General features: G+C 63.2%; 54 protein-coding genes and 4 pseudogenes (1 of these 58 cut by a window edge). 31 read left to right on the forward strand and 27 right to left on the reverse strand.

Annotation, left to right across the window (positions count from 1 at the left end):
- The 3 genes in view from DYST_RS15865 to fabG are tightly spaced (at most 13 nt apart) and all read left to right on the forward strand, a layout consistent with a single transcriptional unit that may run on beyond the window.
- Window positions 1-2089 carry the 3' portion of an MMPL family transporter gene (locus DYST_RS15865; protein WP_239946575.1) on the forward strand. It extends 230 nt beyond the left edge of the window, so the window shows 2089 of its 2319 coding nt (coding positions 231-2319); its start codon lies beyond the left edge, outside the window; its stop codon occupies window positions 2087-2089.
- Window positions 2073-2507, forward strand: coding sequence for a phosphotransferase (locus DYST_RS15870; protein WP_102301706.1), 435 nt, complete (start codon window positions 2073-2075; stop codon window positions 2505-2507). The genes DYST_RS15865 and DYST_RS15870 overlap by 17 nt, the downstream gene beginning before the upstream one ends.
- A gap of 13 nt (window positions 2508-2520) precedes the next feature.
- On the forward strand, window positions 2521-3258 hold the full coding sequence (fabG, locus tag DYST_RS15875) for a 3-oxoacyl-ACP reductase FabG (protein ID WP_239946576.1): 738 nt from the start codon (window positions 2521-2523) through the stop codon (window positions 3256-3258).
- Between the two features lie 35 nt (window positions 3259-3293).
- Here fabG and DYST_RS15880 read toward each other — a convergent pair whose 3' ends face one another.
- The 3 genes from DYST_RS15880 to DYST_RS15890 are packed head-to-tail and all read right to left on the reverse strand — an operon-like array spanning window position 3294 to window position 6042.
- Complete coding sequence (locus DYST_RS15880; RefSeq protein ID WP_102301708.1) at window positions 3294-4052, reverse strand: glycosyltransferase family 2 protein; 759 nt, start codon at window positions 4050-4052, stop codon at window positions 3294-3296.
- Complete coding sequence (locus DYST_RS15885; protein ID WP_239946577.1) at window positions 4049-4846, reverse strand: beta-ketoacyl synthase chain length factor; 798 nt, start codon at window positions 4844-4846, stop codon at window positions 4049-4051. Before DYST_RS15885 ends, DYST_RS15880 begins: the two co-directional genes overlap by 4 nt.
- Window positions 4843-6042 (reverse strand): beta-ketoacyl-[acyl-carrier-protein] synthase family protein, encoded by a 1200-nt coding sequence (locus tag DYST_RS15890; protein ID WP_239946578.1) that lies wholly within the window; start codon window positions 6040-6042, stop codon window positions 4843-4845. Before DYST_RS15890 ends, DYST_RS15885 begins: the two co-directional genes overlap by 4 nt.
- Window positions 6043-6203: 161 nt before the next feature.
- On the opposite strand from DYST_RS15890, the gene DYST_RS15895 reads away from it, so the two are divergent.
- Together DYST_RS15895 and hemF are read left to right on the forward strand one after the other, a co-directional pair.
- Window positions 6204-6914: a YdcF family protein gene (locus tag DYST_RS15895; protein ID WP_102301796.1), complete on the forward strand. Its 711-nt coding sequence runs from the start codon at window positions 6204-6206 to the stop codon at window positions 6912-6914.
- 88 nt (window positions 6915-7002) lie between these two features.
- Window positions 7003-7906 (forward strand): annotated as a pseudogene (gene hemF, locus DYST_RS15900) (oxygen-dependent coproporphyrinogen oxidase).
- Window positions 7907-7947: 41 nt separating this feature from the next.
- On the opposite strand, the gene DYST_RS15905 reads toward hemF, so the two are convergent.
- Entirely contained in the window at window positions 7948-8610 is a 663-nt protein-coding gene (locus DYST_RS15905) for a hypothetical protein (RefSeq protein ID WP_239946579.1), read from the reverse strand.
- Between the two features lie 145 nt (window positions 8611-8755).
- Between DYST_RS15905 and gpmA the strand changes: the two genes are divergently transcribed.
- Window positions 8756-9499 (forward strand): 2,3-diphosphoglycerate-dependent phosphoglycerate mutase, encoded by a 744-nt coding sequence (gene gpmA, locus DYST_RS15910; protein WP_102301711.1) that lies wholly within the window; start codon window positions 8756-8758, stop codon window positions 9497-9499.
- 113 nt (window positions 9500-9612) lie between these two features.
- A complete protein-coding gene (locus DYST_RS15915; RefSeq protein ID WP_239946580.1) occupies window positions 9613-10134 on the forward strand; it encodes a DUF1453 domain-containing protein in 522 nt (173 codons plus the stop codon).
- Between the two features lie 4 nt (window positions 10135-10138).
- Here DYST_RS15915 and glnK read toward each other — a convergent pair whose 3' ends face one another.
- On the reverse strand, window positions 10139-10477 hold the full coding sequence (gene glnK / locus DYST_RS15920; RefSeq protein ID WP_102301712.1) for a P-II family nitrogen regulator: 339 nt from the start codon (window positions 10475-10477) through the stop codon (window positions 10139-10141).
- A 192-nt stretch (window positions 10478-10669) separates the two neighbouring features.
- Between glnK and DYST_RS15925 the strand changes: the two genes are divergently transcribed.
- The 3 genes from DYST_RS15925 to DYST_RS15935 all read left to right on the forward strand — a co-directional run bounded on the left by DYST_RS15925 (window position 10670) and on the right by DYST_RS15935 (window position 14647).
- Window positions 10670-10918, forward strand: coding sequence for an accessory factor UbiK family protein (locus DYST_RS15925; RefSeq protein WP_102301799.1), 249 nt, complete (start codon window positions 10670-10672; stop codon window positions 10916-10918).
- 164 nt (window positions 10919-11082) lie between these two features.
- Window positions 11083-12582 (forward strand): YifB family Mg chelatase-like AAA ATPase, encoded by a 1500-nt coding sequence (locus DYST_RS15930; protein WP_102301713.1) that lies wholly within the window; start codon window positions 11083-11085, stop codon window positions 12580-12582.
- A gap of 274 nt (window positions 12583-12856) precedes the next feature.
- The gene (locus tag DYST_RS15935) at window positions 12857-14647 is read left to right on the forward strand and encodes a cation:proton antiporter (RefSeq protein ID WP_239946581.1); all 1791 of its coding nucleotides are present in this window, start codon (window positions 12857-12859) and stop codon (window positions 14645-14647) included.
- 107 nt (window positions 14648-14754) lie between these two features.
- Here the strand turns inward: DYST_RS15935 and aceA are convergent, their stop codons facing one another.
- Both aceA and aceB read right to left on the reverse strand, forming a co-directional pair.
- On the reverse strand, window positions 14755-16059 hold the full coding sequence (gene aceA / locus DYST_RS15940) for an isocitrate lyase (protein ID WP_239946582.1): 1305 nt from the start codon (window positions 16057-16059) through the stop codon (window positions 14755-14757).
- A gap of 61 nt (window positions 16060-16120) precedes the next feature.
- Window positions 16121-17716, reverse strand: coding sequence for a malate synthase A (gene aceB / locus DYST_RS15945; RefSeq protein WP_239946583.1), 1596 nt, complete (start codon window positions 17714-17716; stop codon window positions 16121-16123).
- A 131-nt stretch (window positions 17717-17847) separates the two neighbouring features.
- Here aceB and DYST_RS15950 point away from each other — a divergent pair, with 131 nt between their 5' ends.
- Window positions 17848-18882 carry a LysR family transcriptional regulator gene (locus DYST_RS15950; protein WP_428993919.1) on the forward strand — a complete coding sequence of 345 codons (1035 nt, stop codon included), beginning with the start codon at window positions 17848-17850 and terminating at the stop codon, window positions 18880-18882.
- Window positions 18883-18905: 23 nt separating this feature from the next.
- Here the strand turns inward: DYST_RS15950 and DYST_RS15955 are convergent, their stop codons facing one another.
- From DYST_RS15955 to DYST_RS15970, 4 genes are read right to left on the reverse strand one after another with little or no spacing between them, the layout of a single operon-like run.
- Window positions 18906-19541, reverse strand: a complete 636-nt coding sequence (locus tag DYST_RS15955; protein ID WP_239946584.1) for a LysE family translocator — start codon at window positions 19539-19541, stop codon at window positions 18906-18908.
- A 6-nt stretch (window positions 19542-19547) separates the two neighbouring features.
- Window positions 19548-20147 carry a 1-acyl-sn-glycerol-3-phosphate acyltransferase gene (locus DYST_RS15960; protein ID WP_239946585.1) on the reverse strand — a complete coding sequence of 200 codons (600 nt, stop codon included), beginning with the start codon at window positions 20145-20147 and terminating at the stop codon, window positions 19548-19550.
- Window positions 20140-20562 (reverse strand): alternative ribosome rescue aminoacyl-tRNA hydrolase ArfB, encoded by a 423-nt coding sequence (arfB, locus tag DYST_RS15965; RefSeq protein WP_102301720.1) that lies wholly within the window; start codon window positions 20560-20562, stop codon window positions 20140-20142. The genes DYST_RS15960 and arfB overlap by 8 nt, the downstream gene beginning before the upstream one ends.
- 49 nt (window positions 20563-20611) lie before the next feature.
- Window positions 20612-21313, reverse strand: a complete 702-nt coding sequence (locus tag DYST_RS15970; RefSeq protein WP_239952130.1) for a pseudouridine synthase — start codon at window positions 21311-21313, stop codon at window positions 20612-20614.
- A 424-nt stretch (window positions 21314-21737) separates the two neighbouring features.
- On the opposite strand from DYST_RS15970, the gene DYST_RS15975 reads away from it, so the two are divergent.
- The gene (locus tag DYST_RS15975; protein WP_239946586.1) at window positions 21738-21947 is read left to right on the forward strand and encodes a helix-turn-helix transcriptional regulator; all 210 of its coding nucleotides are present in this window, start codon (window positions 21738-21740) and stop codon (window positions 21945-21947) included.
- Between the two features lie 351 nt (window positions 21948-22298).
- Here DYST_RS15975 and DYST_RS24025 read toward each other — a convergent pair whose 3' ends face one another.
- The 7 genes and pseudogenes from DYST_RS24025 to DYST_RS16005 form a co-directional block, all read right to left on the reverse strand.
- On the reverse strand, window positions 22299-22670 hold the full coding sequence (locus tag DYST_RS24025; protein ID WP_275666845.1) for a recombinase family protein: 372 nt from the start codon (window positions 22668-22670) through the stop codon (window positions 22299-22301).
- Between the two features lie 64 nt (window positions 22671-22734).
- A pseudogene (locus DYST_RS24030) lies at window positions 22735-22875 on the reverse strand (recombinase family protein); the annotation flags it as partial.
- A 144-nt stretch (window positions 22876-23019) separates the two neighbouring features.
- Window positions 23020-23283, reverse strand: coding sequence for a phage integrase central domain-containing protein (locus tag DYST_RS24360; protein WP_428993920.1), 264 nt, complete (start codon window positions 23281-23283; stop codon window positions 23020-23022).
- A 174-nt stretch (window positions 23284-23457) separates the two neighbouring features.
- Window positions 23458-25095, reverse strand: coding sequence for a ubiquinone biosynthesis regulatory protein kinase UbiB (gene ubiB, locus DYST_RS15990; RefSeq protein ID WP_428993990.1), 1638 nt, complete (start codon window positions 25093-25095; stop codon window positions 23458-23460).
- An 8-nt stretch (window positions 25096-25103) separates the two neighbouring features.
- On the reverse strand, window positions 25104-25757 hold the full coding sequence (locus tag DYST_RS15995; RefSeq protein ID WP_239946587.1) for a ubiquinone biosynthesis accessory factor UbiJ: 654 nt from the start codon (window positions 25755-25757) through the stop codon (window positions 25104-25106).
- A gap of 718 nt (window positions 25758-26475) precedes the next feature.
- A pseudogene (trmL, locus tag DYST_RS16000) lies at window positions 26476-26944 on the reverse strand (tRNA (uridine(34)/cytosine(34)/5-carboxymethylaminomethyluridine(34)-2'-O)-methyltransferase TrmL).
- Between the two features lie 63 nt (window positions 26945-27007).
- Window positions 27008-27217: a hypothetical protein gene (locus tag DYST_RS16005; protein WP_239946588.1), complete on the reverse strand. Its 210-nt coding sequence runs from the start codon at window positions 27215-27217 to the stop codon at window positions 27008-27010.
- Between the two features lie 308 nt (window positions 27218-27525).
- Here DYST_RS16005 and DYST_RS16010 point away from each other — a divergent pair.
- The 8 genes and pseudogenes from DYST_RS16010 (at window position 27526) to DYST_RS16045 (ending at window position 36511) form a co-directional block, all read left to right on the forward strand.
- Window positions 27526-30409 (forward strand): annotated as a pseudogene (locus DYST_RS16010) (M16 family metallopeptidase).
- Between the two features lie 103 nt (window positions 30410-30512).
- A complete protein-coding gene (locus DYST_RS16015) occupies window positions 30513-30938 on the forward strand; it encodes a DUF4156 domain-containing protein (RefSeq protein ID WP_102301725.1) in 426 nt (141 codons plus the stop codon).
- Window positions 30939-31135: 197 nt separating this feature from the next.
- A complete protein-coding gene (locus DYST_RS16020; RefSeq protein ID WP_102301726.1) occupies window positions 31136-31630 on the forward strand; it encodes a MarR family transcriptional regulator in 495 nt (164 codons plus the stop codon).
- Window positions 31631-31633: 3 nt separating this feature from the next.
- Complete coding sequence (locus tag DYST_RS16025; protein ID WP_239946589.1) at window positions 31634-33775, forward strand: FUSC family protein; 2142 nt, start codon at window positions 31634-31636, stop codon at window positions 33773-33775.
- Window positions 33765-33965 (forward strand): DUF1656 domain-containing protein, encoded by a 201-nt coding sequence (locus DYST_RS16030; protein WP_102301728.1) that lies wholly within the window; start codon window positions 33765-33767, stop codon window positions 33963-33965. Before DYST_RS16025 ends, DYST_RS16030 begins: the two co-directional genes overlap by 11 nt.
- Window positions 33966-33974: 9 nt before the next feature.
- Window positions 33975-35003 carry a biotin/lipoyl-binding protein gene (locus DYST_RS16035; protein WP_239946590.1) on the forward strand — a complete coding sequence of 343 codons (1029 nt, stop codon included), beginning with the start codon at window positions 33975-33977 and terminating at the stop codon, window positions 35001-35003.
- A gap of 112 nt (window positions 35004-35115) precedes the next feature.
- Window positions 35116-36216, forward strand: coding sequence for a CDP-diacylglycerol--serine O-phosphatidyltransferase (pssA, locus tag DYST_RS16040; protein ID WP_239946591.1), 1101 nt, complete (start codon window positions 35116-35118; stop codon window positions 36214-36216).
- Window positions 36122-36511 (forward strand): hypothetical protein, encoded by a 390-nt coding sequence (locus DYST_RS16045; RefSeq protein WP_428993921.1) that lies wholly within the window; start codon window positions 36122-36124, stop codon window positions 36509-36511. The genes pssA and DYST_RS16045 overlap by 95 nt, the downstream gene beginning before the upstream one ends.
- Here the strand turns inward: DYST_RS16045 and DYST_RS16050 are convergent.
- The 3 genes from DYST_RS16050 to DYST_RS16060 all read right to left on the reverse strand — a co-directional run bounded on the left by DYST_RS16050 (window position 36492) and on the right by DYST_RS16060 (window position 38036).
- Window positions 36492-37115, reverse strand: a complete 624-nt coding sequence (locus DYST_RS16050) for a YdcF family protein (RefSeq protein ID WP_239946592.1) — start codon at window positions 37113-37115, stop codon at window positions 36492-36494. The two genes, DYST_RS16045 and DYST_RS16050, sit on opposite strands and share 20 nt — an antisense overlap.
- A gap of 94 nt (window positions 37116-37209) precedes the next feature.
- Window positions 37210-37806 carry a GNAT family N-acetyltransferase gene (locus DYST_RS16055; protein WP_102301732.1) on the reverse strand — a complete coding sequence of 199 codons (597 nt, stop codon included), beginning with the start codon at window positions 37804-37806 and terminating at the stop codon, window positions 37210-37212.
- A gap of 23 nt (window positions 37807-37829) precedes the next feature.
- Window positions 37830-38036 carry a YdcH family protein gene (locus DYST_RS16060; protein WP_102301733.1) on the reverse strand — a complete coding sequence of 69 codons (207 nt, stop codon included), beginning with the start codon at window positions 38034-38036 and terminating at the stop codon, window positions 37830-37832.
- 127 nt (window positions 38037-38163) lie between these two features.
- On the opposite strand from DYST_RS16060, the gene ttcA reads away from it, so the two are divergent.
- The 8 genes from ttcA to DYST_RS16100 all read left to right on the forward strand — a co-directional run bounded on the left by ttcA (window position 38164) and on the right by DYST_RS16100 (window position 44602).
- The gene (gene ttcA / locus DYST_RS16065; protein ID WP_102301734.1) at window positions 38164-39051 is read left to right on the forward strand and encodes a tRNA 2-thiocytidine(32) synthetase TtcA; all 888 of its coding nucleotides are present in this window, start codon (window positions 38164-38166) and stop codon (window positions 39049-39051) included.
- A 4-nt stretch (window positions 39052-39055) separates the two neighbouring features.
- On the forward strand, window positions 39056-40255 hold the full coding sequence (locus DYST_RS16070; RefSeq protein WP_239946593.1) for an aromatic amino acid transaminase: 1200 nt from the start codon (window positions 39056-39058) through the stop codon (window positions 40253-40255).
- Window positions 40256-40325: 70 nt separating this feature from the next.
- On the forward strand, window positions 40326-41243 hold the full coding sequence (locus DYST_RS16075) for a recombination-associated protein RdgC (protein ID WP_102301736.1): 918 nt from the start codon (window positions 40326-40328) through the stop codon (window positions 41241-41243).
- Between the two features lie 148 nt (window positions 41244-41391).
- On the forward strand, window positions 41392-42162 hold the full coding sequence (locus tag DYST_RS16080; RefSeq protein ID WP_239946594.1) for a M48 family metallopeptidase: 771 nt from the start codon (window positions 41392-41394) through the stop codon (window positions 42160-42162).
- Window positions 42163-42283: 121 nt separating this feature from the next.
- On the forward strand, window positions 42284-42862 hold the full coding sequence (locus tag DYST_RS16085) for a methyltransferase family protein (RefSeq protein WP_239946595.1): 579 nt from the start codon (window positions 42284-42286) through the stop codon (window positions 42860-42862).
- A gap of 143 nt (window positions 42863-43005) precedes the next feature.
- Window positions 43006-43680 carry a sigma-70 family RNA polymerase sigma factor gene (locus DYST_RS16090; protein WP_239946596.1) on the forward strand — a complete coding sequence of 225 codons (675 nt, stop codon included), beginning with the start codon at window positions 43006-43008 and terminating at the stop codon, window positions 43678-43680.
- Window positions 43677-44039 carry a hypothetical protein gene (locus DYST_RS16095; RefSeq protein ID WP_239946597.1) on the forward strand — a complete coding sequence of 121 codons (363 nt, stop codon included), beginning with the start codon at window positions 43677-43679 and terminating at the stop codon, window positions 44037-44039. Before DYST_RS16090 ends, DYST_RS16095 begins: the two co-directional genes overlap by 4 nt.
- On the forward strand, window positions 44036-44602 hold the full coding sequence (locus tag DYST_RS16100) for a hypothetical protein (protein ID WP_239946598.1): 567 nt from the start codon (window positions 44036-44038) through the stop codon (window positions 44600-44602). The genes DYST_RS16095 and DYST_RS16100 overlap by 4 nt, the downstream gene beginning before the upstream one ends.
- 82 nt (window positions 44603-44684) lie before the next feature.
- On the opposite strand, the gene DYST_RS16105 is transcribed toward DYST_RS16100, so the two are convergent.
- From DYST_RS16105 to DYST_RS16130, 6 genes are all read right to left on the reverse strand, one after another.
- On the reverse strand, window positions 44685-45689 hold the full coding sequence (locus DYST_RS16105; RefSeq protein WP_239946599.1) for an alpha/beta fold hydrolase: 1005 nt from the start codon (window positions 45687-45689) through the stop codon (window positions 44685-44687).
- Between the two features lie 76 nt (window positions 45690-45765).
- Window positions 45766-47622 (reverse strand): M1 family metallopeptidase, encoded by a 1857-nt coding sequence (locus tag DYST_RS16110; protein WP_239946600.1) that lies wholly within the window; start codon window positions 47620-47622, stop codon window positions 45766-45768.
- Between the two features lie 158 nt (window positions 47623-47780).
- The gene (locus tag DYST_RS16115) at window positions 47781-48095 is read right to left on the reverse strand and encodes an EF-hand domain-containing protein (RefSeq protein WP_239946602.1); all 315 of its coding nucleotides are present in this window, start codon (window positions 48093-48095) and stop codon (window positions 47781-47783) included.
- A gap of 125 nt (window positions 48096-48220) precedes the next feature.
- Entirely contained in the window at window positions 48221-49921 is a 1701-nt protein-coding gene (gene acpA, locus DYST_RS16120) for an acid phosphatase (protein ID WP_239946608.1), read from the reverse strand.
- Window positions 49918-51483: a S10 family peptidase gene (locus DYST_RS16125; protein ID WP_239946610.1), complete on the reverse strand. Its 1566-nt coding sequence runs from the start codon at window positions 51481-51483 to the stop codon at window positions 49918-49920. The genes acpA and DYST_RS16125 overlap by 4 nt, the downstream gene beginning before the upstream one ends.
- Before the next feature lie 21 nt (window positions 51484-51504).
- On the reverse strand, window positions 51505-53049 hold the full coding sequence (locus DYST_RS16130; protein ID WP_239946611.1) for a S10 family peptidase: 1545 nt from the start codon (window positions 53047-53049) through the stop codon (window positions 51505-51507).
- Between the two features lie 152 nt (window positions 53050-53201).
- Between DYST_RS16130 and DYST_RS16135 the strand changes: the two genes are divergently transcribed.
- From DYST_RS16135 to DYST_RS16145, 3 genes are all read left to right on the forward strand, one after another.
- Window positions 53202-53912 (forward strand): DUF6624 domain-containing protein, encoded by a 711-nt coding sequence (locus tag DYST_RS16135; RefSeq protein WP_239946614.1) that lies wholly within the window; start codon window positions 53202-53204, stop codon window positions 53910-53912.
- Between the two features lie 197 nt (window positions 53913-54109).
- On the forward strand, window positions 54110-54526 hold the full coding sequence (locus tag DYST_RS16140) for a hypothetical protein (protein WP_102301750.1): 417 nt from the start codon (window positions 54110-54112) through the stop codon (window positions 54524-54526).
- Between the two features lie 110 nt (window positions 54527-54636).
- Window positions 54637-56121 carry an alkaline phosphatase family protein gene (locus DYST_RS16145; RefSeq protein ID WP_239946616.1) on the forward strand — a complete coding sequence of 495 codons (1485 nt, stop codon included), beginning with the start codon at window positions 54637-54639 and terminating at the stop codon, window positions 56119-56121.
- Window positions 56122-56159: the final 38 nt, after the last annotated feature.

Below are 56159 nucleotides of genomic sequence, written 5' to 3' on the forward strand. Positions count from 1 at the left end.
TAGCCAGCAACTGAGCGCTGCCCTGCGTAAGGATTCAAATTACACGCAGGTGCTCAACGGCAGCTTCGATATCGGCGCGATCGACGACACCTTGCTGCCTTACCGCTATCTGCTGTCGCCTACGCTAGACCATGAGCGTATGGACGCTGCCTATCTGCGTGACCAGCTCGACCAGCGGCTGGACGATCTGTCGTCGCCCGCTGCGAGCCTGCTGAAGAACCTGTTGCCGCGCGATCCCACACTCGAAGTGCTCAAGCTCGCCGAGCGTTGGTCACCGCCCAAATCACCCGAAGTGGTGCAAGGCGTGTGGTTCTCCCTGCAGCACGAAGCCTTGCTGCTGGTGCTGACGAAAGCACCGGGCTTCGACCCAGGCGCGCAGGCGTCAGCTATCGACGGAATCCATCGCGCGTTCGACGGGTTGCCCGAACACACCGGTGCCTCGCTGATTGTCAGTGGTCCGGGTTACTTCAGCGTGGTGGCGAACGCACAGACACGTGGTCAGGCCGAATGGATCGGGCGCATTTCCACAGTGGGTTTCATCGTTTTGCTCTTGCTGGCGTACCGGAGCATCGGCTCGTTGCTGTTTTCGGCGCTGCCCATTGCCAGCGCCGCATTGGCGGGTATTGCCGCGCTTATCGTGTTGTTCCCGCAGGTCCATGGCATCACGCTGGCTTTCGGCTTCACCTTGCTCGGTGTGGCACAGGAGTATCCGATCCGCGTACTGAGTCATCGCCGCGCCGACGAAAGCGCTGTGCAGAGTGTGCGTGACCTGTGGCCGCTGTTGCTCACTGCCATTGCGTCAGCGTGCATCGCGTATCTCGCTTTCTTCGCGTCGGGTGTGAATGGACTCCGGCAGCTTGCCGTCTTCACTGTCACCGGCCTGCTGGTGGCGGGCTTCAGTACGCGCTATCTGCTGCCCCATCTACTGCCCGTGCGCGTCCATGATGTTGCCGACATGGGCTGGTTGATACGCGCGCGCCGGATAGTGGATCACCTGCCGCGTCCGCGCTGGATTCCCGCGCTCGTCGCGGTAGCTACCGTGTTGATGCTGGCCTTTGCACAGGGGCCATTTTGGCAGAACGATCTGTCTGCGCTGACGCCGTTGCCTCGTGATCTGCTGATGCGCGACGCCCGCCTGCGCGAAGCGCTTGGTGCGCCGGACGTGCGTTACTTGCTGGTGCTGCAAGCGCCGGATGAACAAGGTGTGCTGGCGCTTTCGGAGCGTATGGAGCCCGCACTGGATGCGCTGGTCGCGCGCCACGTGGTCGATGCGGTGGAGCTTCCTTCACGCTATCTGCCGAGCGAGGCCATCCAGCGTGTGCGCCAACAGGCGCTTCCCGACCGCGACGTGTTGGAAAGCGCACTCACCGAAGCCGAACAAGGCATGCCGTTCCAGCCCGGGTTGTTCAAGCCGTTCGTCGAGGACGTGCAGAAGGCGCGTGAACTCCCTTTGCTGGCGCCCCAACAGTTCTCCACGTCGCCTCTGGGGCAGCGGCTGTCCGGCATGCTGGTGGAACGTGATGGACATTGGCTGGGGCTGGGCACGCTGAGCGGCGTGCATGATCTCGACGCCTTGCGGGCGCTCGCGCGAAACAGTGGTGGTGCCGTACGGCTGCTCGATCTCAAGAGCGCTGCCGAGTCGCTCGTGGTCGACTATCGCACGCGCATCCTCTATGCCCTGTTGGGTGCGAGCATCTTGCTGGTGATGGCGATTGTCGTCGCCTTGCGCAGCTTCCGACGTGCATGGCACGTGCTGGCGCCGATGACGCTGGCGACGTTCCTGGTGCTGGCGGTGGAGCGCGTATGCGGCGTGGAGGTATCGCTGTTCCACTTGGTAGCGTTGATCCTGGCCGCCGGGCTTGGTTTGCACTACGCGCTGTTCTTTGAGCGCGATACCCATGATGCGGCCGAGCAGCGTCGCACGTTGCATGCCACGCTGGTTTGCGTGTTGTCAGCACTGCTGGTGTTCGGCTTGCTGGCGTGGAGCACGATTCCCGTGCTGCGCGCTATTGGCCTCACGGTCAGCCTGGGCGTCGCCTTCCACTTTTGTCTTTCGATCCTGATGGCTCCGCATGCTCGCCAAGACTGATTGGGCTTCTCTCATTCCCCATCAAGGCGCCATGAGCCTGCTCGATGACGTGGTCGGCTGGGATGAAACGTCGATCCATGCGGTGACCGAAAGTCACGCACTGGCGGAACACCCGTTACGTGGCTCCGCCGGCTTGCACGCGGTGCATCTGGCGGAGTACGGCGCGCAGGCGATGGCCGTGCATGGCGCCTTGCTGGCGCGCGAACACGGAGCTAGCGATGTACGCCCCGGACGTCTGGTCAGCCTGCGCGATATATCGCTCAGCGTCGAGTACGTTGATCCATCTTTAGGGCGTCTGGACATCCATGCGGAAAGTCTTTACGCCGACCCATCCGGCGCTCAGTACGCGTTCCGCGTGGAGCAGAATGGTCGCGTTCTGGTGAGCGGGCGAGCTGCCGTCATCCATCCTTCTCTCTGATAGCGAGGTCGCCATGTCACAGGCCCATTCTTCCCGCCGCGCGCTGGTGACCGGCGGCAGCGGTGATCTTGGCGGTGCGATATCGCGTGCGTTGGCGGAAGGTGGCTATCACCTGATCGTGCACGCAAACTCCGGACTTGCCCGCGCGGACGACGTGGCGGCAGCCATTCGCGACGCGGGCGGCAGCGCGCAGGCGGTGGCGTTCGATGTAACTGACGGTGCTGGCACAAGGCATGCACTGGAAGCCCTGCTGGCCGACGGCCCGATCCATGCGGTGGTCAACAATGCCGGCGTGCACGAGGACAGCCCGATGGCCGGTATGTCAGAGGATGCCTGGCACCGTGTGATCGACGTTTCGCTACACGGCTTCTTCCACGTGACTCAGCCATTGTTGTTGCCCATGGCGCGTGCGCGCTTTGGGCGCATCGTGTCGGTGAGTTCGGTCGCGGCGCAGCTCGGTAATCGGGGGCAAGCCAATTACGCAGCGGCGAAATCCGCGCTGCATGGTGCCACCCGATCGCTTGCGCGCGAAATGGCCTCTCGCGGCATCACGGCGAACGTGGTGGCGCCGGGCGTGATTGAGGGCCGTATGATTGGTGAGGATTTTCCGCCGGAACGCATCCGCGAGATCGTGCCCGCCCAGCGCGCCGGAAGGCCGGAAGAAGTCGCGGCCTTGGTGGCATTCCTGTGCTCCGATGCAGCGGGTTACATCAATGGCCAAGTGATTGGTGTCAATGGCGGCATGGCCTGAGTTCGCGTGCCCCGGCGTGGCCGGGGCGTGCAGATTCAGGTGACCGCGGCATCGAACACGATCGGTCGTGATGCGCGGGAGCGGCGATAGCTGTTCACGACGTCGCCGTAGCGAATCAGTTGTCCGACGGTGTAGGTGGTGATGCGGGTGACATCGCGGATCGGGCTGAAATGGCTGATGCGGAATTCGCGCTCGTAGCGCGAAGCGATCGGCACCGACACCACGCCCAGCCCTTTCTCACGCGAGGCGGCGATGAGGATGGCAGCTTCGAATACGAAGTTTTCGGCCGGTAGATCCACCAGATCGAGCGCGGCGCGCGGATACCAGCGCTGGCCGCTCTGCGTATCGGCCACCGGTTGTGCGCAAGCCCACGAGATACCCCAGTCCGCGACCGCGTTGGCGCGACGGCGGGCCTTGGGCTGCTGCTCGCGCTCGAGCAGGCGCGCGCCGATGACGATGTGGTTGGGATAACGCTGCGCGGCGGCGGCGATACGCGGAATGTCGCTGGCCAGGTGCTGGCCGTCGCCATCCATGGTGAGCACGGCATCGAAACCCTGACGCACGGCCTCACGAAAGCCAGTACGCAGAGCTTCGCCCTTGCCGCTACGCTGCGGATGGCGCAGTAGCGTGACGGGCAGTTCACTCACGATATCGGGGGTGCGATCGTCCGAGCCGTCATCGACCACGATCACGGGCACGCCGAGCGACAGGACGGACTGGACGACTCTGCCGATAGCGGCCTCTTCGTTGAGGCAGGGAATCAGCACGCACCAGCGGGCATCGGACGTATTCAAGCAGGTGTCTCCAGGGCAACCCTCAACGCCAGGGTTTCGGCGGCGGCGAGGGTGCAGTCACCTTCGCCTGTAGCGAGATTTTGCATCAGCGGCCAGGCGGATGCGGCAATCGGATTGCTTTCGTACCACGCGCCCGTTGCAGGTGCGGGACGCAGCTCCTCGCCGGCGTGGGGTACGAGATCCAGGGCGAGGCGGACCAGCGTGTGCGCCGAGGCCGCCGGCGCCAGCACCAGCGCAATACCGAACGACTGGTGTGTGCCGGTCATTTCCTTCAGCGGGCCATGCCCTGCGATGTCGCTGCAGACCAGCAGCACCGGGCGCTGTTCGGCCACGCAGAGGGTGGCCGCCTCCAGCAAGCTCGCGCCAAGACTAGCGTGGCCGGCGCTGACGGCGCTCGACGCCGCATGGCAGCCCGTGGCGATGGTCCAGTAGCCGGCTGGCGCGTTATGCACCGAGTTATGGAAGCGTGTCGGTGACAGCTCGGCCGGCGTGGTGGCCAGGGTGGCGCACATGTAGTCAGAAATGTGCTGGTCGCCATAGGTGGAGCTGAAGACACACGGCAGGTCGCGGGCGTCGCGGCCGCTCATGGCCACCGCCTGCCCCGCCACTTCCACTGCAAGCAGCACGCTTTCCGGCGCGCGGCGGCGCTCATTCGCCGGGAGTATCTCCGCACGGGGGCGGCCTGCCGGTGGAGCCACCGGCAAGCCAGCGAGCTGGGCCTTCAGCGCAGCGAAATCGCCCAGTTCGGACGACCACAGGCCGATGCCTTCTACATGAACCTGCAATGTACTCATGCCTGCGCACTACCGAAGGCAAGGCAAGCATTGTTGCCGCCGAATCCAAACGAATTGCTCAAGGCCACGTTGACCTGCCGCTGTTCGCTCTGCAGCGCCAGCTGCGGACCGCAGGCGACATCGGGGTGTGTGCAGCCGAGGTTGCCAGGCACCTGTCCATGGCGGATCGCCAGCAGCGCGAAGACGGCTTCGAGAATGCCTGCCGCACCCAGCGTGTGACCGGTGAAACCCTTGGTGGAACTGGCGCGTGTAGTAGCGGGAAAGGCGCGCGCCACCAGGGCGGCTTCCACTTCGTCGTTTTTCAGGCTGGCCGTGCCGTGCAGGTTGATGTAATCGACCTGCTCCGCACTCAAGCCTGCCCGCGCCAGGGCGTCGCGCAACGCGAGTTCGGCGCCCAGGCCTTCGGGGTGCGGTGTGGACATGTGGTGTGCATCGCTGGATTCGCCATAGCCGAGCAGGCGCGGCGCCTCCGGTGCGGCATCAACGCGTTCTAGCAACGCAAAGCCGGCGGCCTCACCGATGGAAATGCCGCGACGCGCCTGATCGAACGGTCGACAGGGCTCGGGCGATACCAGCTCCAGTGCGTTGAAGCCGAACAGCACGCTATCGCACAAGGTATCCACGCCACCGACCACGGCAGCGTCGGCAAGGCCGAGACGAATCAGCCGTTCGGCGTTGGCGAACACCTTGGCGCTGGACGAACAAGCCGTCGATACCGTCAGGCATGGCCCTTCCAGCCCCAATGCCTCGGCCACGAAGCCGGCAAGCGAATGCGGCGCATGGATAAGGGGGCGGCGGAGGTTCGGTGGCATGTGCCCGTTTTCGTCGAGGTGGCGATAGCCTTCCTCGGTGGCGCCGATGCTCGCGGTAGAAGTGCCCAAAACCAGGGCCACGCGCGCGGCGCCGTAGCGCTGGCGGGCGTCCAGTGCATGCTCCAGAAAACGGTCCTGATGGAGTCCCAGCCAGGCCAGGCGATTGTTGCGGCATTCCCACGCAGCGTGCGCTGCGGGCAGCGCGGCGTCTTCGACGCCATCGACACGGCCTATCCAGCACGCCAGTGGGGCGCTGCTGAAGTCGTTTTGACGTAGGCCCCCGCGGCCCGTAGACAGAGCGGCGAGGTGGCTTTCGAGGCCTTGGCCCAGCGCCGAAGTCACCGTGTAGGCACGGACGGCAAGGGGGTGGATCGGTACGGACATCGCGCGAGCCTAGCGAGGGGCTTCGGTATTTCCTAGTCTGGACAACCGACAGGGGTGAGGTTGTTCATTTTAACCGGTATGCGCCGAACGCCGGATTGCGTCAGGGCAAGGGGCTGCGCACACTGCGCTACCGGCCTCCGTCTGCCCCACCCTGCCCGTTCGTGCCTCCTTTCATCGCCCCGCTCAAACGTGGCCCCTGGCGCTATCTCAGCGACCGTGACGTGCTGCATGCGGCCGTGGTGACGACCGTGGCGGTGCTCTTGAGCCTGGGCTTGGTATGGGTCGGCTATCTCGTTCATGTATGGCGGGTGGCGGCACGCAGCCCGTTGGCCCCTGCCCAGCCGATGACCACCCTCGTTTTTGGCCGCCGACTGGTCGGGGATGCACCGGAGAAGGACTATCAGCAGCGCCTGTCGCGAGCGCTGGCACTGATGCGTTCGCATAGCACAGATCACGTGCTGCTGCTGGGCGGACGCAGTGGCGGAAGCATCAGCGAGGCTGCTGCGGGCAGGGCATGGCTAGTGCAGCACGAGTTGCCGCCGGGCGTGGTGCTGCAATTGGAACAAGCCTCGGTCGATTCGCTGGAAAACCTGCGCCATGCACGCAGCCTGCTGCGGGAAGATGGGCCCGTGACCCACGTGTTGCCACCGGTGGCTCTAGTGACCAGTCGTTACCACTTGGCGCGTTGCCAGTGGCTCGCGCGCAGGCTTGGTTTCCGTAGTGTGCCGGTGGCAGCAGAACCGGCCCTGGTTATCGATCGCCGCTATCTGATAAGGCTGCTGGCCGAATCCGGCTATCTCATGTGGATCGACATCGCGTTGCGCTGGGCCGCACTGATCGGCCATCGGCGCATGACGGCGCGCCTCAGCTGACAGCGCGAACGCGCGACGCGCCGCCGCAGCGGCCAGCTGCGCGCCACTTGCTAAGCTTGCCGTGTTTCGACTCACGATGGACCGCCCGATGAGCCAGCAAGCCGATCAAGCCGAACTGTTTCTGCGCGAACTGCAGGATCGCATTTGCACGGCGATCGAACAGATCGACGGCAAGGCCCGATTCGAAGAAGACGCGTGGACGCGCGCCGCCGGTGGTGGTGGCCGTACGCGGGTGCTCCGCGATGGTGCGATCTTCGAGCAAGCCGGCGTCAATTTCTCGCGCGTTTATGGCAACCAGCTGCCGCCCAGCGCGACGGCGCACCGGCCTGATCTGGCCGGCGGCGGCTTCGTCGCTACCGGTGTGTCGCTGGTGTTGCATCCGCGCAACCCACACGTGCCCACCACGCATGCCAACGTGCGCTACTTCGAGGCCAGCAAGGAAGGCACGGATCCCGTGTGGTGGTTTGGTGGCGGTTTCGACCTCACGCCGTTCTATCCGCACGACGAAGACGTAGTGCACTGGCACACCGTGGCGCGCGACCTCTGTGCGCCCTATGGTGACGACGTCTATGCGCGCTACAAGAAATGGTGCGACGAATATTTCTATCTCAAGCATCGCGCTGAAACGCGCGGCGTTGGCGGGCTGTTCTACGATGATCTGAACGAGGGGGGGCTTCGAGCGATGCCTCGCATTCACGCGTGACGTCGGGCAGGGTTTCCTCGATGCGTACCTGCCTATCGTCGAGCGGCGCAAGGGCGAGGCCTACGGCGAGCGGGAGCGCGAATTCCAGCTCTATCGTCGCGGGCGTTATGTGGAATTCAATCTCGTGTATGACCGCGGCACGCTGTTCGGCTTGCAATCGGGCGGACGCACGGAATCGATCCTGATGAGCCTGCCGCCGCGTGTGCGTTTCGAGTACAACTTCCAGCCGGAGCCGGAATCAGCAGAAGCGCGGCTGGGCGATTACCTCAAGCCGCGCGACTGGGTGTAACCCGAGGATGCGCCCCGCTGGGGCGCATCCATTTCCCGGACTTACTCCGTCGGCGCATCGCCGCTGAACTTCACCGGCGTGGCACCCTTCACCGGGCCGATCTGCGCGCTGTCGCTGACCTGCAGCACCACCTCACGGCGAAATTCCAGCGTGCCTTGCACCACGGCATGCGGGCCGATCACCACATGCGGCAAACGGTTGTTGCTATTCCAGTTGAACCAGCCGCCGGGCTTGTCGACCAGGATGCCGCCTTCGACGTGCGAGTTGGCACCCACGATGATGTCGCCGTTGGAGGTCTGCAGGCCGCCACCTACGTGGGCAGCGTCAAGGTTGATGGTGCCGTTCACGGTACCGACCTTGCCTACCACCTCAGCGCTCTTGCCCAATCGCACGCCGCCGTTGGTGGTGCTGACGGTACCCGCGACACGGCTGCTGGAACCCACGGTGACGGCGCCGTTGACGGTGTCGACCGCTGTGGCCTGCACGTGATCGCCCAGCTCCACCGCGCCGTTGACGGTGCTGGCCTTCTGAACCACCGCGTTGTCGCTGACGCGGACAGCGCCATTGACCGTGCTGACGTTGCCGGCGTGTTGGCCGGCATCCACGCGCACCGTGCCGTTGACCTTGTCGATGTCACCGTCGGCGGCGTGGGCCAGGACGGGCAGGGTCAGCGCAAGGGCGATGGCAAGCAGATGACGACGCATGATGAACTCCATGTGGGTGGTAATGCCCTTAGGATGCGCCTGCCAGGGCTGGGGTTTAGCATGACCTTCGACAGGGGACGTGGGTGATTTGACGGGGCCGGGGCGGGGCCTCACCATCACAGGTTTCCCGCCGCGAATTCCCGCCATGTACAAGCTCGTACTCATCCGTCACGGCCAGTCCCAGTGGAACCTCGACAACCGTTTCAGCGGCTGGGCCGACGTGGACCTTACCGAACAGGGCAACGCCGAAGCCGCCGAGGCCGGGCGCTTGCTCAAGGCGGAGGGCTACAGCTTCGACATCGCACACACGTCCGTGCTCAAGCGCGCCGTGCGCACCCTGTGGGGCGTGCTGGATGGGATGGACCAGATGTGGCTGCCGGTGGTTACCGACTGGCGCCTCAACGAGCGCCACTACGGCGGCCTCACCGGCCTTAACAAGGCGGAAACGGCGGCCAAGTACGGCGAGGACCAAGTGAAGGTGTGGCGTCGCAGCTACGACATCCCGCCGCCCCCGCTGGATCGCGCCAGCAATGAGTCGGTGACCGATCCGCGTTACGCCAACCTTGACCCGTCGATGATCCCGGACACCGAGTGCCTGAAGGACACCGTGGACCGCGTGGTGCCCTACTGGCACGACGTACTGGCTCCGGCTATCCGCTCCGGTCAGCGCGTGGTAGTTGCCGCGCACGGCAACTCGCTGCGCGCGTTGGTGAAGTATCTGGACAACGTGTCCGACGATGAGATCGTGGAACTCAACATCCCCAACGGCGTGCCGCTGGTGTACGAGTTCGACGAGAACCTCAAGCCGATCCGGCACTATTACCTGGGCGACGCCGCCGCCATCGCAGCGAAGATGGCCGCCGTGGCCAACCAGGGCAAGGCGAAGTAAGCAGGCTTCGCCGGTCGCGGATGACACGCGTCATCCGCGATGGCTGCAGCCCGTCAGTCGTGCGAGCTGCGTTGGATCGATAAGCTGCGTCCATCCATGACGAGGCGAACGCGATGACCCAGAACATGATCTATGCGCTCATGATTCCGCTGATGGCGTTTGCCGTCTGGCGACGCGTGCGTGGCAGCTTCGGGCGGCAGCCGATTCGCCGCAAGCGGATGATCACCCGCATCGTCATTTTCAGTGTCATCGGCGGTCTGCTGGCGTTTGGTGGCCTGCACAACCTGCGCCTGCTGGAAGGCCTGCTGGGCGGTGCGCTGGCTGGTGCTGTGCTGGGTACGGTCGGCCTGCGTCTGACGCGCTTCGAGCGCGATGCTGCCGGCCAGGACCTGTACATTCCCAACGCCTGGATCGGCGGGCTCCTCACGGTGCTGCTGATCGGCCGACTGGCCTGGCGTTTCCTGGTGGTGATGCCGCAATTGCAGGATCCGGCCATGGCCCATTCGGCGCCAGCCATGGGCAACAGCCCGCTGACGCTCGCCATCTTCGGGCTGATGATCGGCTACTACATCTGCTACTTCACCGGCCTGCTGGTGCATCACCGCCGCTTCGAGCGGGCCCAACTGGCTACCTGAAGACTTACAGAGCGTCGCCGTCCATCTCGCCGGTGCGAATACGGATCACCTGCTCCAGCGGACTGACGAAAATCTTGCCGTCGCCGATCTTGCCGGTCTTGGCCGACACCTGGATGGCTTCGACCACACGATCTACCTGGTCATCGCTTACTGCCACTTCCAGCTTGATCTTGGGCAGGAAATCGACCACGTATTCGGCGCCCCGGTAGAGTTCGGTATGGCCCTTCTGGCGGCCAAAACCCTTCACCTCGGTCACCGTGATGCCCTGCACCCCCACCTCGGCCAGGGCCTCGCGCACATCGTCCAGCTTGAACGGCTTGATGATCGCAACCACCAGCTTCATGGGTTTTCCTCTCGACGTTGGGATACTTGCCGCATGGAGCGGTCAGGGACCGGCATTTTGCCTGTCAGGGCTGTAACTGTCGCCTTGAGGCGCGCTGTAGGAAAATGCCTACAGATAGAAGTGGAGCATGCCGATAGTGTTAATCAAAGCTATGAACCTAAACTTTCATCCGACGAGCTCGAGGTGCTATCCATGATGGATAGGCAGGATATCGATCAACTTGCCCAGCGTCTTGTTTCGTTGGTTCCATCAGGATTGGCTCAGGCGCAACAGGATTTGCGCACCAACTTCGGCGATGTTCTGGCGCAGGGATTGCGCCGCCTTGATCTAGTCACCCGCGAGGAGTTTGACGTCCAGACCCAGCTGTTGGCACGCACCCGTGCCAAGGTCGAGGCTCTGGAGAAGCGAATCGCAGATCTAGAGGCTGGTGCTGGCGCCTGACTGACGGGGTGCGGCACGGGCCCACGTCCCGGGAGCCGCCCCCGATCCGTCACCCTCACCCCGAGAACGATCGGGGGCGGCTATTTTTCTTTGCAGGCCGCTTGAGGGAGTCGCTCCGTGTTTCGAACTGGCAGCTACTCCCGCGCCCGACTTGTGCGAGCGTCATGAGCCTTGCCGTCACCCTCAGTCGAGCCCAGGAAGGCGTCTCGGCACCCCAGGTTATGGTGGAAGTCCACCTGTCCGGCGGCCTGCCGGGCACCAATATCGTTGGATTGCCCGAAGCCGCCGTGCGCGAAGCACGCGACCGCGTCCGCGTGGCCATCCAGAACACGGCCTTCGAATATCCGAACCGCAAGGTCACGGTGAACCTCGCACCCGCGGAATTGCCCAAGGACGGTGGTCGTTTCGACCTTGCCATCGCGCTCGGCATCCTTGCTGCGGGCGGCCAAGTGCCGCGTGAAAAGCTCGACGATTGCGAATTTCTTGGCGAACTGGCCCTGTCCGGTGCTTTGCGTGGGGTATCGGGCGTGTTGCCGGCTCTGTTGCGTGCACGGGCGCGAGGTCGGCGCGTAGTAGTGCCACGCGCCAACGCAGCCGAGGCCGCGCTCGTCTCCGATGCGGAGGTGCTGGTCGCCGACACGCTGGCCGATGTGTGCGGGTGGCTGCGCGGCGCGCAGGATCTGGCGCCGCCGGGCGAGGCATCCGGCATCTTCGACGGAACCATCGGGCCTGACCTGGCAGACGTGCGCGGCCAGTTGCAAGCACGTCGCGCACTGGAAATCGCCGCTACGGGCGGTCACCACCTGCTGCTGCTCGGTCCGCCGGGTACGGGCAAGACCATGCTTGCCGAACGCTTGCCGGGCATCCTGCCACCGCTGAGCGAGTCAGAAGCACTGGAAACATGTGCTGTGCTCTCCGTGGCCGGGCAGGCCGTAGATCTGAATCTGTGGCGCCGCCGCCCTTTCCGGGCACCGCACCATACGAGTTCAGCCGCTGCCCTGGTGGGTGGCGGTTCGTTGCCGCGGCCAGGAGAGATCTCGCTGGCCCACAACGGCGTGTTGTTCCTCGACGAACTGCCGGAATTTGGCCGGCATGTGCTGGATGTGCTGCGCGAACCCATGGAGTCGGGCCACATCGTGATTTCGCGTGCGGCGCGCCAGTCGACCTTTCCGGCCCAGTTCCAACTAGTGGCCGCGATGAATCCGTGTCCTTGCGGTTACGCGGGCGATCCGCGCCAGCGCTGCCAGTGCACGCCCGATCAGATCCAGCGCTACCGGGGACGCATTTCCGGGCCGCTGATCGACCGCATCGACCTTTGCATCGAGGTGCCTAGGGTTCCGATAGGCGAACTCGGCCTGTCACGGGGATCGACTGACGAGGATTCGGCTACGGTCCGTGCCCGCGTGGTAAAGGCCCGCCAGCATGGACTGATGCGAGCCGGCCGAGCGAATGCCGAGATCACGACCCGCGAACTGGAGCGGGATTGCGCTCTGGGACAGGCAGAACGGCAGTGGTTTGAGGGCGCGCTGGAGCGCCTCGGTCTGTCAGCTCGCGCCTATCACCGCACCCTGCGGGTGGCCCGGACCATCGCCGACCTGGATGGCGGAGCCGCGCTGCTGGACCGAACTCATCTTGCGGAAGCCTTGATGTATCGCCGCTTCTGAGACGGCGATATGTGCCTGATGGCCCTTGCGGGTAATTTTTGTACTCACGGGTATTGACTTGAATCGGTCCAGGCGTATTATCTGTACCCGCTAGTTCTGCATTGAACTCAGCCTGCCACCCCGGTATCGGTACTCCCTCCCCCCTCCCCCGTCCGATACCGGGGCTTGGCCCTCCCCTCCTTCTTGCGTGTTTCCGATTCGCTCCATTCGCCATGGACGGTAGCCTCGTGCCCGTGGTCCGATAGCCGCACTGCGATCGCTCGAAGGACCGTGCATGACACTCGATCTTGGACTGCTGCTGGTTTGCATTCTGGGTGTCGGTTTCCTCGCCCAGTGGCTGGCCTGGCGAGTGAGATTGCCGGCGATCCTGTTCCTGCTGCTTGCTGGCATCCTGATGGGCCCCGTCGCGGGCGTGCTGAACCCGGACAAATTGCTGAGACCTTTGCTGTTTCCCGTGGCATCGCTGGCGGTGTCGGTGATTCTGTTCGAAGGCAGCCTGACGTTGCGCTTCAGCGAACTGCGCGAAATTGGCGGCGCCGTACGCGGCTTGGTGACGTACGGTGCGGTGATCGCGGTGTTCATGCTCGGCGTGGCCGCGCATTACTTCGCGGGGCTGAGCTGGGAAGTCGCGTTGCTGTTCGGCGCACTGACCTGTGTGACCGGCCCGACGGTGATTGCGCCGATGCTGCGCACCGTGCGCCCCAACGCACGCATTGCAAACACGCTGCGCTGGGAAGGCATCGTGATCGATCCGCTGGGCGCCCTGTTCGGCGTGCTGGTGTACGAAGCCATCGTGTCCCGCCATCAAGGGCACACCATCGGGGTGTTCCTTGCCGTGGTCGCCAGCGGAGTCGTGGTGGGCTTGTTGGCGGCGTGGGTGCTCGCTTCCCTGCTGCGCCGGCAGATGATCCCGGAGTACCTGCAGAACTACGGCACGCTTGTTGCCGTGGTGCTGGCCTTTTCGCTATCGAATGCCATCACGCACGAATCGGGCTTGTTGACCGTCACGATCATGGGCATCGCGCTCGGCAACATGCGTGACGTGCACATCGATGACATCCTCGATTTCAAGGAAAACCTGACCACGCTGCTGGTGTCCACGCTGTTTATTCTGCTGGCGGCTCGCCTGAGCTGGCCGCTGCCGGACGGCATGCTGTGGTCGGGCATCGCCATCTTTTTGGTGGCGCAACTGATCGTGCGCCCAGTGACAGCTGTGATCGCCAGCATAGGCAGCGCGTTGAACTGGCGCGAGCGTGCCTTGATTGCATGGGTAGCGCCGCGTGGCATCGTGGCGGCGGCGGTATCGGCCTTGTTCGCGCTGAAGCTGGAGGCGCTGGGCATGCCCGGTGCAAAGGCGTTGGTGCCCCTGGTCTTCATACTGATCATTGGCACGGTGGTGTTGCAAAGCGCGACAGCCCGTCCGTTGGCACGCTGGCTGAAGGTTGCTGAGCCCGATCCGGCCGGCGTGCTCATCTACGGTGCTGACCAGGCTTCCCGTGTGGTGGCGCGTGCCCTGACGGATGCTGGATTCCACGTGATCGTGGCGGACGAGCAGTGGAATGACATCAGGCAGGCGCGTATGGACGGGCTGCAAACGTTCTTCGGCTTCCCCGCGTCGTCGTATGCCGAGCGTCATCTAGATCTCACGGGCATCGGCCGACTGCTGGCCATGTCGATCCACCGCGAGCGCAATGCCCTGGCCTGCGTGTACTACCGCCAGGAATTTGGGCGCGGCAAGGTATACCGGCTTGGCCATGAAGACGGCCAGACGACGGGCGGACGCGTGCAGCTCGGCGGTGATCTTGGCGCCCCGGCATTGTTCGAGGCAGAGATGACACACGAGCGCTTTCTGGAGCGCCTTGCGGAAGGTTGGCGCATCAAATCGACGCGCCTGACGACAACGTTCGACTGGCCGAACTTCATCGAGCAATACGGTTCGCCGACGGTGTTGCTGTTCGGCGTCGAGGAGAAAGGCGCGTTGCGCGTGGCGTCCGTGAAGCGCGAGTTGGAGCCGCGTGCTGGCTGGACGGTGATCGCGCTGGTGCCGCCAGAGGCGACGTCGTAGCAGCTGCGGTGGCGCATTCCCTGCGTGCATGCGTGGGGGCGCCGGACAGGGCCGCGCTCCCCACGCACGCGCCGACGTCCAGTCGGCTTACGCGAGGTAGTCGAAGGTCAGGCCGCGCTGGCCTGACGCGAGGCGTGGAACTGTGCCTCTTCGGTGGATCCCTTGAGCGCGGTGGTGGACGACTGCCCCTGCTGGATAGCCTGTGTCACGGCGTCGAAGTAACCCGTGCCCACTTCGCGCTGGTGCTTCACCGCGGTGAAGCCGCGTTCGGCGGCGGCGAATTCCTTCTCCTGCAGCTCCACGAATGCGCTCATCTGGCGACGGGCATAACCATAAGCCAGATCGAACATGCCGTAGTTAAGACTGTGGAAGCCGGCGAGCGTGATGAACTGGAACTTGTAGCCCATGGCGCCTAGTTCCCTCTGGAACTTCGCGATGGTGGCGTCATCGAGGTTTTTCTTCCAGTTGAAGCTTGGCGAGCAGTTGTAGGCCAGCATCTTGCCTGGATACTTGGCGTGGATGGCTTCGGCAAATTTGCGTGCTTCGTCCAGGTTGGGCTTGCTGGTCTCGCACCACACGAGATCGGCGTACGGCGCGTAGGCAAGGCCACGGCTGATCGCTTGATCCAGGCCGGGACGCACGCGGAAGAAGCCCTCGACGGTGCGCTCGCCGGTGACGAACGGCTTGTCGTTCTCGTCGATGTCAGAGGTGAGCAGATCAGCTGCATCGGCATCGGTTCGCGCCACGATCAGCGTGGGCACGCCGAGCACGTCAGCGGCGAGGCGCGCCGCGTTGAGCTTGTCCACCGCTTCGCGCGTCGGCACCAGCACCTTGCCGCCCATGTGGCCGCACTTCTTCACCGAGGCGAGCTGATCTTCAAAATGAACACCGGACGCGCCTGCCTCGATCATCGCCTTCATCAACTCGAACGCGTTGAGCACGCCGCCGAAGCCAGCTTCCGCGTCGGCGACGATCGGCACCATCCAGTCGATATCGTTCTGCCCTTCCGCATGATGCAACTGGTCCGCGCGCAGCAGTGTGTTGTTGATGCGCTTGACCACTAGCGGCACGGAGTTCGCGGGATACAGCGACTGGTCGGGATACATCTCGCCAGCCACGTTCGCATCGGCCGCCACCTGCCAGCCGCTCAGATAGATGGCCTGCAGGCCGGCCTTCACCTGCTGCATGGCCTGGTTGCCGGTGAGCGCGCCGAGTGCATTGACGAAATCTTCCTTGTGCAGCGACTTCCACAGGCGTTCCGCGCCGCGACGGGCCAGCGAATGCTCCACGGGCACGGTACCGCGCAGACGCGCCACATCCTCCGCGCTGTAGTTGCGCTGGATGCCGCTCCAGCGAGGATTGTTGGTCCAGTCGAGCGCGATCTGTTCGGCGGTGGGCAGCGTGTTCTTCATGGTGATGTCTCCTGCATGTCTTTGATGAGCATGTCCGTGATGCGTGATGACAGAGCGGGCTTCAGAGCTGCTGGTAGGCCGCCAGAGTGAGGAAGTCGCCGAGTGCGTCGGCGTGCGTGAGTTGCTTGAGCAACGCCGCGGCCTGTTCGGCGCGATGCGCGTAGGGGCCTCTGCTTTCGATCAACCGATGTGTGTGCTTGATGAGCGCGTGATCGAACAAGGCGAAGTCGATGGGCGCGTGATCGGTGAATTCCAGTGGGCCGCGGTGCAGCCACTGCCAGATTTGCGAGCGAGCGATTTCAGCGGTGGCGGCGTCTTCCATCAGATGATGGATGGGCACGCAGCCCTGCCCGTCCAGCCACGACGCGGTGTAGCGCAGCGCCACTTCCACGTTGTTGTCGAAGCCGGCGCGCGTGATGGTGCCGCTGCACGGTGCGATCAGTTGGTCGCGGCAGATCTTCACGTCGCTGCGCGCGACATTGAGCTGGTTGGGTGATGGCATGTACTTGTCGAACACGTCCTGCGCCACCGGTACCAGCGCGGGATGCGCCACCCAGGTGCCGTCATGGCCCGCCTGCACTTCGCGCAGCTTGTCGGCGCGCACTTTGGCGAGCGCGGCCTCGTTGGCGTCGTCGTCGCCCTTGATCGGAATCTGCGCGGCCATGCCACCCATGGCGAACGCGCCACGGCGATGACAGGTCTGGATCAGCAGTTCCGAATACGACTTCAGGAACGGCACCGTCATCAACACCTGGCTGCGGTCGGGCAGCAGTCGATCGCGATGGCTGCGGAAAGTCTTGAGGTACGAAAAGATGTAGTCCCAGCGACCGCAGTTGAGGCCGACCACACGGCCGCGCAACGCATGCAGGATCTCGTGCATCTGGAACACCGCCGGCAACGTTTCGATCAACACCGTGGCCTTCATGCAATCGGGCGGCAGGTCGAGCGCGGCTTCGGCGGCGGCCATCACGTCGTCCCACAACGCGGCTTCTTCCATCGCCTGCAATTTGGGCAGGTAGAAGTAGGGTCCGCGGTCGCGGGATTGCAGCGTGCGAGCGTTGTGGAAGGCAAACAGGCCAAAGTCCACCAGTGCGCCGGCCATGGGTTCGTCGTCGACGGTGATGTGGCGCTCCGGCAGGTGCCAGCCGCGTGGACGCACGATCAACACGGCCGGGTTGCCGTTGACGCGGTAGTGCTTGCCCTCGGGCGAGGTGTACTCGATCGATCCGTTCACCGCGTCGCGCAGGTTGATCTGGCCGTCGATCTGGTTGGCGAAGGTGGGCGCCGAGGAATCCTCGAAGTCCGCCATGAACACCTTCGCGCCGGAGTTGAGCGCGTTGATGATCATCTTGCGTTCCACCGGGCCAGTGATTTCCACGCGTCGGTCGCGCAGGGCCAGCGGAATCGGTGCCACCGTCCAGTTGCCCTCGCGAATGGCGACGGTGTCGGCACGGAAGTCCGGTAGTTCGCCGGCGTCGTACTTGGCCTGGCGTCCCTCACGGGCGGTGAGCAGATCCAGACGTCGGGCATCGAACTGGCGATGGAGCTCGGCCAGGAAGGCCAGCGCCTCGGGGGTAAGGATGGCGGCATGCTCCCGGCGCGTGGCGCCGTGGACCTGCGCCGAGGAGAGCGCGATGCGTTCCTTGGGGACGGCCATGGGGGAATCTCCGTGATGACGATGGGGTGACACTAGGTCACGGAAATTGGCTTTGACAAAGCAAATGTTTCAATCTTTGCTATTGTGTTTCTTAATACATCAGTCAACTGATTGAGTTGTAAGGCACAAAAATGCCCTCAGAGCCCCTGAACAAGCAGAAAAAATCACGCTCCGCGGTGACCAAACGCCGTACGCCAGCGAATGGTCGGGCCGATGAACCGGGGCGTTTCTATTACAAGGGCAACCGGCAGAAGCAGATGCGGGCCTTCGTCTATACGGTGAAGCTGGGCACGCTGACGCGCGCCGCGGAGGCTCTCTTTCTGTCTCAGCCCACCGTGAGCCTTCAGCTTCAGGCGCTGGAGCGGGAGCTGGGTGTGAGCCTGTTGGAGCGTCGCCGACGTCGCATCAACCTCACCGACGCGGGCGAGGCGCTCTACGAACTGGCGCGTCCGCTGGTGGAAGGCTGGGAACACCTCGATCGCGACTTCCACGCCAAGGTGAAGGGCCTGCAGGGTGGGAGGCTGACCATCGCAGCGGGTAGCTCAACCATCCAGTATCTGTTGCCCGATCTGGTTCGTCGCTATCGCGAGCGCTTTCCCGAAGTGCAGTTACAACTGGCCAATGTGACCGGCAAGGACGGCTTGGCGCTATTGCGTGCGGACGAAGCGGACTTCGCCGTGGGCTCCATGCTCGACGTGCCTAACGACATCGCGTGGGCGCCGGTGCATCACTACGACCCGATGCTGATCATGCCGCCCGACCATCCGCTGGCGGCCAAGGCTACGGTGACCTTGCAGGATCTCTCGCCGTACGGCCTGATCCTTCCGCCGCAGCGCCTATCGACGTATCGGCTAGTGGATCTCGTGTTCCAGCAGCAACAGGTGCCGTACCGCGTCGCCATCGAAGTGGGCGGTTGGGACGTGATCAAGGAATACGTGGCGATGGGCTTGGGCATCTCCATCGTCACCGGTATCTGCATCACCGAGGCAGACCGTGGACGTTTGGCCGTCCGCAATATGAAGCAGTACTTCCCACCGCGAAGCTACGGCGTGGTGATGCGCAAAGGCAAATTCCTCAGCGCGGAAGCGAGGGCTTTCATCGATCTGGTGAAGCCGGGCTTGTTGACCCATCGCGACTACGACGAGTCGGGTCACTCGGAACGCTGAGTTTCACGTCGCAAGCGCGGAAGTCAGGACGGGCGCTGTAGCGCCAGCTTCACGCCGAAGCCCAGCAACACCGTGCCGCAGACACGGTCCATCCACTGGCCGACGCGCGGGCGCGCGGTCAGCAGGCGATGGATATGTCCGCCGAGCAACGCCAGCGCCATTGACCACACCGTTCCCGTGCCAATGAAGCTCAGCCCAAGCACGAGCAGCCCCAGTTGCGGATGCGCGGCCTGCATGGAGACGAACTGCGGCAGAAAAGCCAGGAAGAACAGCGCAACCTTGGGATTGAGCACATTGGTCAACATGCCTTGGCGGAACGCAGCGGCCAGCCCTTGGCCGCGCGTTACTGTTGCCTGACGTGCTCCGCCGCGCGTCAACAGCATGCGCAGGCCAATCCATACAAGGTACGCCGCACCCACGTACTTGAGCACGCTGAAGGCGAGGGCGGAGGTTATCAAAATCGCCGAGATGCCGAGCACCGCTGCCAGCGTATGCACGATGCAGCCGGCATTGATGCCCAGCGCTGCCGCCACGCCCACGCCACGCCCTTCGCGCCCACTGCGCGTCAGGATGTAAAACGTATCCAGCCCGGGTGTCAGGTTCAGCACGATACACGCGAGCAGAAACGCGTCGAAATGCTGGATGCCGAGTGCGCTCATGCGTGATTAGTCGTTCGCGTTGCGATGCTTGCCGTGATAAGGCGTAAACAATGCACGGATTTTCACCATGTCGGCATCGTGATCATCGGTGGCGTGAACCACCGGGCCGAACGTAAACGTCTTGGTCGGATAGTCGAGGAACAGCGTTTGGATCGGCACGTTGGCCTCGTGCGCAATCCGCAGGAAGCCCGACTTCCAGTGCACGACCTTCTTGCGCGTACCTTCGGGTGTGATGCCCAGCCACATGCGGTCTTTTTCCTCGAACCGCTTGACCATCTGGCCAACGACATTCAGTGCCGCGCTGCGGTTGATCGCGATCATGCCAATGGGGCGGAGGAGGATGCCCAGCGGGCCATCGAGAACTTCGCGCTTGATCATGATGTTGATGTCCACGCCCAGGCCGATCTTCATCAGAAGGCCGTAGTAGCCGTCCCAATAGGACGAATGCGGGGCGCCGATGATGATCAGCTTAGGCACGTTCGGCAATTCGCCCAGTAGTCGCCAGCCAGACAGGCGCAGCAGGCAACGGGCGAGCCACGGCCAGAACCTGCTGTTGAGCTTGGGTGCCTCAGGTGGGGCAGGGGGAGCAAAGGCATGCTCATTCACGACTCCAGTCACGCGACCGCGTTTGTTTGATTTTGCCGCGCTGCTGCTTGCCGGCGAGACGCCGCTCCTTCGAGCCGCGGGTGGGTTTGGTGGCGATGCGCGCCTTGGGCACGATGAGTGCGCCGCGGATGATCTCGACCAGGCGGTCGCGGGCGTCTTCGCGGTTGCGGCCCTGGTCGCGGAAGCGGCGTGCCTGGATCACCAGCACGCCGTCGTCGGTCAGGCGACGGTCGCGGCGGGCCAGCAGGCGCGCGCGCAACGGTTCCGGCAACGAGGGCGAGTGCGCCACGTCGAAACGTAGCTCCACGGCGCTTTCGGTGCGGTTGACGTGTTGTCCGCCGGGGCCGTCTGCGCGAAGGAAACGCTCAGTCAGCTCGGTCTCGGGCAGGACGATGGATCGGCTGATCGTGAGCATGTTGCGAAGTTTAGCGGGCACGCGTGACAGGCCGCCACGACGCAGCGCATCACAGCACCGGAAGCGACCAGCCAAAGCGTTCGAGCAATGCCTGGTAAGCGGCGTCGAGCGGCGCCTCCACGCGCATCGGCGCGCGGGTGACCGGGTGCGCAAAGCTCAGCCGCCAGGCGTGCAGAAGCATGCGGTGGCAGCTGAAGTACTGCTTGTACAGGCGGTTATGGTCACCGCGCCCGTGCTGGCAGTCGCCGATGATCGGGTGATGGACGTGTGCCATGTGCTTGCGGATCTGGCGGAAGCGGCCGGTGTGCGGCTCCGCCAGCACCATCGCGTAGCGTTGCTGCGGGTAGCGGCCGAGCGCGATCGGCACTTCCACGGTGGCGAGGCGGCGATAGGTCGTGCTGGCCTCGCGACGCGGCCCAGTGTCGCGGGAGCCGGGCAGGGCATAGTCGATCAGCGCCTCTTCCGGCTCGGGCCAGCCGCGCACCACCGCCAGGTACTGCTTATGCACATCGCGACCCATGAATTGCTCGCCGAGCGCGGCGGCAATTTCGGAAGAGCGTGCTACCAGCAACACGCCGCTGGTCGCGCGATCGAGACGGTGTGCGAGATACGTGGTGCCCCCGACCTGCTCGCGCAGCAGGTCTATGAGGAATTCCTCTGCGTTGCCGACCATCTTGGAGCGGTGCACGGCGAGGCCTGCGGGCTTGTTCACCGCGATGATGGCGTCGTCTTGGTAGAGGATCTCTAGCACTATCACGATGCAGAACGAGCTGACGAAGTGAATCGGTCGATAATTTAGCTGTATCGAACTCCTTTCAAACATTCAGTGGTCCCGTATGTGTGCCCAATAGCTGATAGCTGAAGGTTTGGCTGATCGGAACCGATCAACTTGCCGCCGCCATGGGCGGATTTTTATCTTCTGTTCATATTAGGGACGTCTCCCCCGAGCCCGTCACGCCCGCGTTTTAAGACACCGCTGGAAGGCTCCTGATTCTTCGTAATTTTGATCTCTCACGATGGGGAGGGGCAGGCTGAGGGTCATTCGCAGTCAAATTCTAATCAATTCCCAGTCATTTTAATTAATACCACTATCTGTAAGTCATTGATTTGAATGAAATCCGATCAACGTCCAATATATCGGCAAGGCAATACCGCCGACATCTAAAGGACACAACATGACTACTGACTCCCTCACTGCTGACCGACTGATCCGCATAAAAGAAGTAATTCGCCAGATCGGGCTATCTCGCTCCCAGATCTACAAGATGCAAGGCGAGGGGACCTTTCCTCGCTCCGTCAACCTAGCAACGCGTTCGGTCGCTTGGTCGGAGAGGGAGGTTCAGATTTGGGTGGCCCAACGAGTTAGCTCCAGAACCGTGAATTGACTAGGCAAGTGTTCGCCATTCCGGTGAGCATCAGAGCATCTGGTTGCACAAGCTCGGCTCTACTTCCGCGACCGCAAAAATCAATCGCCTTCATTAGCGCAGCCTCACAGGCAGGGAGAAGGGCCTGATAGGTGCACAAGTCTAGTGCGCGGGTTAAATGCACGCGTTGACACTTGGACGTGTCTATTTCAGTCAGACCGGCCGCGAGTTCTGGCTCGAACTCTTCTGCGTCGTGCGACGACAATTTCCGTACCACTTCAAACTCCTTTCGTTCGTCGCGCGTCCTGTACCACGCGTACTAGTTTGGCAGCATCTAAAGCGTCCGCATTGGGCTTAGCGCGCTCATCATGGTCAAGTCTGTCGCTCAACTGCCTCCTGAAGCGCCCTATAGATCGTTGCAGGTCCGACATTGAACCGTGTCGCTAGCTGGGGAACGGAGAAGTTCTCCTCTTCACGCAGCGTCCTGATCCGCTTGCATTGTTCGGGCGTCAGGGCTCTCTTTCGTCCAAAGGCCACCCCTTTTTCCTTAGCTTTTGCGATGCCATCCATCTGCCGTTCCGCGCGAATATCGTTCTCAAATTGAGCGAACGCTCCGAGCAGGCTGAACATCAGCATTCCTTCCGAGGTGCTGGTATCGATAGCCTGATCCAAGACTTTTAAGGCAACACCCTTTTTCTTGAGCTGATCGGCAATCTTTGAAAGATCCAAGATAGACCGTGCCATGCGGTCTCAGCCGAGAGATGACCAGCGTGTCTCCATCTCGAAGGAACTGGAGGCAAGCTTGAAGCTCAGGGCGACTGTCTGCCTGCCGTCCGGAGCGCTTTTCGGAAAAGATCCGGGTACAACCGTAGCCCTGCAGCTTGTCGTGCTGCACATCCAGCGACTGGCCCGCGCAGCTCACCCGAGCATATCCAACGACCTCACTCATTATCAAATCTCCTTAGAAGATTAGATAATATAGTTTTGGCAGGGGATTTGATAGGCCTATGGGCCGCTATCGGAAGGTATACATTTTGCGATTACGATGTGAACGCCATCGCGGCTCAGCGGCCCCCGCGCTACGGTCAGTCGCTCACCAACACACGCCGTCCACAGGTTGCCGCAAGGAACGACATGCCTGACTACAGTCAGTACCGAAGCCGTAATCGAACACTCTCTTAAGAACGCTCTGTACACGCCGCGCAGCTTGACCATGGCCCCTTGATCGCACCGCATCTATGCATAGCCACAGGTCCGGCTTGTGGATCACTGAGAGTTCTTTTGACCCGATGACTGGAAGGATGTCTCGGCGGAGGTACGTTTCATCCTGCCGCGAATTCTTATTAGCTGGCCTCAAAACGTTCGAGATCCAGAACGGCGCGAAGATACAGCGCCATCCATCAATGTCGTCATTCCGGCGCAGGCCGGAGGTGCTTTACAACAGCGAAGCTGGTCATCCAGTGGCGTTACCGCTAGAGCGTGCCCTGCGGCTCTGGATCCCGGCCTTCGCCGGGATGACGGTGAGGACAAATCAACGTCGAGGCCAACCAGCGACAAAAGCGATCAATCCAGCCACGCCAACCGCTGCCGCATGCCATGCACCATGCGTCGGTGACAGCGTCCAAAGCACGGCGCTGCCGACGAGCAGGCTGCTGCCCAGCAGCCCGAACGCCAACGCGCGACGCGTACGCTGCGCCTCTTCGCGTTGCTGCTCCAAGTCGCGGGGATCGCTGATCGTGCGGCGTTCGCCCGTGGCGATCTGCTGCAAGGCGTTGCGTACTAGCTCGGGAAACTGCGGTGCGGCATGGAACCACTCTGGCAGGTGCTTGCGTAGCTCACGCAGCGTACGGCGGGGGCTGTAGCGCTCGCGCAGGATGCGTCGAAGCACCGGGTGCGCCACAGCCCAGATGTCGATCTCCGGGTCGAGCATGCGGCCGACGCCTTCGATATTGAGCAGCGTCTTCTGCAACAGGATCAGCTGCGGCTGCAGCGTGAGTTCGTAACGGCGCGCGGTCTGGAACAGCTTGACCACCAGCTCGGCGAGCGAGATCTGCGACAGCGGACGCGTGAAGTAGGGCTCACACACCGTGCGGACGGCGGCGGTCAGCTCGTCAATGCGCACGGTCGATGGCATCCAGCCGGCGTCCACGTGCAACTGTGCGATACGTGCGTAGTCACGCTCAAACAAGGCAATAAAGTTCTGTGCCAGCCAGTATTGATCCTGTTCCGGCAACGAACCCATGATGCCGAAATCCAGCGCGATGAAGCGCGCGTCGTTTGGTCGCGATGTATCTACCCAGATGTTGCCAGGGTGTGCGTCCGCGTGGAAGAAGTTGTCGCGGAACACCTGTTCGTAGAACAGCCGCACGCCCTTCACTGCGAGTGCCTTGCGATCGATGCCGGCAGCATCGATCGAGGCGATATCGTCGCAACTCACGCCATAGACACGTTCCAGCGTAAGCACCCGCGCGCTGGTGAGATCCCAGTGCACGGCGGGTACGTAGAGGTCTTCGCCGCTCTCGAAGTTGCGGCGGAGCAGGCTGGCGCTGGCGCCTTCGCGCTGCAGATCCAGCTCGTTCTCCAGCATCTTCTCGACTTCGGCGACCACGTCGAGCGGGCGGATCTTGTCAGCGTTGGGGTGCCAGCGCTGGGCTAGCTCACCCAGCGAACGCAGCAGTTTTACGTCGCGCTCGATCTGCTTGTCGATGCCGGGGCGTAATACCTTTACCACCACCGCACTGCCGTCCTGCAGCGTAGCGGCGTGCACCTGCGCGATGGATGCGGAGGCCAGCGGCGTTTCATCGAAGCTCGTGTACAGCGAGGTGACCGGTGCCCTCAGTTCCTGTTCGATGATGGCGCGCGCCTGGGCACCCGGAAACGGCGGCACCTGATCCTGCAGTTGCGCGAGTTCGTCGGCAATGTCCACCGGCACCAGATCGCGGCGCGTGGACAGGACCTGGCCAGCCTTGACGAAAATCGGGCCCAGTTCGGTGAGTGCCAGACGCAGCCTGGCGCCACGGGAAAGGTTTGTGACGTCGATGCTTGGACGTGCCACGAATGGACGCACCAGCTTCAACGGACGGAACAGATGCGCGGCATCGACCAGTTCGTCGAGGCGATAAGCCAACAGCACGGAAGCCACGCGCATCACGCGCGGTACGACCTTCAACGGAATCCTCACGCGGCGGGCCCCTTCTTTAGGCGCTGCTCGAGTCGGGCCAGGCGTGCCTCGAGGCGATCGGCGCGCTCGCGCAGGTCGTCGACACCATCGAGAAAGCCTTCCACCTCACCCGGTGCGGCAGCCATGCGTATTTCGTCGCGCAGCCAGTCGGCTGTATCGGTGGTGAGATGGCTGGCTGTTTCCTTGGCATGCGCCAGACCGTCGCGCACGGCCTTGGCCAGTGGCACACCGAGTACTTCGCCGAAAGTGCGAGCGAACGCCTCTTCAAAATCGGGTGCGAACTTGCTGGCGAGCTTTTCCAATCGACGCGCGAGGTCGGCGTCACCAGCGATTTCGACCTTGCCTGGGGCCACGCCGTCGTCGTCGCGCTTCACCAGCATGGCAAGCAGGCTGCCCGGTGTGGCGGCGACGCGCAGATGGTTGTCGTCCTGTGCCGGGCCGACTTTCAGGCGGTCGCCTTCTACCGTCACCGATAGCGCAAGCTCCGGGCCGCGCAAGTGCAGTTGCACGCTGCGGCCATCGAGCGCGGACAACCGGGTCTTGGTTTCCGGATCGAGCGACAGCGTGTGGTTGAGCGCGGTTTCCAGCGCGCGGCCGGCGAGAGCGCGCAGCGGGCGGGGGAGCAATGACTGGAGAGATGGGGCGGTCATCGGGGGATTGTAGCCGCTCGAGTTGTGGGGTCGGTGTTGGGATGGAGATGGGTGGTTTTTGATTGGGCGGAGAACACGTGGACGTGCGTGTGGCTGTCGCGGGAGCTTTTGGCTCCCTCTTCCCGTCGGGGAGAGGATTGGGGTGAGGGGTCAATCTAGCCTCACCATTTCAAAAGAACCGTCACCCCTGCGCAGGCAGGGGTCCAGTGACTTTGCGTTTGATTGTCGCGTTGCGGCGATCTGGCCGCCTACCCGGCGGTCGTTTCGCCCTCCTACCGGAGGCCGAGTCACTTTTCTTTGCTTGCCCAAAGAAAAGTAACCCGAAGAAAGGGCACCCCACTTGGCGCTGGCCGATGAAGCCGGCCAGTTCGTGAGGGGCGGCCGGGCTTTTCGACGGGGCTCCTGCCCCGGCGAAAAGGGATCGGCCTCCTTGCCGATCCCCCTGCGGGCCTTCTCGTCCACCCCTCACCGCCGCACAGGGGGGGGGCGGTAAATCAAAAGCGAAAGCGGACGGCTCGTGCAGCTGCGCTGCACATCGCATTGCGGCAGGTCGCGTCGCGCCTGCTTTAGGGTGGAAGCCAAGGGTAGAGCGACGCAGTCAGCGCGCTTCACGCTCAACCTGCGCCTGGATGCATATGGATGCAGGCCAAACTAACGGTGGATATGAAGCGATGAGCCTGAGTTGCTCACCACCTCTTTTATCCTTAAGGCCGTGGCGTCACTCCGCCGCGCCAACAAACCCCATCTGCCGCCACGCCTCATACACCGCAACCGCCACCGTGTTGGACAAATTGAGGCTGCGACTGTCCGGCCGCATCGGCAGCCGCAAACGCTGCGCTTCCGGAATGGCGTCGAGTACCTCGCCGGGCAGGCCGGCAGTCTCGCAGCCGAACAACAAGGCATCGCCCTCGACGAAGCGGGCGTCGACATGGGCGACGCGACCGCGCGTGGAGAAGGCGAATACACGTGGCTGGCCGATGCTCTCGAGGCAGCTGGCGAGGTCGTCATGCACGGCCAGCTGCGCGTACTCGTGATAGTCCAGGCCTGCGCGGCGCAGGCGGGCATCGTCTAGCTCGAACCCCAGAGGCCGGATCAGGTGCAACGAGGCGCCGGTGTTGGCGCACAACCTGATCACGTTGCCGGTGTTGGGGGGGTATTTCTGGTCGAAAGAGGATGACATGCAGCATCTTGCCATTATCAGGGTTCTCCCATCACCCGCGAAATGGCCGCGTAACGGCGAGCGTCCTTGCTCAGCCGTTGGTGATGCGCGGGCACACCACGCCATCCGGCGGCAGCGCGCAGGCGGTGGCGGTCGGGGTGGCGATCAGTTGACCGGCGCTGCCGGCGGCGGCGAGGCGAATGGCCTGGGGCGAGGCGGTCACCATGGCACCCAGCACGAGTCCGCAAACCAGCAGGCAGGCAACGAAGAGGCTGCGCAGCATCAAGGCTTCGAATTTCATGATCATGTCTCCGATGAAAGTGGGGTAGGTCCTGCACGGTAGATATGGCAAGGTCCGTGCCAGGCCCCTGAAACTCATCAAGCGACTGTCTTTATTGAATATTTTTCTTGATCGTGTAGGACGTTTCGCTGTCCGCGGACAGCGACCGGGCGCGGCCGGACAGGGCGCGGACACCCCGTGGACGGCATTTTCGCCCTCCCAGCGAACGAAGCGCTTCCGCGGTTGTCCACCATGCCATTGGTCATTTGCCAAGGTTCCGGGGCGTGGCTAGCCTCGGTGCGTTCATCCGTTAAAACAGGAGTGTCGTGATGGCAAGAAAGCCCCTCGCCCTGCTCGTTGCAGGTGTCCTCAGCATGTCGGCCGGCTTGCCTGTGGTCGCGATGCCGCAGGCTGCCCCTGCAGAATCCCCCCCAGGCCGTTCCGGATATCGCCTTCACGCGCTTTACCTTGCCCAATGGTTTGACCGTGGTGGTGCACGAGGACCACAAGGCTCCCGTCGTCGCGGTAAGCATCTGGTACCACGTGGGCTCGGCTGACGAGCCCAAGGGCAAGACTGGCTTTGCGCACCTGTTCGAGCACTTGATGTTCTCGGGCTCCGAGAACCACAAGGGCACGTACTTCCAGCCGTTCGAGCTGGCGGGCGCCACCGACATGAACGGCACCACCTGGTTCGACCGCACCAACTACTTTGAAACCGTGCCGACCACCGCGCTGGACATGGCGCTGTGGATGGAGTCGGACCGCATGGGCCACCTGCTGGGCGCCATCGGCCAGAAAGAGCTCGATACCCAGCGCGGCGTGGTGCAGAACGAAAAGCGCCAGGGTGAGAACCGCCCGTATGGCCGCGTGGACCAGAACATCCTGTCCAGTACGTATCCGGGCAACCATCCGTACCAGCACGACACCATCGGTTCGATGGAAGACCTCAACGCCGCCTCGCTGGGCGACGTGAAACAATGGTTCCACGATTACTACGGCGCCGCCAACACCACGCTGGTGCTGGCCGGCGACATCACCGTCGCGGAGGCCAAGGCGAAGGCCGAGAAGTACTTCGGCGATATCCCTGCTGGCCCGCCGGTGCCGCGCCAGCAGGCCTGGATCACGCCGCTGGAGAAATCCACGCGTGGCATCCAGCACGACCATGTGGCGCAGCCGCGCATCTACCGCACGTGGGTGGTGCCGCAGTTGGGCACCGACGACTCCATCCAGCTTGATCTCGCCTCCACGGTGCTTGGTGGTGGCAAGACCTCGCGCCTGTATCAGCGTCTGGTCTATCAGGACAAACTGGTCGATGACGTTTCCGCCGGCATTTCGCCGTTCGCGTTGGCCGGCCAGTTCCAGATTCAGGCCGACATCAAGGACGGCGTGGACCAGGCCAAGGTCGAAGCGGTCATCGCAGAAGAAGTGAAGAAATTCCTCGCCGAAGGCCCGACCGCCGACGAGCTCGAGCGCGCCAAGATCGGCAACCGCGCCGGCTTCGTGCGTGGTCTTGAAAAGGTGGGCGGTGGCGGTGGCAAGGCGGTGATCCTGGCCGAGGGTCAGGTCTATCGCGGCGATCCGGGCGCCTACAAGAAGGACCTGGAGCGCGCCAACGCCGCTACGCCGGCCAGCGTTAAGGCTGCCGCCGACAAGTGGCTCAGTAAGGGCGACTATTTGCTCACCGTGCTGCCAGCCGGTGACGACTTCAACCCGGATACGGAAGACGCCAAGGTCGCCGCGCTGGCGCCGGAGGAAGGCCGCCCAGCGGCCAAGATGCCGGCCAAGCACGAGTACGCCGTGGCCAAGAGCCAGGTGGATCGCAGCAAGGGCGTGCCACAGGTGGCCCAGTTCCCCGACCTGAAGTTCCCCGAGCTTGAGCGCGGCAAACTCAAGAACGGCATCGAAGTGATCCTCGCGCAGCGTCACACGGTTCCGGTCACGCACGTGCAGTTGATGTTCGACGCCGGCTACGCGGCCGACCAGGGCCGCAAGCTCGGCACTGCCAGCTTCACCACCACGCTGATGAACGAGAGCACCAAGGATCTCGACTCGGTGGAAGTGGCCAAGCGCAAGCAGCGCCTGGGGGCGATCACCCGCATCGGTTGCGGTCTGGATGCGTGCTCCGCTTCGCTCAATGCCTTGAACGATCAGTTGCAGCCGTCGCTGGCGTTGTTTGCCGACATCGTGCGCAATCCGGCCTTCAAGTCGGATGACATCGAACGCATTCGTGGCCAGTGGCTGGCCGGCATCGCGCAGGAGAAGACCCAGCCGACCGCGCTGGCGCTGCGTACGCTGCCGCCGTTGCTGTATGGCGCCCACCACGCTTATGGCATTCCGTTCACCGGCTCGGGTACGGAGGAAGCCATCAAGGCGATGCAGGCGTCGGATCTCTCCACGTTCCAGCGTGACTGGCTGCGTCCGGACAACGTCAAGATCCTGGTCGCCGGCGACACTACGCTGCAGCAGATCATCCCGCAGCTCGATGCTGCCTTCGGCGACTGGAAGGCGCCTGCTAGCGCCGTGCCGAAGAAGAACATCGCCACCGTGGCCATCCAGGCCAAGCCGCGCGTGTTCCTCATCGACAAGCCGGATGCGCCGCAGTCGCTGATCCTCGCCGGCCTGCTCGCGCCATCGAGCAAGGCGCCGAACGAGCTGGCCATCGATGTCGCCAACGGCGCGTTTGGCGGCAGCTTCACCTCGCGTCTCAACATGAACCTGCGCGAAGACAAGCGCTGGGCCTATGGCGCCTTCAGCTTTATGCGCGATGCGATTGGTCAGCGTCCTTTCCTGATGTATGCGCCGGTGCAGACCGACAAGACGGCTGAGTCCGCGCATGAAGTGTCCAAGGAAGCCAACGAGGTCATCGCCGGCCGTCCGCTGACGCAGCAGGAGGTGGACAAGATCAAGGACTCCAACGTCCGTGGTCTACCCGGCAGCTTCGAGACGGCCTCCGAAGTGCTCGGCGCGATGAGCGAGATCGTCCAGTACGACCATCCGGATGATTACGTGCAGACGCTCAAAGCCCGTACCGAAGCCGTGACCCAGCCGCAGGCCGAGGACGCGATCAAGGAGATCATCAAGCCCAACGCCCTGACATGGGTGATCGTGGGTGACCTCAAGAAGATCGAGGCCCCGGTGCGCGCGTTGAAGCTGGGCGACGTGCAGGTGATCGATGGTGACGGCAACCCCGTGTCGGCCAAGCCGTCGAAGTGATCGTGAGATTCTGTGGGGACCGGTTCACGTCCCCGAGTTAGGATGGAGGCCGGGCGGGGAACCGCCCGGCCTTTTCATGTTTCATGTCCCTGCGGAGCTATCCATGCGCAAGACCCTGCTGTTGCTCGTTCCCATCGCGCTGCTCGGCGCGTGCACCTATGGCATCACGCTGGACGATGCCGGGAAGAACGTCCGCACGGCTTGGAGCGGCGACGTGTCGTCCTGCCATGACCTGGGCAAAGTCACCGTGACCGTGATGGATCACGTGGGCCCGGTGAATCGCAACGACATCAAGGTGCGCGACGAGCTGGAAGTGATGGCGCGCAACGAAGCCGCCAAGATGCACGCCGACACCGTCAAGCCGCTGGCCGATCCGAAAGACGGCTCGCAGCCATGGGGCGCCTACCAATGCGGCAACGCTCAGCTGGCGCCGTCAGCACGCCCTGCTAACCCAGCCAACCCGAGCCCAGCCCCATCGGGCACGACGGCACCGGGCGGGTTCGAGACGTATCCGGTCAAGGGCAACTGACTGGTCGCGTCGCGACGCCGACACCGTCGCCCCGGTTTTGCTGGGGCGACCGGCGGGTTACTCGCCAGCACCACCTGAAAGGCGCCTTCGTGGCGCCTTTTTCACGTGCGCAGGTCGACGCTCTTGCATGCCCACTGGGGAGAGGCATAAAATTCACATATATATATTACATATATGTACTATTTGGGCGTCACGCCATGAGCAGCTTTCTCCCCACCGAACAGCGACTGGCGGTCACACGCCAACGTTATCCTGCGTTCCCGCGGGATGCTGCCGTGCTCATCCGGCTGATCAAGCACATCTTCAAGCGCGTGCACGACGATGCGAACGCCATGCTGCGCCCCTACGGCATCAATCATCCCGAATACAACCTGCTGATGATGCTGTACGGGACCGAGGGTTACACCTTGCATCCCACGGAGTTGGCTGATGCGGCGGGCGAGAAGTCGGCCAACATCACCCGGCTGACCAATGAGCTGTGCGATAAAGGGCTTATCGCGCGCCATGCCAGTGATGAAGACCGCCGCAAGGTGGCACTCACGCTGACCAAGGACGGCGTGGCCTTGATCGAAAGTTTCCTGCCCGATGTCTGCGCTTTGCTGGTGCGGCAGGTTGGTGGCATGCAACCTCGTGAAATGGTGCAATTGGAGCGTCTGCTGAAGCGATTCCTGATACAGCTGGAGCAGGACTGAGCGATGTCGGCCGTACCTTCCGATCTTTCGATCCGACAACGCTGGCCGTGGCTGCGGGATTTTCTCGTCGGCGAGCGTCAGGGGTGGATCTTCGTCCTCAAGTGCATGCTGGCGTTCTACCTCGCCGCATGGCTGACGATGGTGTTTCAGCTGGAGCAGCCATCCACCACCATGATCACGGTATCCATCGTGATGCATCCGCAAAGCGGCATGGTGTTGGCCAAAAGCTTTTACCGCACGATCGGCACCTTTACTGGCAGCTTGTTTGCACTGCTGTTGATGACGGTGTTTCCGCAGCAGCGTGAACTGTTCCTGTTTAGTCTCTCACTGTGGGTAGGCCTGTGCGCCGGCGGCGCGGTGCTGTATCGCAACTTCATGTCTTACGGTTTCGTGCTCGCGGGCTACACCGCGGTGATCGTGATACTGCCGGCCATCGACAATCCTTACGCGGTGTTCAATTCAGCCGTGATGCGCGTAAGCGAGGTGATGCTCGGCATCATCGTGGCGGGTTTGGTCAGCGACATGGTGTTGCCAGAGCGTCTGCGTCAGGTCCTGCGGCGCAGGGCGCGGGAGCATTACGGGCACTTCATCGATTTCGCACGCGGCAGCCTGGGTGGCGCCATTCCGCGCGAGGATATGGAGCAGGCGCATCTTCACTTCGTGCGCGCCGCCGTGGAGATCGAAGACCTGCGTTCCACGGTGATCTTCGAAGACCCGGAAGCCCGGGCGCGTAGCAGTCGCATGCAGTTGCTCAACGTGCGCTACATGGCGGCGGCTACCAGCTTTCAGTCACTGCACCATCTGATCAACCGCTTGCAGCGAACCAACCATCCTCGAACAGCCGGTGCGCTGATCAAGCTCTATGCGCCTGTGGGCGAAGCGCTGTCGCCGCCCCCGGACGAGCAACACATGCCAAGGTTGATGGCCACGCGTCTGGAAGCCTGCGAGCCCAAGCTGCCGGCACTAGCTGCTCAATTGCGCGAAGAGCTGCGGCAGGATCCGGACCTGTTGCTGGAGTTCGACAGCGGCGCTGCGTTGCTCTATCGCTTCGTGCGAGAGTTGCGTGATTTTACGGCGCTGGAAGCCGCGCTGCGCGAGACGCAGGGCACGCTGGGCGGCACGGTGGAGCGAATCAGCTTTCGGCGCGCCAACGAGCTCGTCGCGCCGGCTATCGCGGTGGTCCGCACGTTCCTCACCCTGGCTGCGCTCAGCACGTTCTGGCTTGTGACGAACTGGCCGTCTGGAACCACAGCGATGTTGCTGGCGACGGTCTTCAGCGGGCTGCTCGCGACATCGCCACGACCGATCGCGGCAACGGTCAATATGTGGATCGGCGTTGCGCTGGGCATGCTGGCGGCCTTTATCGTGGTGCTATGGCTGTTGCCCGGCAGCGATGGTTTCCTGATGCTGATCCTCACCAGCGGACCCTTGCTGATGATCGGCCCGTACCTGACCACGCGCAACGCAACGTTGCCGGGCATCGGCTCGGGCTACATGCTGGGTTTCGCCACCATCCTGGCGTTGAAGAACCCCATGGTTTACGCGCCGGATCGCCTTTTCAATGACGCCATTGCTTCATTGTTTGGTCTGATCATGTGCGGCGTGGCATTCATGATCATTCCCGCAGTGATCGGTACGGAATGGCTACGCCGGCGCCAGCTGCAGCAACTGCGCCGCCAGGTAACGATCGCGGCCACCGCGCCACTCGAGGGCCTGGTGTATCGATTCGAGAGCGAGAATCGTGACCTGCTCCATCAGATCGTGCAGTACACCAAGCCCGGTAGCGACGAGTCGCGCTCCCAGCTGTCGTGGGCGTTGGCCGTGCATGACTCCGGCCGCGCAGTGATCGAGCTGCGCCAGGACATGCTGCACGCCGAGCTGCCGCCACCGATCATGGAAGTCATGCAACGAGCCGTGCAATCGCTAGCCCAGCTTTACGACGAGCCCGACAAGGCACGTTGGCAGGCCGCAGATCTCGACGTTGACCACGCCATTACATTGACCAGGCAGACATTGCCGCAGGCCCGCGCAAGCTGCCAGCCGGCGCTGGCGCATCTGCTGCAGTTGCGGACGGCACTGCGCGACGACGAGTCGGCGCTCGCCCCTTACATCGTCAAGGCACCGGAGACCGACCATGCCTCTTGAAATCGCCCTTGGCGACGCGCTGGTACCCGGCATGCTGCTGGTTTACCTGGGTTGTCTGCTGGTGCTGTGGGTGGTCGACACTATCGTCGGCCGCTACGGCCTGTATCGCTATGTCTGGCATCCGTCCCTGTTCCGTGTGGCCGTGTTCTTCGTGCTGTTTGGCGCGGCTGGCCTGTTGTTGTATCCCTGAGCCATCTCTATGACATTTCAGCCCCAAGCCCTGCTCCGATTTGCCATCACCGCGGTCGTCGTGATCGTGGCACTCGTGCTATGCCACCTCCTGTGGCGGCACTACATGTACTCGCCGTGGACGCGCGACGGCCGAGTACGTGCCGAGGTGGTGCGTATCGCGCCTGACGTCTCCGGTCTCGTCACGCGCGTGCCGGTGATCGACAACGCCGAAGTGAAGAAGGGCGACGTGCTCTTCGAGATCGATCCGCAGCGTTATCAGATCGCGCTAGAGCAGGCGGAGGCCAACCTCAACTCCGCCAAGGCAGCGGCGCGCGCCGCCGGCGCCAACATCGATGCCGTGCTCGCCAGCGCCGCCGCGCGCAAGGCCGAGTACGACATGCGCCAGGAGCAGGCGCAGCGTCGCCAGGAATTGGCGGACGTGGTGCCCAAGGAAGAGCGCACCGATGCCAAGTCGGCTGCCGTCACCGCGCACGCCATCTGGGAGCAGGCACAGGCCAGCGGGCATCAAGCCAATGCATCGCGCGAGCAGGCCGAGGCCGCCGTGGTGCAGGCGCAGGTGGCCGTCGACCGCGCCAAGCTGGACCTGGAGCGCACCGAAGTGCGTGCCCCCGTGGATGGCTACGTAACCAACCTCGACGTGCGCGTGGGCGACTACGCCGCCACCGGCAGCCCGCGCCTGGCCCTGATCGACCGGCATAGCTATTACATCTACGGCTATTTCGAGGAAACCAAGCTGCCGCACCTGCGCATAGGCGACACGGTCGACATCCGCCTGATGAGCGGTGGCACGCGCCTCAAAGGCCGTATCGTAGGCGTTGCGCGCGGCATTACCGACCGCGACAACCCGACCGGCCGTGATCTGCTGGCGGATGTGAACCCCACCTTCAACTGGGTGCGACTGGCGCAGCGCGTGCCGGTACGCATCGAGATTGAAGAGGAGAGCGTGCCCAAGGGCGTGATCCTGGCGGCGGGCATGACCGCCAGCATCGACGTGCAACCGAGTCGTGCGGCGGACAACGAACAAGCGCAGAAGTAACGCGAAGACCCTTGTAGGAGCGCCCTTGCGAACGGCCTTTCCGGCCGTCGCGCGAGGGCCATGCGCAAGCGCGTTCCTCCAATGAGGGGGAGGGTTGATACCATGGCGCCCCATGAATCGACCGTTACCCTCGCCACGCAGCCTTGCCCGCCGATTGCTGTCCCTGCGCCGGCGGCGTGGGCCCGACCTGTCCGCGCATGTGAATTTCGCCGTGCCGGCAGAGGCGATCACCACGCTAGCGGGGCCTGCGTCTTTCCGTGAAGCGCTGCTTTCGCTCATTGCGGGGGCGCAACACCGCATCGTGCTGGTGGCGCTGTATCTGCAGGACGACGAAGCCGGCCGGGAAGTGCTCGAAGCGCTGCACGCTGCACGCGCGGCGCGACCAGGGCTTTCCATCGAGGTCTATGTCGATTGGCACCGCGCTCGTCGCGGCCTGATCGGCAAGGGCAACAGCGAAGGCAATGCCGCCATGTACCGGCAGTACGCCGAGCGTTTCGGCGAGGGCGTGGTAATCCGCGGCGTGCCGGTGCAAACGCGCGAACTGTTCGGCGTGTTGCACCTGAAAGGCTTCATCATCGACGACGCGGTGCTCTACAGCGGCGCCAGCCTCAACGACGTCTACCTCGCAAAGCATGGCCGTTACCGGCTGGATCGCTACCACCTGATCCGCCACCAGCCATTGGCGGACAGCATGGTCGCCTACGTGCACCAGCAGTTCGGCGACGGTGATGCCGTGCCGCGATTGGATCGCCGGTCGCAGCCGCGCTCGCGCGAGTTGCAAGAACCGATCCGCCGCCTGCGCCAGTCACTACAAGAGGGGCAGTATGTCGGCGAGAGCGAAGTGCCCCGGCACGGTGACGTCATCGTGATTCCGCTCGCCGGCTTCGGGCGCGTGGACAATGTGCTCAACGAAACCCTGCTGGACCTGCTGCGTGGCGCGCAACGCCGCGTGATCCTGCTGACGCCGTACTTCAATCTGCCTCGCCCGGTGCGCACCGTGGTTGGCCAACTGCTGCGCCGTGGTTGTCAGCTGAGACATCATGGTGGGCGACAAGACCGCCAACGATTTCTACATTCCGCCCGACCAGCCGTTCAGTCGCATTGGCCTGCTGCCGTATTTGTACGAGGCCAATCTGCGTCGCTTCGCGCGCACGCATCAGCGCGCCATCGACAGCGGGCAGCTCAACCTGTGGCTATGGCGCGACGGCGATAACACCTATCACCTCAAGGGTCTGTTCGTGGACGAGGAGATCGCCGTGCTTACCGGCAACAACCTCAATCCCCGCGCATGGGCGTTGGACCTGGAGAATGGCCTGCTGCTGCGCGACCAGTCGCGCCAGCTCGTCGCGCAGCACGAAGCGGAGTGGCAGTCGTTGCGCAGTCACGCCACGCGCGTGGCGCACTATCATGATCTACCCGGCGCGCGCAGTTATCCGCCTGAAGTGCGCAAGCTGCTTCGTCGGTTGCGGCGCGTGCGGCTGGATAGCCTTATCGGCCGACTGCTCTGATAGGGGCAAGCGGGCGGCTCTGATCCAGTTGCAGCCGATACGCGAGAAAGCCCGGTACTTCGCGATAAACCGAATAGATATCCCGTCCAAACCAGCGACGCGGGTAGTCGCCGCCCGCATCGAGCACGCCCGCTTGGCGCAGCGCGAGCCGGGTACGGGGCAAATGGAAGAACTGAGAGACGGCCACCACGCTGCGCCCATGATGTACGGCGAGCCACGCTTGCGCATGCAGCGCCGACTCACGCGTGTTGTTTCCGTAGGGGTCTTCGACGATCGCTGGTGCCGGCACGCCATGTTCCACTAGCCACTGCTTCATGCCAGCGGCTTCGTTGCGGCCGTCGCGCGATTCAATGCCGCCGCTGACCATGATGGCGGTGCAACCGCCGCGGGCATACAGGGCTTGCGCGGCCTGCAGCCGGGCTTCCAGTCGTGGCATCGGGCGATTGGTACGAGTTACGGTGTTGCCCAGCACCAGCGCCAGGTCGGCGTGCTTCGGCCGGGTCAGAAGGCCCATGACGGCGATCGTGGAGGCGCCGATCGTCCAGACCGCCATCGCCCAGCCGATGAGTCGCAGCCAGCGGATGCGCGAGCGTGTGCGGGCCATTCCATGGCACTCCTTGATGACGAAGGACCCAAGTTTGCGCTTAAGCGCAGCGGACTTTCTGGCTGGAAAAAGGCGGAACGCGGGCGGCGGGTGTTCAGCCTGCCAGCCGCTCCAGTCGCATAGTCAGCCAACGCGCCACGTCTGGCCATTCACTGTCGATCACGCTGAAGCACACGGTATGGCGCAGCGTGCCGTCGGGACGGCGCTTGTGATTGCGCAGCATGCCTTCACGAACGGCGCCGAGGCGCTCGATGGCACGCTGCGAGTCGAGGTTGCGGTGGTCGGTGTGCAGTTCCACCGCGACGCAGCCGAGTGCTTCAAAGGCATGCTGGAACAACAGCCGCTTGCAGGCGGTGTTGAGATGGCTCTTTTGCCAGCGCTTGGCGTACCAGGTGTAACCAATGGCGACGCGGCGCGGATCGGCAACGAAATCGTAGAACCGCGTGGTGCCGACGATGTCGCCGCTGCTCTTTTCGCGCACCGCGAACGGCAGCATCAGGCCTGCTTTCTGCCCGTCGAGCGCCTTGGCGATATACGCCGCGGCCTCGCCCGGCGCCGGTGCGCTGGTGAACCATAGCTTCCATAGCTCGCCGTCCGCTGCGGCGGCCTCGAGGGCCGGAGCGTGTTCAGGCGTCAGGGGTTCAAGCGCGATAAAGGCGTCTTCCAGCAGGACAGGCGTCAGCGCGGACATCGGTGCTCCGGGAAAGAGGACGTTCAAGCGTCCAGGTCGGGGATCAGCTTGCTTTCCAGCCGCGCAATGTGATCCTTCAACAACAGCTTGCGCTTCTTCAGCCGGGTGACCTGCAGCTCGTCGCGGCTGAGCGTCGAGGCAAGGTGCTCGATGGCCACGTCGAGGTCGCGGTGTTCAACGCGCAACTCGGCCAGCAGATGGGCGATCTCGGCTTGGTCCTGGACCTGCATGATGGCGAAGGGCTTGGGAGGGAAACCCCAACAGTGTACCGCCGCCGGGGTGCGGATGCGCTGTTCAGCAAGGGCAGCCCGGCGATGAGCCCGCTACAATGGGAGGCCATCCCGCCTCGCCATCCCCATGTCCGCTCAGCCCGAAGCCATCCGCAAGCAGCACTACGAGGCCGCCAAGCTGGGCAAGCGTTTGCGTCATCAGGTGGGCCAGGCGGTTGCCGACTTCAATATGATCGAAGACGGCGACAAGATCATGGTGTGCCTGTCTGGTGGCAAGGATTCATATACCTTGCTCGACATCCTGCTGTCGCTGCAGGCCAAGGCGCCGGTGCGCTTTGAGATTGTCGCGGTGAATCTGGACCAGAAGCAGCCGGGTTTTCCCGCACACGTGTTGCCTGAGTATCTGACCGCGCGCGGCGTGCCGTTCCACATCATCGAGCAGGACACCTACAGCACCGTCACCCGTGTCATTCCCGAGGGGAAGACCATGTGTAGCCTGTGCTCGCGCCTGCGGCGCGGCGCGCTGTATCACTGGGCTGCGGCGAATGGTGTCACCAAGATCGCGCTGGGCCACCACCGCGACGATATCCTCGGCACGTTCTTCCTGAACCTGTTCTACCAGGCGCAGCTCAAGGCCATGCCGCCCAAGCTGCGTTCGGACGACGGCCGCCACGTGGTGATCCGCCCGTTGGCCTACAGCAAGGAAAGCGATATCGCCGCCTACGCTGAGGCGTGCGCGTTTCCGATCATTCCGTGCAACCTCTGTGGCTCGCAGGAAAACCTGCAACGCAAGGCGGTTAAGCGCATGATGGAGGACTGGGAGCAGACCCAGCCCGGCCGCGCCGAGAATATTTTCCGCGCGCTGGGCAACGTGGCACCCTCCCAGCTCGCCGATCGCAATCTGTTCGACTTCGCGTCGCTTGGCGCACGCGAAGACTTCGCCCGCGCCGATGCGCATCAGTGGCTTGCCGGGTCGTCCGACGAGTCGTCACTCCAACAAAAAACAGTCGAGTAACGCCGTGTCCCTCTTTGCATCCGTTGAAATGACCCCGGGCGATCCGATCCTGGGACTCACCGAGGCCTATCTGGCCGACAGCCGTCCGGGCAAGGTCAACCTGGGCGTGGGCATCTATTACGACGAGCAGGGCCGCATCCCGCTGATGCGTGCCGTGCACGAGGTGGAGAAATCGCTGGCGCTGGAAGCTAAGCCGCGCGGCTATCTGCCCATCGACGGCATGCCGGCCTATAACAGCGCCACGCAGAAACTGGTCTTCGGCGAAGACTCGCCGCTGTTGGCCGCCGGCCGCGTGGCCACCTCGCAGACCATCGGCGGCAGCGGTGCGCTGCGCATCGGCGCCGACCTGCTGAAGAAGGTGCTGCCCAACGCCAAGATCGCCATCAGCAACCCGAGCTGGGAAAACCATCGCGTGGTGTTCAGCGCGGCCGGCTTCGAGGTGGTGGAGTACGCCTATTACGATGCCGCTACGCACGGCCTGGACTTCGCCGGCATGCTGGCGGACCTTGGCAAGCTCGAGACGGGCACCGTCGTGCTGCTGCACGCGTGCTGCCACAACCCGACCGGCGTGGACCTCACCGCCGAACAGTGGCAGCAGGTGGTGGACCTGGTGAAGGACCGCGGCCTGATGCCCTTCATCGACATGGCCTACCAGGGTTTTGACGAGGGCATCGACGCCGACGCCACCGCCGTGCGCCTGTTCGCCGCCTCGGGCATCGATGCGTTCGTGGTCGCCAACTCGTACTCCAAGTCGTTCTCGCTGTACGGCGAGCGCGTGGGTGCGCTGTCGGTGGTGGGCAAGGACCGCGAAGAGGCGCTGCGCGTGCAGTCGCTGGTCAAGCGCACCATCCGCTCCAACTACTCCAGCCCGGCCACCCACGGCGGCGCACTGGTCTCGGCCGTGCTCAACAGCAAAGAGCTGAAGGCCATGTGGGAACAGGAGCTGGGCGAGATGCGCGAACGCATCCACGGGATGCGCGCTGGCATGGTGGAGAAGCTCGCCGCCGCCGGCTCGCCGCAGTTTGGCTTCATCCAGCAGCAGGCGGGTATGTTCTCGTACTCAGGTCTCAGCAAGACCCAGGTCGATCGCCTGCGGGATGAATACGCCATCTACGCCATCGGCACCGGCCGCATCTGCGTCGCCGCGCTCAACCGCGTCAACCTGGATACCGTGGTGAACGCGGTGGCTGCCGTCAGCCGCTGATCGCCAGCCTTACCTTTATGCCAGTCATTCCGGTTTCGGCCGGAGTGACAGCAACCAGTACGGATACCGAATGTTCTTCCGCAATCTCACGATGTTCCGCTTTTCCTCCAACGTTTCCGATGACCTGAACCGCCTCGACGAGGTGCTGGGTGAACATCGCCTGCGCCCCTGTGGCCCCATGGAAATGGGTACCAAGGGCTTTGTGCCGCCGGTGGGCCGCGGTGAGGAAGCCGCGCTCACCCACGTCGTGAACGCCTGCACCATGGTCACGGTGGGCAGCGAGGACAAACTCCTGCCAGGTGTTGTCGTGAACGACGAACTTCACCGCCGCGTGCAGAAAATCGCCGAAGAAGAAGGCCGCAAGGTCGGCGGTCGCGAGCGCAAGCGCCTGAAGGAAGACGTGCTCAACGAACTGGTGCCGCGCGCCTTCATCCGCAGCTCGCGCCAGCGCGCCTATGTGGACAAGAAGAACGGCTGGTTGGTGCTGGATACCTCCAGTCGCAAGTCCGCTGAGAACACGCTCACCCAGATGCGCGAGGCGCTCGGCAGCTTCCCGGCCGTGCCGCTGGCGCCTGAAGAAGGCCCGCGCGTGCTCATGACCGACTGGCTGGCCAACGGCAACCTGCCGGCCGGCCTCGCGCTGGGCGACGAGGTGGAGCTGCGCGACGCTGCGTCGGCCACGGGAGCCATTGCCAAGTGCCGTCGTCAGGATCTGGATGGCGAGGAAGTGAAGGAGCACCTGCGCAACGGCAAACAGGTGTTCCAGCTCGGTCTCACCTTCGATGAGCGCATGAGCTTCGTGCTGGGCGAGGATCTGATCGTCCGCAAGCTCAAGTTCCTCGACGTGGTCGTCGACGAACTGGGCGACAGCCACCCTGACGCCGCCGCAGAGGCCGACGCCACCTTCGCCCTGCTCACCCTCGAGGTAGAGCGCCTGCTGGGCAAGCTGGAGGAATGGTTCGGCCTGCCGCGTCCCGCCGAGGCCTGAGCCCGGGGACCTTGTTCAGCCTTCGCCGCCCTGACCGTATGGTCCGGGCGGTCACGGGCCCGTCTTGCGAAGCCTGCATGCTCCCCCCACATTCCCTTTGGGACACTAGTGGGCCTGGACGCCACTCGTAGTCGTAGCAGGGTGGAACATGACGCAGCATCTCGAAGGCGATTGGCTGGAACTGGCCACCGCAAGCGGTAGCACTATCCGTGTGCTCAAGGCGGCGCATCCGCGCGCGCGCCGTTTGCGCCTCACCGTCACGCCCAAGGGCGCGCGCGTGTCGTATCCCCACGGCACGCATCCGGCGCAGGTCAGCGCCTTCCTTCGTCATCACGCAGACTGGCTAGAGCGCAAGCTCGACGAGCTGCACCTCATCGTCAAACCTTTGCCACCGTTGCGCGTCGGTACGCCTACGGAATTCCCGCTCCGCGGTGAAACCGTGCAGCTCGATTGGGCGGAAGGCCCGTATCCGAAAGTCGAAGCAAGCGAAGGCGCGCTCACCCTGGTCATTCCGCGCCCGCACACGCGCGCGCTACCGGTGGCGCGCGGTCTGCTTGCCTCGCACTTCGAATCGCAGATCCGTCGTGACGTGGCGCGCTGGCTGGCCAGCTACGTGCCGCAACTCGGCCTCGCGCCAACCGCGTTGCGCGTGCGGCCCATGAAAAGCCTGTGGGGCAGCCTCGACACGCGCGATCGCATCAACCTCGACCTCGCCTTGGCACTCGCACCACCCAACGCGCTGAAGTATGTGCTCGCTCACGAGCTTTGCCACCTGAAAGTGCGTAGCCACGCTCCGCGCTTCTGGCAGCAGGTGGAGGGCTTGTTCCCCGACTGGCGCGAACAGCGCGACTGGCTGCGCCTCAACGGTGCATGGTTGAAGACGGAGCTGGATCGGCTCATTGCCGACGTTGCTGACTGACGAATCAGTCAGCAACGCCTGTTGCGTATGAAAACGTGCAGATGGACGACGTGACGGCTGTCACTTGCCGTCGCCCTGCTTACGCCTGAGTCTTTGGCCATCCGTTCACGGGGAAATGGCCATGGAGTTGCCCATCGAAGGAATCATCAAGGCAGCCTGGGTGGTGTTCGGGCTCTACTGGCTGTGGGGATGGCGGCGCGTGAAGAGCGCCCAGCGCGGTGAGCGCGTGCTGCCTCGCATCCTCAAATACTGGTTGCCGTTAGCCGTCGCCGTGTGGTTGATCGGACCCGATCGCTGGTTCCATGGAACGTGGTTGGGTGAGCGCATGTATCCCGCGTGGCTCGGTACCGCATTGCTCGGCGCATTGCTCGCATGGGCTGGCGTGGCCTTTGCCTGCTGGGGGCGCTACGTACTGGGACGCAACTGGAGTTCGGTGGTGCAGGTGAAGCAGGACCACGAGTTAATTCAGCGTGGCCCCTATCGCTTCGTTCGCCATCCGATTTACACAGGGCTGTTGCTAGCCTTCTTTGGTACCGGGATGGCCATCGGTGAATGGCGCGGGCCCATCTGCGTAGCCATCGTCGGCGTGTCGTTCTGGTTCAAGCTTCGACTGGAAGAGCGCTGGATGCGCGACAACTTCGGCGCTGCTTACGAGCAATACATGCAGCGGACCAAGGCGCTGATTCCCGGCGTGCTATAGCAGTGCTTCTGGGGCCGAATGGCTCAAGGGCCATCGGCGCGTGAGCGAAAACCACGTGATGATGCGTGCGATCTGAGGCTCTGCGTTAACCCCATTTCGGCATTCCCGGCGATTATGGAAGTATCGCCAACGGAAAGGACGCCATGTCGGCCACCATCGTACTGTCCCAGGACTGGACGCAGGCTTGCGCGCATGCGCTGGCCCACTTGCAGGAGCAATGGGCGCAATCGCAGGACGGCCCCGCCACGGATGCATCGCCATGGAGCGACGGCGAGTGCATGCGCCGCTATCGCCAAGGCGATGCCCAGGCTTTCCGTACTCTCTATGCGCGCTATCGCGACAAGCTGCACCGCTACGCGTTGCGGCTGGCTGGTAGGGCCAGCGAGGCAGAGGAGATCTTCCAGGACGTCTGGATGGCTGTCGTACACGGCAAGGATCGCTACGAGCCGCAGGCATCGTTCGCGGCGTGGCTGTTTGGTATTGCACATCGGCGGGCTGCGGATCGCTGGCGCGTACTTGGCCGGCATGCGCCGGACGCGATCGATGCATGTGGTGACGAGGAGGTGCTCGAGCAGCACGCCGCATCACCTCTGCATGCACCGGATCGCCTGTTGCACAACGACGCCTTGGGGCACGCACTGATCAAAGCCGTTCAGGCGTTGCCGCTTCCGCAACGCGAGGCCTTCCTGATGAAAGCGGAAGGGGAACTCAGTTTGGAGGACATCGCTACGGCCACCGGCACCACGCGAGAGACGGTGAAAAGCCGTCTGCGCTATGCGCAGCAAAAGTTGCGTGATGCGTTGGAGCCTTGGCGATGAGCAACGATGGCATGGACGAATTGCTGTCGATCTATCGGCGCACGGCTCGGGAGGCGCCACCACCGCTTGTGGACGCACGCATTCTGCGCGCCGCCGACCGCGTCGCCACGATGCGCCGGATCGGCCATCGTGCCGTGTGGCCGTTGGCTGCAGCGGCGTTACTGCTGGTCTGGGTCGTGGCAAGCGGCCCCCCGCGCGCCACAAATATCTCCCTCACTGCGAATGCAGGGCTGGACGCCGGACGCACCCGCGCCGAGTTGCTGCGCATGGACGTTATGCCGCCGCCCAGCGATCTGGACCGCTTTCTGATGAGTACAACCCCAGTGAATTCCACGCCTGACACAAGGAACGCGCCATGAAGAAAAGCTTCACCTATATGCTGCTGCTAAGTGGCCTGCTGGCGAGCGCCGCGCATGCGGCGGTCCCCAAAGGCTGGTTTGTTACCGGCTCAGCGGCCAGCGATTACGACATCGGTACGGAGAAGGGCGCGCGGGTATCGGGCAGCACCAGCGTTTATCTGCGAGCCAAGGAAGAAAACACCGGTTTCGGCAGCGTGATGCAGACCATCGATGCCACTGCCTACCACGGCAAGCGCGTACGCCTTTCCGGTTATCTACGCACCAAGGGCGCAGGCAAGGGGCAGCTGTGGATGCGCGTCGACGGTGCGGACCGCAAGAGCGTCGCCTTCGACAACATGGAGCTTCGTGCGCCGCAGGGTGATCACGATTGGCAACGCTATGACATCGTGCTGGACGTGCCGAACGACGCGCGCGACATCGCCTTCGGCGCACTGTTGCAGAACAAGGGCCAGGTCTGGGCCGACGGGCTGAAATTCGAGGTTGTAGGTAAGGACGTGCCGGTTACTGACGATGCGGCACACACCTTGCCGGATGCGCCGGTGAATCTCGGGTTTGCTGACTGAAGAGGGCAGGTGCCCGATAAGGCTGCGCGCCACCGCTTATGCGGCGGCGCGCATGTCGATCACGCGGCGGTTGCGTTCTTCATCAGTGCGACAGCGCGAACTGCGTGATGATGCGCGCGGTTTCATCAGGCTTCTCGACGTTGGGCATGTGGTTGCAGCCCGTGAGCATGCTGGTGCTGATGGCGCTGGCGTTCTTCAGGCCGTTGCGCAGGCTATCCAATGCGGAGATGTCGATGATCTTGTCATCATGGCACCACAGGCCGAGCACCGGCATCTGGAGCTGATCCAGACGGTTTTGCAGCGACAGATACTGCGAGGGATCGCGCAGTTCGTTGAACGTGTGGTCGAGGAAGCTGCGGTCTTTCTTGTTACGCTCGATCAACACGTCCTGAAAGCGGCCGGGAATGCTCAACGGCTTGACGAAGGCCCAGGCGGTGGCCTTGGCGAACTGCTCGCGGTTGTCGAAGATGAACACGTTCTTGCCGGCCATGGCTTCGCGCGAGAACTCGTTTTCGTTGGCCTTCAGGCCGAACGAGTCGATGAGTGCGAGCTCGGCGACGTGCTCCGGATGTTCGGCGGCGTAGACGCCGGCGATCGCGCCACCCATGGAGTGGCCGATAAGCACGAACTTGGGCAGGTGCAGCGTGTCGACAAAGCCCTGCAAGCGGGCGACCTGCGAGTCGACGTTGTAGCTGGCGCCATCGACGCGGGTGGATTCACCCCAGCCCGGCAGATCCGGTGCGATCACGTGGAAGTGGGGCGTGAGCTGTTCCATCTGCTTCAACCACACTTCCTTGCTGGCGGCGAAACCGTGCAGCAACAGCAGCGTGGGCCCCTCGCCACCTTCGTAGTACGACCAAGTTGTGTCGCCCACTTGCACGGAGTGCTTGTCCACATGCGCAGCCATGGCCTGGCGCTTGATGTCGGCGCTCATCAGCCATTGCGGCGCGAACAGGTAGGAGCCGCCCAGCACAACAGCCAGCACGATGGCGACGAAGCCAAGGAACTTGAGTCGACGCAGGGCGAGCCGTTGCCACAGGGGACGCGTTGGTGCGGTCGTGGTAGGCGTCGTTTTCTTGGTGGCCATGGGGGAACTCAGTAGTAGGAAATGCAGCTATCGATGGCGTCGCGGGCCTCCTTTTGCAAGGAGGCCCGCGCTGGGTTTACTTGGTCGCGTTCTTCTTGGCCTTTTCGATCAGTGTCTCGACCGCTTGCTGCGTCAGCGGGTGATAGCCGCTCTTGGCTTTGTCATACACCTGCTGCGCATAGGCGAGGCCTTCCGGCGTCTTCACAAAGGCGCGGTACAGCGGCATCGTCAGGTAGAGGCGACCGATACGCGTCATGTGCTCGGCGGCGGCTGGCCACACATCCTTGTCACCCGCGGCGATGGCGTGGCTATACCAGCGCATGCCGATCTCGGCGTTGGGTGTGCCGGTGAGGTGCCATGCGGTGTCGATCTGCTTGATCTTGTCGAGCGGCGTCACGTCCGGCAGGCCGTCGAGGAAGTACATCCATTCCTGCGTGTTCCAGCTCTTCGCATCCAGCTTGTCTGCGGCGAGCGAACCGGCGAGGAACGATGCACGCTCCTTGTCGATGGCGTTGAAGCGCGGCGAATCCGGTAGCGGCGCATCCTTGGGAATGCCCGGCTCGTACACCCACTGCTTCACTTCATCCCAGCTCATTTTGCCGGGATTCTTGTCGAACAGGTTGGCCTTCAGGTAATCGAGCATCTGCTCCGTGGTGATGCTCTGGAATGCGAAGTGCGCAAAATAGCCCTTCAGGTACGCATCGAAGATCTCGCGGCCGAAGCGCTGTTCCAGCGTACGCAGGAACCAGCTGCCCTTGTCGTACGGCACTTCGGAAATCGAATCGTCCGCGCCAATGCCGGGCTTGGGCGCAAGGCGCTGCGCGTTCTCCGGGATGTCCTTGATGTTCTTCTCTAGGCCGCGCGCGGAAATCAGCGCTTCTTCATCGGCCAAGGTCTTGCCGTAGACGGCCTCGGTGATACGGCCCTGCACGTAGGTGGTGAAACCTTCGTTGAGCCAGATGTCGCGCCACGCAGCGCTGGTAACCAAGTTGCCGGACCACGAGTGCGCCAACTCATGCGAAATCACCGACACCAGACTCTTGTCGCCCACCAGTAGCGTCGGCGTAGCGAAGGTCATGTTCGGGTTTTCCATGCCGCCGAACGGGAACGACGGCGGCAGCACCAGCAAGTCGTAGCGGCCCCAGGTATATGGGCCATACAGCGACTCGGCGGTCTTGATCAGCTTCTCGGTGTCCTCGAATTCCTTCGCCGCCTTGCCGACGATGCTCGGCTCGGCATAGACGGCCGAACGCGGGCCGGTTTCTTTCGCCGCGATATCGCCCGCCGCAATGGCGAGCAGGTACGAGGGAATGGGATGCGGCTGGCTGAAGCTGAAGTCACCATCCAGCGGATGGTTGGCATCGTTCAGTGCGCTCATCACCACGCGCACGTCCTTCGGTGCGGTGACATGGGCGTTATAAGTGAAACGAACGGCCGGCGAATCCTGCAGCGGCACCCACGAACGCGCATGGATGGATTCGGATTGCGAGAACATGAAGGGCAGCTTTTTGTCCGCTGTCTGCTCCGGCGTCAACCACTGCAGGCCGGAGGCCGTCGGTACCGTCGTGTAGACGATGCGTACCTGCGCGGGATGCTGCGGGGTGGCGATGGTCAGCTTGCTGCCCAGCTCCTTGTCATTCGGCGCCAGCGCGTACTTCAGCGCGCTTGCTTTGCCCGCGGCATCGATGCCTTCGATGCTGGCAATCTTCAGGTCGCGCGTGTCCAACACCAGCGACTTCGCCTTCGCGTCCTTCCAATCCAGCTTCAGCGTGGCCTGACCGTCCAACTGCTTGTGCGGAAAGTCGACCTTCAGGTCCAGATCCAGGTGCGTCACGCGGACCTGGTCGGGCTGGGCATAGGAATGCGGGTCGGCAGCGAAGGCGCTCAGCGGCAGCGCAAGCGCGCCGAAGGCGAGGAAGTGGGACGGGCGCATCGGGGGCACTCCAAAAGCAGGAATGCCGAGTATGCCATTGGCGGGTGGGTGGCCGCGGGTGTGGATGGTCATCCTGGGTTTTGCTGTCATCCCGGCCTACGCCGGGATGACGGTGGAGGGGTAGCTGTCTTGAGGGGGCAGCGATGCCTATCCCCAGCTTAGTGCGTCGAACCCGCCGTCGCGGGCGCTGCCTGCGGGCGCTGCAGCGACTGCACGTAATCGACCACGTCCTGCTTGGACACCACGCCGCGGTGGTTCTTGTCGATGGCGTCGAAATGCGCGCGGATAAAGGGCACCGGGCCCTTCTCGGCTTCTTCCTTCGTCAACAGGCCGTCCTTGTTCTTGTCGGCGATGTCGAAGTTCTTCATCGAATTCTGGGCTTGGTTAGCGATAGCGCCCAGGCCCGTCTGCGCGTGGCTGGCGGTAACGGCAAAGGCGGCGAGTGCGGCGATGATGAGAACGGTGTGACGCATGGTGAATGTCTCTCCCTGAAAAGGCGGGCGGAGTATGTCACCGGGGATGTGAGCAGTTCGTTCGGGCAGAGCCTTGCCGTTCTGCAGGAGCGCGCAGGTGCGCTCCTGCAGAACCAAACAAGGCCTTAGGCGCCCAGTTCCAGCGCGTTGGTCAGGTCGCCCGGCGGCGGGCCACCGGCGGCCACCATGGCCTCCTCGCGCATGGTCAGGCCGGGCAGCTTCTCCAGCCCGAAGCGGCGCGTGAGAAAGCGTGCGATGGAACCGGTGTCGTAGATGGTGTGGTCCACGTAGCCCTTCTTCGCGAGCGGCGACACGATCAGGGCGGGAATGCGCGAACCCGGCCCCCAGCGATCGCCCTTGGGCGGTGCCACGTGGTCCCACCAGCCGCCGTTCTCGTCGACGGTGATGACGACCAGCGTGTGCTTCCACGCCGCCGAATTCTGCAATGCATGAACGATGGTCATCACATGGCGGTCGCCCGCATCCACGTCCGAATAGCCGGCGTGCATGTTCAGGTCGCCCTCCGGCTTGTAGAAGCTCACGGCGGGCAGGCGGTTGGCCTCGATGTCGGCGAGGAAATGATTGGTCTTCGCCGTTTCACCCACGCCGGCATCGCGCAGGTGCTTTGCGCGCGCGGTGCTGCCGGGCGCAAAGCTCTTGAAGTAGTTCAGTGGCTGGTGGTGGATCTGGAAATTGGGGCGTTGCGGGAATTGGTGTTCGTCACCGTCGCCCTTGCCGTCCAGCGCGAGTTGCCACGCACCCGCATACCACGCCCAGTCCACATCCTTGGCGGACAGCATGTCACCGATGTTCTTGTGTACCTGCGGCGGCAGCGTGTTGGGGCTGTCTTCAGAGGCGAGATCCTCGTCCTTGCCCGATTGCGTACTGCTCGGCTGATACGGCGGCATCATGGTATTCACCGCCCAGAAGTCGGGCGTGAGCTGGCTGCGCGACGCAAACTTCGGCCTGCCCTGCATGGCGCTGGCCGGCGATTCGCCGGACAGCTTCAAGCGCGGATCGTCCGGCTTACCGCTTTCGGTCACAGCAATGTTGAACTGCGCCGGGCTCTTGTCGGCATCCGGATAGAACGGTGGTTGCGCGGCGACCAGATACTGATGGTTGAGGAACGAACCACCAAACGCGCCCATAAACCAGTTGTCGCACAGCGTGTATTGGCGGGCGAGCTGCCATAGGCGCAGATTGGCGGCGCTGTCGTCGTAGTGGCCCATCACCATGGCGCCGGTATCGCCCCACGCAACGAAGCCGTCGTTCTTGCCGCCATTGATCTGCCGCTGGTTCTCGTAGAACGCGTGCACCAAGTCGCGTGTCACCACGCCATGCGGCAAAGGCTCGCCGCTGCCGGTACGCAAGGCCCACGGCGCGTTCGGCAGGCCGGTGATGTCGTCCTGCATCACTTGGTAGGTGCGGTGGTTCACCGTCTGCTGGTGTGGGGCCAGGCCATGCCAGATCGGCGGCAGGTTGGTGAGTAGCGAGCCGTCGCGGTCGCGCTGCTGGTATTCCTCGGGCTTGAGCGCGCTGAGCGGCTGCTCCACGCCGGGGAAGTTGGCAAACAGATTGTTGAAGCTGCGGTTCTCCAGATAGATCACCACCACTTTCTGAATCTGCTTGCGCAACGCTTCGTCGATCGCGGCGGGCGCCCCGGGCGAGGGTCCAGCCGCCTTGCTGGCGGCCATCGCCTCGGTGCCGCCTAACGCAAGTGCGGCGCCACCCAGCGCGAGGCCGCCCAGCAGGCGGCGTCGGGTGGGATCTACGGGTTGTTGTTCTTCAACGGTATCGGGGGAGTGCTGAGGCGGTAGCTTGGTCACGGTGCTGCATCATCATAAAAACGGGATATGTCCGCCTTGGTCTCCTGCAGCGACGTCTGGTCGAGATAGATCATGTGACCCGATGGATAGAAGCCGTAGAAGACGTTCTTGCGTTCCGCCGGCTCCAGCCCAAGGTGGGTGAGGTCGAATTCGGTCGCGTAGAACGGCGTAGCCAGATCATAGTAACCGTTTGCCGAGAAGACCTTCAGGTGCGGGTTACGACGCATGGCGTCGCCCAGGTCGTCACCCACGTAGGTGGCCTGCAGCCAGCCGCCGTTCTTCTTGCGCTTCCAATCCCAGTTTTTGCCAATCGCTGCGTAGTTGTTGGGCAGGTACGGGCGGTCGTCAGTGAACTTCAGTTCGGTCGCGGCGTACTGATTGAATGCCGCCACGTAGGCGCCGGTGATAGCGTCGCTGGCGGTATCGCCATCGGGGGTTTCGCCAGCAGCATCCGGATCGATGCCTTGGAAACGGCCGTCCAGACGTCCCACCGTCAGTCGCTGGTCGCGCAGCAGTTCCTTGCGGAACCGGCTCGGGCTGACACGCAGATTGGCTTCCTTGATGTACTGCGGCGAGATACCCAGATAGCGGCTCATCTGGTTGGCGACGCGGTCGACCTCGGCCGGGTCGATGGCATCGCCCTTGGCGAGCGCCAGGGTGTAATCGCCCGAGGCGAAGCGGCGCACCTCGTCAAGGAAGGTTTTGATGTCGGCGGGCTTGTTCGGCACCTTGTTGTGGTACCACGCAATCGCCGCTTCGGTCGGCAGGTTCACGATGTAGCCGTGATCGATGCCCGGCGCGGCGACGGAAAAGTCGAGGATCGACGACATCAGGATGACGCCGTTGAACTCCATGCCGGCGTCCTGCAGCGACTTCACCAGCACGGCGGAGCGCGTAGTGCCGTAGCTTTCGCCGAACAGGAACTTGGGCGAATTCCAGCGGTTGTTCACGCTCACGTAGCGGCTGATGAACTTAGTGAACGCATCGGCGTCCTGGTCCACGCCCCACACGTCCTTGCCGTCGGTCTTGCCGACCAGGCGTGAGTAGCCGGTGCCTGGTGCATCGATGAAGACCAGGTCGCTCTTGTCCAGCAGACTCTGGTCGTTTGGCACCCAGTGATAGGGCGCAGGCGGAATCGGCTTGTCGCCATCGTTGGCCACGCGCACCGGGCCAAACGAGCCCATGTGCAGCCACATTGACGACGAACCCGGGCCGCCGTTGTAGAAGAACGTCACCGGACGTTTGCTGTTCTTGCCGCCGTCGGCCGTGTAAGCGACGTAGAAGAAGCTCACCGTCGGCTTGCCCTTGTCGTCACGAATGGTGAGGCGGCCGGCGGTGGCGGTGTAGCTGATGCTGCGGTTGCCCACGCGCACGCTGTGCTTCGTCACTGACGTCGTTTCGGGTGGCGCGGGTTGGCTATTGTCGTCGGCGTTCTTGTCTTTGTCCTTGTCACCCTGCTCGGACTTGGACGCGTCCTTCGGTGTATCGGCGGCGTGCAGCGGCAAAGTACCCAGCGCAAGAATCGTGGCGAGGGCGAGCGAAGCAAATGAAAGCTGGCGCATGTCAGTCGTCTCCGGTGGGGATCAGGAGTGGGTGGTGGCGTCGTAGTAGCGTGCCAGGTCGCCCTTGAGCTGCTGCAGCGCTTCAGTGTTGAGATAAATCATGTGGCCCGACGGGTAGTACAGGAAATGCACGTTGTTGCGGAGCGATGGCTCCAGGTTCATGTGCGAGATGTCGTACTCGGTGATGAAGAACGGCGTAGCGAAATCGTAGTAACCGTTGATCGACAGCAGTTGCAGGTTCGGGTTGGTGCGCATGGCGTGCGCGAGATCACCCGCGACATAGGCGGTCTGCAGCGGACGTTTGATGCCCGCGGCCTGATGCTTCCAATCCCACGCTTTGCCGATGTCGCCGAAGGTCGGGCGGTATTCGAGGTCACTGTGGTAATTGAGCTGGTTGCTCACGTAATCATGGAACGCAGTGACAAAGGCACCGCTGATGCCGGTGTCGGACGCATCGTAGTCCGGCGTTTCGCCGGCGGAATCCTCGTCTACACCTTCGAATCGCGCGTCGTAGCGGCCAATGGTGCGACGCTCATTGCGCAGCAGCTCCTTGCGGAAGCGCGAAGGGTCGACGCGCAAGTTCGCTTCCTTGATGTACTCGGCGGAAAGGCCGGTAAACGCCGCAAGCTGGCGTGCCACCGCATCCGCTTCGGCGGGCGGTACGTCCTGCCCCTTGGCGAGCGCCGTGGCATATGGGCCGCGCGCGAAAGCGCGGACCTGGTCGAGATAAGTCTTCAGATCGGCTGGCTTGTTCGCCAGCTTGTTGTGATACCACGCGGCCGCGGCGTAGCTCGGCACGTAGCCGATATACATCTCGTCGTAGCCGGGGTTGCGCACGCCGTAGTTGAGGATGGACGACATGATGATCACGCCGTTGAGCGACATGCCCTTGTCCTGCAGCGCGTCGGCCAGCGCGCCGGAGCGCGTGGTGCCATAGCTTTCACCGTAGAGGAACTTGGGCGAATTCCAGCGATTATTGATGGTCACGTAGCGCTGGATGGCGCGCGAGAACGCTGATACGTCCTGATCCACGCCCCAGAAATCCTTGCCTTCGTTTTTGCCGAGCGGACGCGAATAACCCGTGCCCACCGCATCGATAAAGACCAGGTCGGTCTTGTCGAGCAGGCTGTCGCTGTTCGGTACCAGCTTGTACGGCGCGGGCGCAGTGGCCGCAGGGCTGGCGGTAGCGATACGCACCGGGCCAAACGAACCCATGTGCAGCCACATCGACGACGAGCCGGGGCCGCCGTTATAGAGGAAGGTGACCGGGCGCTTCTCCGGCTTGCCGGTGTCCACCGTATAGGCCACGTAGAACACGCTGGCCTGTGGCTCACCCTTGTCGTCGCGGATGATCACCGTGCCTGCCGTGGCGGTGTACGACACCGATCGGCCGTTGACGCTCACACTGTGCTTGGTGCGCACCGCCGTCTCGGTACTGGGGGCCTGGATGTCCTCGTCCTTGCTGGCAGCGGCCTTCTTGTCGGGCGGCGCATCCTTGGCCAGGGTCATGGAACACGGCGACAGCACAAGGCTGCCGGCCATCAGCAAGGTCAAAAGGCGACGCATGGAACTCCCCAGGGCTTTGGATCGATGTAAGCCCGAGTATGCGTAGGAAGGCCGACGGATGACCGTGACAAAAGTACTGGGAGACTTGCTTTTGACTGACGAAAATTTGCCGAGGTAGCATCACCGCAAGATCAAACGCAGGGAGCGCGGGGATGAGGCCATGGATCGTGCCGGTGCTGCTTGCAGCGGTTTCTTGCGGTATGGCGCGGGCGGAGGAGGGCGATGTGCCGGCGCGAGTAGCGGCTTCCTGCCCGGCAGCGGCGGCCTGGATAAAGGCTAATGCCGTGCAGCAGGCCAAGAGCCGTGACGGCGGTCGTACGTTCTCCGAGCCCGCGTTGCGTACTGCATTGCAGCAGCATGCCGACCGGGACCAGCAGGTACGCGATGCATTGATAGCCGTTGGCATGGACATGGACAGCAAGGAAGCGAAGGCCGTGCAGCAGGTCGATGCGACCAACCTCGCCTGGCTCAAGAGCGTGATCGCTCGCTCGGGTTTCCCCACGCCGGAGCAAGTCGGCATACAGGGCGTCACCAACGCCTGGCTGCTCGTGCAGCATGCAGATAGCGATCCGGCGTTTCAGTCGCACGTGCTTGGCCTGCTCGAACCTCGCGCGCACGACGGCACGATTCGCCCCTCGGATTACGCCATGCTGGTCGATCGCGTGCGTACTAACCAGGGCAAGCCGCAGCTCTATGGTTCCCAGTTCGTTGGTGACGCCGCGAAGCCCAGCGACATGCATCTATCGCCGGTGGAAGACCCGGCGCATCTGGAAGAACGGCGCGCGCGCATGGGCCTGATGCCCATGCATGACTACGAGTGCGCGCTGCGCGCGATGTACGCGACCGACTCCGCCCCGAAGTAGAGCCGCCACCATCCCTGACGATGCGGCGGCTCGTGTCGATCCGTGGTCATTGCTTGCGCTTGGGCCCCTGTGGAGGGCCGGTCCTGCCGTGATAGGAGCGGTGCATTCTGCCTCCGTTTCGGTATCACCAATGGTCTAGCGACAGCCGCAAGCCGCCTGCCAATACTTCAGGGTGCCATCTGGACACGGAGAGGGCGATGAGCGACATCCGGGATTTCGACGTGGACCTCGGCATCCATGATCGCTATGTGGCGTTTAGCGCGGAGGTCGTTCGACTTTCACTGTTGGCGCCGGTGGTACTCGCTTTCTTCGCCACTTATCTGCAAAAGACCGCAGATCATGGCCAGGATGCGTTCAAGCAAGCGTCGTCGTCGTTCGAGTGGTGCTTCATCTTCATGGCGCTGGCCGTCGGTTGCGGACTGGCCCATCGCTTCTTCGCGATCGAGTTTCTGCAATGGGTGGTAGAGAAGAAGCGGGGAATCGAACCCAGCAAGGCGCACGGTCACTTTCTGAGCGTGGCTTCCACACTCAGCATTATCGCCACACCGTCACTGCTCGCCGTCGCCGCGTGGTTCTTGCTGCAGGCGGTACGCGACGTATTCAAAACGTTGTGAGCTGAATGCGCCAGCATGGACGCGCCGAAGCAAGGAAAGCGGTCGTCACCCTGTCAGCAAGAGAGGCGCCCGGATACGCATCGTACAGCGCTATCGATTAGGAGCCATGCATGCCTGCGTCCATCAAGCACGTCTTCGTACTCATGTTGGAAAATCGCTCGTTCGATCACATGCTCGGCTATCTGCCCGGCGTGGATGGCGTAAAGACGGGGATGAGCAATCCGGACCCTTCGGCTTCACCTCTGCCACCGGTGCAAGCCAGCAATGGAGCAACGGATCGGCCGGCGTCGGACCCAGGCCACGAATTCGAAAACGTCTGGCAGCAGCTCTATTCGACGCCGCCGCCGGACGGCTTTACCGGAGACTCCTCGGCGGTACCGACGATGCAGGGATTCGTGGCGAGCGGCGGCCCGGAGACGATGGCGTGTTTCACCCAAGCCGGCGTGCCTGTGCTCACGCAGCTTGCGCAGTTGTTTACCGTGTTCGACAACTGGCACTCATCCATGCCCGGTCCCACGTGGCCGAACCGGTTCTTTGTGCACGCGGGTTCGTCCGGCGGGCTGACGAACAGTCCGAGTGCACTGACGTCGCTTGCGGGGGTCACCCTTGCTGAGGCGGCCTTCAGTTTCGAAAATGGATCCATCTACGACCGCCTCGACGACAAAGGCCTGTCGTGGCGGGTCTTCCATGGCGACGCATTGCCTCAGGTGCTGGCGGTCAAACGTCATGTCATGCCGTTCATCGACAACAGTGCGAACTTTGCATCCATCAGTCCCGATAGTTCGGACGACGCTTTCGCCGCCCAACTCCAATCCGGTCAGTACGACGTCGCGTACACCTTCATCGAGCCCGACTACAGCATTCTGACCAACATGTACGGCGGCAACTCCCAGCATCCCAAGGGCAATATCTCCAGCGGAGAAGCGTTGATCAAGTACGTCTACGAGACCATCCGCAATTCGCCCGTGTGGGTAGAGTCACTGCTATTGATCACCTACGACGAACATGGCGGATTCTTCGACCACGTCATTCCGCCAACATGTGACGCCCCGGGTGATGCGGACTTGAATTCGGGGCACGCCTCCGATCCGTATCCCTTCGACTTCCGCCGCTATGGTGTTCGCGTGCCGGCCGTGCTGGTGTCGCCGTGGGTCGATGCAGGTTTGAACCATGATCTTTTTGATCACACCTCCGTGCTGAAAACATTGGAGATGCTCTTCCAGCTCAATGCGCTGACTGATCGCGATGCCGGGGCAGCTTCTCTCCTGCCATTGCTCACGCGTACGGACCCCAGGGTGAGCGACATGCAGGCACCGACGAAACTCAACGCCCCAGCTCTTCAGGCCATGGCGGCAGCATCCGTTCCTATTGATCCTGACGCTGCACCCGATCCGGCGCTGGCGGGCTTCACCCGTATTGCTGCGAGCCTCGACATCGGCCTGACACACAGTCAGGCGCCGCAAGCCGCGCCACTCGTGCTGGAGCAGATTCGTCTGCCGGAAACCTCGGTAAAGACCACTAAGCAGAGTCTGGACTACATCCAGGGCGTGCTGGATCGCCTGAATCAGCATCGCGCGTCTATTGCCCGCCACTGACGCCATCGGAAGCGCCAAAAACAAAACCGCCGCGTCGG

This window comes from Dyella terrae, from assembly GCF_022394535.1.
GTDB lineage: Bacteria > Pseudomonadota > Gammaproteobacteria > Xanthomonadales > Rhodanobacteraceae > Dyella.

Coding starts and splice junctions, on each gene's coding strand:
- DYST_RS16060 (WP_102301733.1), bottom strand. CDS start 38,036: ATGCAGGTCCAGGACCAAGCCGAGATCGCCCATCTGCTGGCCGAGTTG.
- aceA (WP_239946582.1), bottom strand. CDS start 16,059: ATGAAGAACACGCTGCCCACCGCCGAACAGATCGCGCTCGACTGGACC.
- DYST_RS15890 (WP_239946578.1), bottom strand. CDS start 6,042: ATGTCCGTACCGATCCACCCCCTTGCCGTCCGTGCCTACACGGTGACT.
- DYST_RS16055 (WP_102301732.1), bottom strand. CDS start 37,806: ATGTCCGCGCTGACGCCTGTCCTGCTGGAAGACGCCTTTATCGCGCTT.
- DYST_RS15935 (WP_239946581.1), top strand. CDS start 12,857: ATGACACTCGATCTTGGACTGCTGCTGGTTTGCATTCTGGGTGTCGGT.
- DYST_RS16015 (WP_102301725.1), top strand. CDS start 30,513: ATGCGCAAGACCCTGCTGTTGCTCGTTCCCATCGCGCTGCTCGGCGCG.
- DYST_RS16125 (WP_239946610.1), bottom strand. CDS start 51,483: ATGCGCCAGCTTTCATTTGCTTCGCTCGCCCTCGCCACGATTCTTGCG.
- aceB (WP_239946583.1), bottom strand. CDS start 17,716: ATGGCCGTCCCCAAGGAACGCATCGCGCTCTCCTCGGCGCAGGTCCAC.
- pssA (WP_239946591.1), top strand. CDS start 35,116: ATGAATCGACCGTTACCCTCGCCACGCAGCCTTGCCCGCCGATTGCTG.
- DYST_RS16105 (WP_239946599.1), bottom strand. CDS start 45,689: ATGGCCACCAAGAAAACGACGCCTACCACGACCGCACCAACGCGTCCC.
- DYST_RS15995 (WP_239946587.1), bottom strand. CDS start 25,757: ATGACCGCCCCATCTCTCCAGTCATTGCTCCCCCGCCCGCTGCGCGCT.
- DYST_RS15870 (WP_102301706.1), top strand. CDS start 2,073: ATGCTCGCCAAGACTGATTGGGCTTCTCTCATTCCCCATCAAGGCGCC.
- DYST_RS15915 (WP_239946580.1), top strand. CDS start 9,613: ATGACCCAGAACATGATCTATGCGCTCATGATTCCGCTGATGGCGTTT.
- DYST_RS16005 (WP_239946588.1), bottom strand. CDS start 27,217: ATGAAATTCGAAGCCTTGATGCTGCGCAGCCTCTTCGTTGCCTGCCTG.
- DYST_RS16075 (WP_102301736.1), top strand. CDS start 40,326: ATGTTCTTCCGCAATCTCACGATGTTCCGCTTTTCCTCCAACGTTTCC.
- DYST_RS16030 (WP_102301728.1), top strand. CDS start 33,765: ATGCCTCTTGAAATCGCCCTTGGCGACGCGCTGGTACCCGGCATGCTG.
- DYST_RS16085 (WP_239946595.1), top strand. CDS start 42,284: ATGGAGTTGCCCATCGAAGGAATCATCAAGGCAGCCTGGGTGGTGTTC.
- DYST_RS16035 (WP_239946590.1), top strand. CDS start 33,975: ATGACATTTCAGCCCCAAGCCCTGCTCCGATTTGCCATCACCGCGGTC.
- DYST_RS16100 (WP_239946598.1), top strand. CDS start 44,036: ATGAAGAAAAGCTTCACCTATATGCTGCTGCTAAGTGGCCTGCTGGCG.
- DYST_RS16095 (WP_239946597.1), top strand. CDS start 43,677: ATGAGCAACGATGGCATGGACGAATTGCTGTCGATCTATCGGCGCACG.
- DYST_RS16020 (WP_102301726.1), top strand. CDS start 31,136: ATGAGCAGCTTTCTCCCCACCGAACAGCGACTGGCGGTCACACGCCAA.
- DYST_RS16135 (WP_239946614.1), top strand. CDS start 53,202: ATGAGGCCATGGATCGTGCCGGTGCTGCTTGCAGCGGTTTCTTGCGGT.
- DYST_RS15975 (WP_239946586.1), top strand. CDS start 21,738: ATGACTACTGACTCCCTCACTGCTGACCGACTGATCCGCATAAAAGAA.
- DYST_RS16050 (WP_239946592.1), bottom strand. CDS start 37,115: ATGGCCCGCACACGCTCGCGCATCCGCTGGCTGCGACTCATCGGCTGG.
- DYST_RS15885 (WP_239946577.1), bottom strand. CDS start 4,846: ATGAGTACATTGCAGGTTCATGTAGAAGGCATCGGCCTGTGGTCGTCC.
- glnK (WP_102301712.1), bottom strand. CDS start 10,477: ATGAAGCTGGTGGTTGCGATCATCAAGCCGTTCAAGCTGGACGATGTG.
- arfB (WP_102301720.1), bottom strand. CDS start 20,562: ATGCTCACGATCAGCCGATCCATCGTCCTGCCCGAGACCGAGCTGACT.
- DYST_RS16080 (WP_239946594.1), top strand. CDS start 41,392: ATGACGCAGCATCTCGAAGGCGATTGGCTGGAACTGGCCACCGCAAGC.
- ttcA (WP_102301734.1), top strand. CDS start 38,164: ATGTCCGCTCAGCCCGAAGCCATCCGCAAGCAGCACTACGAGGCCGCC.
- DYST_RS16145 (WP_239946616.1), top strand. CDS start 54,637: ATGCCTGCGTCCATCAAGCACGTCTTCGTACTCATGTTGGAAAATCGC.
- DYST_RS16110 (WP_239946600.1), bottom strand. CDS start 47,622: ATGCGCCCGTCCCACTTCCTCGCCTTCGGCGCGCTTGCGCTGCCGCTG.
- DYST_RS16140 (WP_102301750.1), top strand. CDS start 54,110: ATGAGCGACATCCGGGATTTCGACGTGGACCTCGGCATCCATGATCGC.
- DYST_RS15955 (WP_239946584.1), bottom strand. CDS start 19,541: ATGAGCGCACTCGGCATCCAGCATTTCGACGCGTTTCTGCTCGCGTGT.
- DYST_RS15905 (WP_239946579.1), bottom strand. CDS start 8,610: ATGCGTCGTCATCTGCTTGCCATCGCCCTTGCGCTGACCCTGCCCGTC.
- fabG (WP_239946576.1), top strand. CDS start 2,521: ATGTCACAGGCCCATTCTTCCCGCCGCGCGCTGGTGACCGGCGGCAGC.
- DYST_RS24025 (WP_275666845.1), bottom strand. CDS start 22,670: ATGGCACGGTCTATCTTGGATCTTTCAAAGATTGCCGATCAGCTCAAG.
- DYST_RS15950 (WP_428993919.1), top strand. CDS start 17,848: ATGCCCTCAGAGCCCCTGAACAAGCAGAAAAAATCACGCTCCGCGGTG.
- DYST_RS16090 (WP_239946596.1), top strand. CDS start 43,006: ATGTCGGCCACCATCGTACTGTCCCAGGACTGGACGCAGGCTTGCGCG.
- DYST_RS15925 (WP_102301799.1), top strand. CDS start 10,670: ATGATGGATAGGCAGGATATCGATCAACTTGCCCAGCGTCTTGTTTCG.
- gpmA (WP_102301711.1), top strand. CDS start 8,756: ATGTACAAGCTCGTACTCATCCGTCACGGCCAGTCCCAGTGGAACCTC.
- DYST_RS16115 (WP_239946602.1), bottom strand. CDS start 48,095: ATGCGTCACACCGTTCTCATCATCGCCGCACTCGCCGCCTTTGCCGTT.
- DYST_RS15930 (WP_102301713.1), top strand. CDS start 11,083: ATGAGCCTTGCCGTCACCCTCAGTCGAGCCCAGGAAGGCGTCTCGGCA.
- DYST_RS16130 (WP_239946611.1), bottom strand. CDS start 53,049: ATGCGTCGCCTTTTGACCTTGCTGATGGCCGGCAGCCTTGTGCTGTCG.
- DYST_RS16025 (WP_239946589.1), top strand. CDS start 31,634: ATGTCGGCCGTACCTTCCGATCTTTCGATCCGACAACGCTGGCCGTGG.